The sequence below is a fragment of the Neobacillus soli NBRC 102451 genome (assembly GCF_001591665.1).
Taxonomy (GTDB): domain Bacteria; phylum Bacillota; class Bacilli; order Bacillales; family Cytobacillaceae; genus Neobacillus; species Neobacillus soli.
In genome coordinates, this window is record NZ_BCVI01000054.1 from 1 (window position 1) to 57,671 (window position 57,671).

General features: G+C 37.4%; 58 protein-coding genes, 2 tRNA genes and 4 pseudogenes (1 of these 64 running past the window's edge). 58 read left to right on the forward strand and 6 right to left on the reverse strand.

The window, feature by feature from the left end; translation table 11 throughout:
• Positions 1-49: 49 nt before the first annotated feature.
• From BSO02S_RS18395 to rocF, 3 genes are all read left to right on the forward strand, one after another.
• Positions 50-124, forward strand: a tRNA-Gln gene (locus BSO02S_RS18395).
• Between the two features lie 2 nt (positions 125-126).
• Positions 127-199 (forward strand) — tRNA-Lys (locus tag BSO02S_RS18400).
• A gap of 515 nt (positions 200-714) precedes the next feature.
• Positions 715-1,614 carry an arginase gene (gene rocF, locus BSO02S_RS18405; protein WP_066071006.1) on the forward strand — a complete coding sequence of 300 codons (900 nt, stop codon included), beginning with the start codon at positions 715-717 and terminating at the stop codon, positions 1,612-1,614.
• Between the two features lie 35 nt (positions 1,615-1,649).
• Here the strand turns inward: rocF and BSO02S_RS18410 are convergent, their stop codons facing one another.
• On the reverse strand, positions 1,650-1,841 hold the full coding sequence (locus tag BSO02S_RS18410) for an aspartyl-phosphate phosphatase Spo0E family protein (protein ID WP_066070770.1): 192 nt from the start codon (positions 1,839-1,841) through the stop codon (positions 1,650-1,652).
• Positions 1,842-2,003: 162 nt separating this feature from the next.
• On the opposite strand from BSO02S_RS18410, the gene sigW reads away from it, so the two are divergent.
• From sigW to BSO02S_RS27230, 17 genes are all read left to right on the forward strand, one after another.
• The gene (gene sigW / locus BSO02S_RS18415) at positions 2,004-2,567 is read left to right on the forward strand and encodes an RNA polymerase sigma factor SigW (RefSeq protein WP_066070773.1); all 564 of its coding nucleotides are present in this window, start codon (positions 2,004-2,006) and stop codon (positions 2,565-2,567) included.
• A 19-nt stretch (positions 2,568-2,586) separates the two neighbouring features.
• Positions 2,587-3,210, forward strand: coding sequence for a zf-HC2 domain-containing protein (locus BSO02S_RS18420; RefSeq protein WP_084375093.1), 624 nt, complete (start codon positions 2,587-2,589; stop codon positions 3,208-3,210).
• 204 nt (positions 3,211-3,414) lie between these two features.
• Entirely contained in the window at positions 3,415-4,245 is an 831-nt protein-coding gene (gene cdaA / locus BSO02S_RS18425) for a diadenylate cyclase CdaA (RefSeq protein ID WP_066070781.1), read from the forward strand.
• Positions 4,238-5,467: a CdaR family protein gene (locus BSO02S_RS18430; RefSeq protein ID WP_066070787.1), complete on the forward strand. Its 1,230-nt coding sequence runs from the start codon at positions 4,238-4,240 to the stop codon at positions 5,465-5,467. The genes cdaA and BSO02S_RS18430 overlap by 8 nt, the downstream gene beginning before the upstream one ends.
• 39 nt (positions 5,468-5,506) lie before the next feature.
• Positions 5,507-6,856, forward strand: coding sequence for a phosphoglucosamine mutase (gene glmM / locus BSO02S_RS18435; protein WP_066070790.1), 1,350 nt, complete (start codon positions 5,507-5,509; stop codon positions 6,854-6,856).
• 473 nt (positions 6,857-7,329) lie between these two features.
• A complete protein-coding gene (gene glmS, locus BSO02S_RS18440) occupies positions 7,330-9,132 on the forward strand; it encodes a glutamine--fructose-6-phosphate transaminase (isomerizing) (RefSeq protein ID WP_066070793.1) in 1,803 nt (600 codons plus the stop codon).
• A 402-nt stretch (positions 9,133-9,534) separates the two neighbouring features.
• Complete coding sequence (locus BSO02S_RS18445; protein WP_066070795.1) at positions 9,535-9,750, forward strand: hypothetical protein; 216 nt, start codon at positions 9,535-9,537, stop codon at positions 9,748-9,750.
• 153 nt (positions 9,751-9,903) lie between these two features.
• The gene (locus BSO02S_RS18450) at positions 9,904-10,143 is read left to right on the forward strand and encodes a hypothetical protein (protein WP_066070797.1); all 240 of its coding nucleotides are present in this window, start codon (positions 9,904-9,906) and stop codon (positions 10,141-10,143) included.
• A gap of 302 nt (positions 10,144-10,445) precedes the next feature.
• Complete coding sequence (locus tag BSO02S_RS18455) at positions 10,446-10,919, forward strand: hypothetical protein (protein WP_066070800.1); 474 nt, start codon at positions 10,446-10,448, stop codon at positions 10,917-10,919.
• Positions 10,920-11,211: 292 nt separating this feature from the next.
• Complete coding sequence (locus BSO02S_RS18460) at positions 11,212-12,021, forward strand: heteromeric transposase endonuclease subunit TnsA (protein WP_066070803.1); 810 nt, start codon at positions 11,212-11,214, stop codon at positions 12,019-12,021.
• A 15-nt stretch (positions 12,022-12,036) separates the two neighbouring features.
• Positions 12,037-14,208 carry a TnsB C-terminal domain-containing protein gene (locus BSO02S_RS18465; RefSeq protein ID WP_066070805.1) on the forward strand — a complete coding sequence of 724 codons (2,172 nt, stop codon included), beginning with the start codon at positions 12,037-12,039 and terminating at the stop codon, positions 14,206-14,208.
• The gene (locus BSO02S_RS18470; protein ID WP_066070808.1) at positions 14,186-15,898 is read left to right on the forward strand and encodes an ATP-binding protein; all 1,713 of its coding nucleotides are present in this window, start codon (positions 14,186-14,188) and stop codon (positions 15,896-15,898) included. The genes BSO02S_RS18465 and BSO02S_RS18470 overlap by 23 nt, the downstream gene beginning before the upstream one ends.
• Positions 15,867-17,747, forward strand: a complete 1,881-nt coding sequence (locus BSO02S_RS18475) for a TnsD family Tn7-like transposition protein (RefSeq protein WP_066070811.1) — start codon at positions 15,867-15,869, stop codon at positions 17,745-17,747. The genes BSO02S_RS18470 and BSO02S_RS18475 overlap by 32 nt, the downstream gene beginning before the upstream one ends.
• A gap of 161 nt (positions 17,748-17,908) precedes the next feature.
• Positions 17,909-18,373 carry a YhfM domain-containing protein gene (locus BSO02S_RS18480; RefSeq protein ID WP_066070813.1) on the forward strand — a complete coding sequence of 155 codons (465 nt, stop codon included), beginning with the start codon at positions 17,909-17,911 and terminating at the stop codon, positions 18,371-18,373.
• A 258-nt stretch (positions 18,374-18,631) separates the two neighbouring features.
• Complete coding sequence (locus tag BSO02S_RS27225) at positions 18,632-18,793, forward strand: hypothetical protein (RefSeq protein WP_157081482.1); 162 nt, start codon at positions 18,632-18,634, stop codon at positions 18,791-18,793.
• 250 nt (positions 18,794-19,043) lie between these two features.
• The gene (locus tag BSO02S_RS18485; RefSeq protein ID WP_066070816.1) at positions 19,044-19,577 is read left to right on the forward strand and encodes a DUF4956 domain-containing protein; all 534 of its coding nucleotides are present in this window, start codon (positions 19,044-19,046) and stop codon (positions 19,575-19,577) included.
• A 361-nt stretch (positions 19,578-19,938) separates the two neighbouring features.
• A complete protein-coding gene (locus tag BSO02S_RS27230) occupies positions 19,939-20,091 on the forward strand; it encodes a hypothetical protein (RefSeq protein ID WP_157081483.1) in 153 nt (50 codons plus the stop codon).
• Positions 20,092-20,479: 388 nt separating this feature from the next.
• Here BSO02S_RS27230 and BSO02S_RS26515 read toward each other — a convergent pair.
• Positions 20,480-20,614, reverse strand: a pseudogene (locus BSO02S_RS26515) (MerR family DNA-binding transcriptional regulator); the annotation flags it as partial.
• On the opposite strand from BSO02S_RS26515, the pseudogene BSO02S_RS26520 reads away from it, so the two are divergent.
• The 8 genes and pseudogenes from BSO02S_RS26520 to BSO02S_RS18515 all read left to right on the forward strand — a co-directional run.
• Positions 20,594-20,776, forward strand: a pseudogene (locus tag BSO02S_RS26520) (DapH/DapD/GlmU-related protein); the annotation flags it as partial. The pseudogenes BSO02S_RS26515 and BSO02S_RS26520 sit on opposite strands and share 21 nt — an antisense overlap.
• Before the next feature lie 566 nt (positions 20,777-21,342).
• Entirely contained in the window at positions 21,343-21,807 is a 465-nt protein-coding gene (locus BSO02S_RS18490; protein WP_066070819.1) for a MarR family winged helix-turn-helix transcriptional regulator, read from the forward strand.
• Between the two features lie 73 nt (positions 21,808-21,880).
• Positions 21,881-22,369 carry an arsinothricin resistance N-acetyltransferase ArsN1 family A gene (locus BSO02S_RS18495; protein WP_066070821.1) on the forward strand — a complete coding sequence of 163 codons (489 nt, stop codon included), beginning with the start codon at positions 21,881-21,883 and terminating at the stop codon, positions 22,367-22,369.
• 221 nt (positions 22,370-22,590) lie between these two features.
• Positions 22,591-22,938: an ArsR/SmtB family transcription factor gene (locus BSO02S_RS18500; RefSeq protein WP_425320388.1), complete on the forward strand. Its 348-nt coding sequence runs from the start codon at positions 22,591-22,593 to the stop codon at positions 22,936-22,938.
• Between the two features lie 18 nt (positions 22,939-22,956).
• Entirely contained in the window at positions 22,957-24,255 is a 1,299-nt protein-coding gene (locus BSO02S_RS18505; RefSeq protein ID WP_066070827.1) for an arsenic transporter, read from the forward strand.
• 15 nt (positions 24,256-24,270) lie between these two features.
• Positions 24,271-24,702 carry an arsenate reductase (thioredoxin) gene (gene arsC, locus BSO02S_RS18510; protein ID WP_066070830.1) on the forward strand — a complete coding sequence of 144 codons (432 nt, stop codon included), beginning with the start codon at positions 24,271-24,273 and terminating at the stop codon, positions 24,700-24,702.
• Positions 24,703-24,786: 84 nt separating this feature from the next.
• Positions 24,787-24,936, forward strand: a complete 150-nt coding sequence (locus BSO02S_RS27235; protein ID WP_157081484.1) for a hypothetical protein — start codon at positions 24,787-24,789, stop codon at positions 24,934-24,936.
• Positions 24,937-25,202: 266 nt separating this feature from the next.
• Complete coding sequence (locus BSO02S_RS18515; protein WP_142303772.1) at positions 25,203-27,857, forward strand: Ig-like domain-containing protein; 2,655 nt, start codon at positions 25,203-25,205, stop codon at positions 27,855-27,857.
• Between the two features lie 216 nt (positions 27,858-28,073).
• Here the strand turns inward: BSO02S_RS18515 and BSO02S_RS26530 are convergent.
• A pseudogene (locus BSO02S_RS26530) lies at positions 28,074-28,279 on the reverse strand (guanine deaminase); the annotation flags it as partial.
• 151 nt (positions 28,280-28,430) lie between these two features.
• Here BSO02S_RS26530 and BSO02S_RS18520 point away from each other — a divergent pair.
• The 11 genes and pseudogenes from BSO02S_RS18520 to BSO02S_RS18565 all read left to right on the forward strand — a co-directional run bounded on the left by BSO02S_RS18520 (position 28,431) and on the right by BSO02S_RS18565 (position 36,211).
• Complete coding sequence (locus tag BSO02S_RS18520; RefSeq protein WP_066070833.1) at positions 28,431-28,868, forward strand: MarR family winged helix-turn-helix transcriptional regulator; 438 nt, start codon at positions 28,431-28,433, stop codon at positions 28,866-28,868.
• A gap of 84 nt (positions 28,869-28,952) precedes the next feature.
• Positions 28,953-29,897, forward strand: coding sequence for a ring-cleaving dioxygenase (locus BSO02S_RS18525; protein ID WP_066070836.1), 945 nt, complete (start codon positions 28,953-28,955; stop codon positions 29,895-29,897).
• 74 nt (positions 29,898-29,971) lie between these two features.
• Positions 29,972-30,949, forward strand: a complete 978-nt coding sequence (locus BSO02S_RS18530) for a ring-cleaving dioxygenase (RefSeq protein ID WP_066070838.1) — start codon at positions 29,972-29,974, stop codon at positions 30,947-30,949.
• 89 nt (positions 30,950-31,038) lie between these two features.
• Positions 31,039-32,052, forward strand: coding sequence for a pirin family protein (locus tag BSO02S_RS18535; protein WP_066070842.1), 1,014 nt, complete (start codon positions 31,039-31,041; stop codon positions 32,050-32,052).
• A 100-nt stretch (positions 32,053-32,152) separates the two neighbouring features.
• Positions 32,153-32,470 (forward strand): iron-sulfur cluster biosynthesis family protein, encoded by a 318-nt coding sequence (locus tag BSO02S_RS18540; RefSeq protein WP_066070845.1) that lies wholly within the window; start codon positions 32,153-32,155, stop codon positions 32,468-32,470.
• A 521-nt stretch (positions 32,471-32,991) separates the two neighbouring features.
• Positions 32,992-33,195, forward strand: a pseudogene (locus tag BSO02S_RS26535) (alpha/beta hydrolase); the annotation flags it as partial.
• On the forward strand, positions 33,168-33,524 hold the full coding sequence (locus BSO02S_RS18545; protein WP_066070847.1) for a DoxX family protein: 357 nt from the start codon (positions 33,168-33,170) through the stop codon (positions 33,522-33,524). The pseudogene BSO02S_RS26535 and the gene BSO02S_RS18545, both read left to right, overlap by 28 nt.
• Before the next feature lie 112 nt (positions 33,525-33,636).
• Complete coding sequence (wrbA, locus tag BSO02S_RS18550) at positions 33,637-34,248, forward strand: NAD(P)H:quinone oxidoreductase (RefSeq protein ID WP_066071009.1); 612 nt, start codon at positions 33,637-33,639, stop codon at positions 34,246-34,248.
• A gap of 233 nt (positions 34,249-34,481) precedes the next feature.
• Positions 34,482-35,036 carry an NADPH-dependent FMN reductase gene (locus tag BSO02S_RS18555; protein WP_066070850.1) on the forward strand — a complete coding sequence of 185 codons (555 nt, stop codon included), beginning with the start codon at positions 34,482-34,484 and terminating at the stop codon, positions 35,034-35,036.
• 186 nt (positions 35,037-35,222) lie between these two features.
• Positions 35,223-35,936 (forward strand): pirin family protein, encoded by a 714-nt coding sequence (locus tag BSO02S_RS18560; protein WP_066070853.1) that lies wholly within the window; start codon positions 35,223-35,225, stop codon positions 35,934-35,936.
• A complete protein-coding gene (locus tag BSO02S_RS18565; protein ID WP_066070856.1) occupies positions 35,936-36,211 on the forward strand; it encodes a hypothetical protein in 276 nt (91 codons plus the stop codon). Before BSO02S_RS18560 ends, BSO02S_RS18565 begins: the two co-directional genes overlap by 1 nt.
• A gap of 155 nt (positions 36,212-36,366) precedes the next feature.
• On the opposite strand, the gene BSO02S_RS18570 is transcribed toward BSO02S_RS18565, so the two are convergent.
• Positions 36,367-36,792, reverse strand: coding sequence for a threonine/serine exporter family protein (locus BSO02S_RS18570; RefSeq protein WP_066070858.1), 426 nt, complete (start codon positions 36,790-36,792; stop codon positions 36,367-36,369).
• 19 nt (positions 36,793-36,811) lie between these two features.
• Positions 36,812-37,564, reverse strand: coding sequence for a threonine/serine exporter family protein (locus tag BSO02S_RS18575; protein WP_066070861.1), 753 nt, complete (start codon positions 37,562-37,564; stop codon positions 36,812-36,814).
• 252 nt (positions 37,565-37,816) lie between these two features.
• Between BSO02S_RS18575 and BSO02S_RS18580 the strand changes: the two genes are divergently transcribed.
• Both BSO02S_RS18580 and wrbA (BSO02S_RS18585) read left to right on the forward strand, forming a co-directional pair.
• Entirely contained in the window at positions 37,817-38,245 is a 429-nt protein-coding gene (locus BSO02S_RS18580; RefSeq protein ID WP_066071012.1) for an organic hydroperoxide resistance protein, read from the forward strand.
• A gap of 57 nt (positions 38,246-38,302) precedes the next feature.
• On the forward strand, positions 38,303-38,917 hold the full coding sequence (gene wrbA / locus BSO02S_RS18585; protein ID WP_066070863.1) for an NAD(P)H:quinone oxidoreductase: 615 nt from the start codon (positions 38,303-38,305) through the stop codon (positions 38,915-38,917).
• A gap of 74 nt (positions 38,918-38,991) precedes the next feature.
• Here the strand turns inward: wrbA (BSO02S_RS18585) and BSO02S_RS18590 are convergent, their stop codons facing one another.
• Complete coding sequence (locus tag BSO02S_RS18590) at positions 38,992-39,618, reverse strand: hydrolase (protein ID WP_169802771.1); 627 nt, start codon at positions 39,616-39,618, stop codon at positions 38,992-38,994.
• A gap of 314 nt (positions 39,619-39,932) precedes the next feature.
• Here BSO02S_RS18590 and BSO02S_RS18595 point away from each other — a divergent pair, with 314 nt between their 5' ends.
• From BSO02S_RS18595 to BSO02S_RS18675, 17 genes are all read left to right on the forward strand, one after another.
• On the forward strand, positions 39,933-40,418 hold the full coding sequence (locus tag BSO02S_RS18595) for a CBO0543 family protein (RefSeq protein ID WP_066070866.1): 486 nt from the start codon (positions 39,933-39,935) through the stop codon (positions 40,416-40,418).
• 14 nt (positions 40,419-40,432) lie between these two features.
• Complete coding sequence (locus tag BSO02S_RS18600; protein ID WP_066070869.1) at positions 40,433-40,918, forward strand: hypothetical protein; 486 nt, start codon at positions 40,433-40,435, stop codon at positions 40,916-40,918.
• 135 nt (positions 40,919-41,053) lie between these two features.
• Positions 41,054-42,376: a glycosyl hydrolase family 18 protein gene (locus tag BSO02S_RS18605; RefSeq protein ID WP_066070873.1), complete on the forward strand. Its 1,323-nt coding sequence runs from the start codon at positions 41,054-41,056 to the stop codon at positions 42,374-42,376.
• Between the two features lie 36 nt (positions 42,377-42,412).
• On the forward strand, positions 42,413-43,036 hold the full coding sequence (cdaS, locus tag BSO02S_RS18610) for a sporulation-specific diadenylate cyclase CdaS (protein ID WP_066070876.1): 624 nt from the start codon (positions 42,413-42,415) through the stop codon (positions 43,034-43,036).
• A 43-nt stretch (positions 43,037-43,079) separates the two neighbouring features.
• Positions 43,080-44,405 (forward strand): glycosyl hydrolase family 18 protein, encoded by a 1,326-nt coding sequence (locus tag BSO02S_RS18615; protein WP_066070879.1) that lies wholly within the window; start codon positions 43,080-43,082, stop codon positions 44,403-44,405.
• Between the two features lie 28 nt (positions 44,406-44,433).
• Positions 44,434-45,066 (forward strand): ribose-5-phosphate isomerase RpiA, encoded by a 633-nt coding sequence (gene rpiA, locus BSO02S_RS18620; protein ID WP_066070882.1) that lies wholly within the window; start codon positions 44,434-44,436, stop codon positions 45,064-45,066.
• Between the two features lie 233 nt (positions 45,067-45,299).
• A complete protein-coding gene (locus BSO02S_RS18625) occupies positions 45,300-45,788 on the forward strand; it encodes a hypothetical protein (protein WP_066070885.1) in 489 nt (162 codons plus the stop codon).
• 45 nt (positions 45,789-45,833) lie between these two features.
• On the forward strand, positions 45,834-46,154 hold the full coding sequence (locus BSO02S_RS18630) for a winged helix-turn-helix transcriptional regulator (protein WP_066071020.1): 321 nt from the start codon (positions 45,834-45,836) through the stop codon (positions 46,152-46,154).
• A gap of 299 nt (positions 46,155-46,453) precedes the next feature.
• Complete coding sequence (locus tag BSO02S_RS18635) at positions 46,454-46,588, forward strand: BA3454 family stress response protein (protein WP_066070888.1); 135 nt, start codon at positions 46,454-46,456, stop codon at positions 46,586-46,588.
• 43 nt (positions 46,589-46,631) lie between these two features.
• Positions 46,632-47,579, forward strand: a complete 948-nt coding sequence (glpX, locus tag BSO02S_RS18640) for a class II fructose-bisphosphatase (protein ID WP_066070891.1) — start codon at positions 46,632-46,634, stop codon at positions 47,577-47,579.
• 54 nt (positions 47,580-47,633) lie between these two features.
• Entirely contained in the window at positions 47,634-49,136 is a 1,503-nt protein-coding gene (gene zwf / locus BSO02S_RS18645) for a glucose-6-phosphate dehydrogenase (RefSeq protein ID WP_066070894.1), read from the forward strand.
• A 27-nt stretch (positions 49,137-49,163) separates the two neighbouring features.
• Complete coding sequence (tkt, locus tag BSO02S_RS18650) at positions 49,164-51,158, forward strand: transketolase (protein ID WP_066070897.1); 1,995 nt, start codon at positions 49,164-49,166, stop codon at positions 51,156-51,158.
• Between the two features lie 31 nt (positions 51,159-51,189).
• Positions 51,190-52,083, forward strand: a complete 894-nt coding sequence (gene gnd, locus BSO02S_RS18655) for a phosphogluconate dehydrogenase (NAD(+)-dependent, decarboxylating) (RefSeq protein ID WP_066070898.1) — start codon at positions 51,190-51,192, stop codon at positions 52,081-52,083.
• Between the two features lie 43 nt (positions 52,084-52,126).
• Positions 52,127-52,795, forward strand: coding sequence for a fructose-6-phosphate aldolase (gene fsa, locus BSO02S_RS18660; protein ID WP_066070901.1), 669 nt, complete (start codon positions 52,127-52,129; stop codon positions 52,793-52,795).
• A 92-nt stretch (positions 52,796-52,887) separates the two neighbouring features.
• Entirely contained in the window at positions 52,888-54,225 is a 1,338-nt protein-coding gene (locus BSO02S_RS18665; RefSeq protein WP_066070904.1) for a glucose-6-phosphate isomerase, read from the forward strand.
• Between the two features lie 666 nt (positions 54,226-54,891).
• Positions 54,892-56,802, forward strand: a complete 1,911-nt coding sequence (locus BSO02S_RS18670; RefSeq protein ID WP_066070906.1) for a PTS mannitol transporter subunit IICBA — start codon at positions 54,892-54,894, stop codon at positions 56,800-56,802.
• 35 nt (positions 56,803-56,837) lie between these two features.
• On the forward strand, positions 56,838-57,671 hold the 5' portion of the coding sequence (locus BSO02S_RS18675; protein WP_066071022.1) for a mannitol-1-phosphate 5-dehydrogenase. 309 nt of this gene lie beyond the right edge of the window; the window shows 834 of its 1,143 coding nt (coding positions 1-834); the start codon lies at positions 56,838-56,840; its stop codon lies off the right edge, out of view.

Here is a 57,671-nt window from a genome sequence, read left to right on the forward strand (position 1 = left end):
TTTATATTTTAAAAAAAGTTGGACATACTAGATATTATTCTTTCTTTGTTGGGCTATAGCCAAGCGGTAAGGCATCGCACTTTGACTGCGACATGCGTTGGTTCAAATCCAGCTAGCCCAGCCAGAGAGCCATTAGCTCAGTTGGTAGAGCATCTGACTTTTAATCAGAGGGTCGAAGGTTCGAGTCCTTCATGGCTCATTAATTTAATATCGGCAGAAAACCTTAAATCTAAATTGATTTAAGGTTTTTTATTGTTTGGAATGTATGATGATTCTTTACTTTTTAAGTTAAGAATCTGATGGAGGTTATTGATCTATTTAGATTGATACAATATAGGATGAAAAGGTCTCAATGCCGGTTGAGAGCCTTTTTGTACCTCCATGGGCACTCAGAGTACAATTCAGTGCCGGTCGTTAGCTTTTTTGAACCTCGATTGGCACTCAGAGCTCTCATATGAGCGGTTCATATATCTCGAAATAGAAAATGAGACCTCGCGAGGTCATTAAAAATAATTCGCACCTCTAATATGTTAAATTATTCACCTTTCTTGACCACCAACCCCTACATTGTTCAACTTTTTAATCTAAGCAGTCAAACCATGAGCCTTCGTCCTCCACCGCATATATATACATTTTTTTGTCGAGTTGAGTCATTGCAATGAAAGCGGTTAAAATATACTTATTAAGGTGTAGGGGGGAGTATACACAATGACAATGACTAAAAGACTTTCAATAATTGGGATGCCGATGGATTTAGGGCAAATGAGGCGAGGGGTAGATATGGGCCCAAGCGCCATCCGTTATGCTGGGATAAATGAACGACTAAAGCCTCTCTTTGATGAAATCCATGATTTAGGTGATATTGCCATTGGCAGACCAGAGGTAGTTGTTGATAAAGAATCAAATCTAAGAAATTTAGATTTAGTCGCTGAAAAAAGTGCAATACTTGCCGAAAAGGTTAGTGAAGCGGTTCAGTCGGGAGCGTTCCCACTTGTCCTTGGCGGGGATCACAGCATTGCCATTGGTACATTAGCAGGTGTTTCCAAACACTATGAGAATATTGGCGTCATTTGGTATGATGCCCATGGTGATTTAAATACGGCAGAGACAAGCCCATCAGGAAACATCCATGGTATGCCTTTAGCCGTCAGCGTGGGGTTAGGACATCCAATGTTAACCGAAATTGCCGGCTACTCCCCGAAGGTAAAGCCTGAGAATGTTGTCATCATCGGTGCTAGATCCTTAGATGAGGGCGAGAGAGAATTAATTAAAGATAAAGGGATTAAAGTTTACACAATGCATGAAATAGACCGGATGGGGATGGCGAAGGTAATGGAAGAAACGATTACCTACCTGAAAGATAATACTGATGGCGTCCATCTATCCCTTGATTTAGACGGGCTAGACCCTATTGATGCTCCAGGCGTCGGAACACCTGTCATGGGGGGAATCAGCTACCGTGAAAGCCATCTGGCAATGGAAATGCTAGAAGAAGCCAAGATTATTACTTCTGCAGAATTCGTAGAGGTAAATCCAATCCTGGATGAGAAAAATAAAACAGCCATTTGTGCTGTCGCGCTAATGGGATCCTTATTCGGTGAAAAACTACTATAAAAAGAAAAGCAGCTGCATCGCTATAATGGAGCTGCTTATCTTTTTGTAATAAACGAATGATATTCATTTAGTAACAAGTCCAGCTTAATGCTCATTTCGATCACCTGTTGATTTAATAATGAAGCCCCAGAAGCTAAACGAACCATTTCATCCCGGCAATTTTCAATCTCCTCTAATAAGCCAAGTACTAGATCGCCCACTAATCCATAACCTCTTTCCTGTTCCATATTACTTTTATCTCCCCACGGAAAATTCTTTAAACTTATTTTTAACCACTTTGGTAAATTTTTGTTAATATTATAAGTATGAGAAGTTTTTTCGTTAAAAACGAAACTTTTTCGCTAACGATTCGTAGTATCGTTTAGCAGCATTGGAGCTGAGGTAACTTAATGGAAGCAATTGTTAAAAAAAGAATCAAACAAGTAATCAAAGGCGATCAGGATGCCTTTGGTGAAATCGTTGAAATATATAAAAACAGCGTCTATCAATTATGTTACCGGATGCTTGGTAACAGTCATGAAGCCGAGGATATGGCACAGGAGGCTTTTATCCGTGCCTATGTTAATATAAAATCGTTTAATCAAGATTTAAAATTTTCAACCTGGCTTTTTCGAATTGCAACGAATCTTTGTATTGATCGGATGAGAAAAAAGAAACCTGATCATTATTTAGATGCAGAAGTTGGAGGAGCAGAAGGGTTAACGATGTATTCAAAGATCCCTTCGAAAGCAAAGCTGCCGGAGTCGGAGTTAGAAAGCCTTGAGCTACAGGAAACCGTGCAGAAGGAAATCTTGAAATTGCCTGATAAGTATCGTTCAGCCATCGTATTAAAATATATGGAAGAGTTGTCCTTAAATGAAATTAGTGAAATTCTCGATTTGCCACTTGGGACAGTTAAAACTAGAATTCACCGTGGCCGGGAAGCATTAAGACAACAATTACGATATGTGTGATAAAGAGGTGAATCCGTTAATGTGTCCAGAACAAATCATCGAACTAATGCATAAATATTTAGATGAGGAAATTAATCCAACCGACGAACTGCTATTAAGAGAACACCTCCAAGATTGTAAAGAATGTGAAACTCTTTTTAATGAATTAAAAAAGACCGTTGCTTTTGTTAAAAGTATTTCACATATGCAGGCTCCCAGTGATTTTACCGCCAAGGTTCTATCTGGGCTGCCAAAGGAGAAGAAGAAAGTACGAATGGGACGCTGGTTAAAGAATCATCCAATGCTTTCAGCGGCGTCATTATTTTTTATATTAATGGTAGGAAGTTTACTATCCACTTGGAACCAGGACCGGGAATTTTCTGTTTCGAAGCAAAAGAACCTAATAGTTAAGAACAATACCGTCATTGTTCCTAAGGGAGAAATCGTTAAGGGCGATGTCATCGTTCGAAATGGGAAATTAAAGATTGAAGGCGAAATTCAAGGGGATGCTACGGTCATAAATGGTGAGAGGTATTTGGCTTCAGCGGGACATGTAACAGGCCAAATTGAAGAAGTAAATGAGGTTTTCGACTGGATTTGGTATTATATGAAAAAGATCTCTCAAGAGTCCATTGATATATTCGATCATCCGGAAACTGAATAAAAAACAAATCACTCTTCAAGGGTGATTTGTTTTTTTAGCCAATAGGAAAGCATAAGTGCAACTATGCCTTATGAACTGCCTAACGGCCCGCCAATCGGCGAGTTTTCTTTAAACAGCTGTATATAATAAGGACAAGGTAGATGTATGTTATAATAAGTAGGTTATAATCTAATTGTGTTTTAAGAAAATTACGGAGGAAAAACAATGCAGTTGTTTGCTGATTTCACACTATGGAAATACTTAGCTAGTATTGTTGATATTGTCCTCGTCTGGTATGTCATTTACAAGCTGATTAATGTGATAAGAGGAACAAAGGCCGTTCAGTTATTAAAAGGAATTCTGGTTATTCTTCTTGTCAGGGTTGTCAGTGAGTGGCTGGGCTTAATTACATTAAGCTGGATGATGCAGCAGGCAATAAATTGGGGATTCCTTGCGATTATCATCATCTTTCAGCCTGAACTTCGGAGAGCCCTAGAGCAATTAGGACGGGGACGGTTTTTCTCGAGAAGTGGCAGCCCAGATGACGATAACCAGGAAAAGACGGTTGCAGCGATTTTAAAGGCAACAGATTATATGGCCAAGCGCCGTATTGGGGCTTTGATTTCGATTGAAAGAGAAACGGGCATGGGTGATTACATAGAAACGGGAATACAGTTAAATTCCAATATTTCTTCTGAATTACTCATTAATATCTTTATTCCAAATACACCGCTTCATGATGGTGCCGTTATTATCCAAAGAAATAATGTTTCGGCAGCAGCATGCTATCTTCCCTTATCCGAGAGCCCATTTATTTCAAAGGAGCTGGGAACAAGGCATCGGGCCGCGTTAGGAATTAGTGAGGTTACGGATAGTGTAACAGTCATCGTATCAGAAGAGACGGGTAACATTTCACTGACAAAGAATGGGGCCCTCCATCGCGATTTAAATACAGAGGAATTTAAAGAAATACTCACAAGTGAATTGTTGATTCATAACAAAACGAAACAGGCTTCTTCAGCTCGTTGGAACTGGAGGGGAAAGAACAATGGATAAATTGATGGATAACCCTTGGTTTATAAAAATTCTTGCTTTGTTATTGGCGTTGCTTTTATATTCTACTGTCGCGCTTTCAGGTAGTAAATTTACGGATGTCAATGTGCCAGGGCAGAAAACAACGGATACGATCATGAATATTCCTGTAAACGTTTATTATGATACAGAGAACTTAGTTGTATCAGGAATTCCTAACAAGGCTGATATCACCATTAAAGGTCCAATGTCGCATGTCGAAAATGCTAAGGCACAAAAGAACTTCGAGATTTATGTCGATTTGACAAAGGCAAAGATTGGAAAGCAGAAAGTGAAATTAAAAGTAAGGAATTTATCGGATAAATTAAATGCCACCATTAAACCAGACACGGTTACGGTTTCGATTCAGGAAAAGATTACAAGGGAATTCAATGTCGACGCAGAATTTAATTCGGGCCAAATTGAAGAGGGCTATTCCGCCGGAAGGCCTATTGTCGAGCCAAGTAAAGTGAAGATTACAGGGGCGAAAGATGTAATTGACCGGATTACCTATGTAAAGGCAACCCTGAATGGAAAAACAAAGCTAAAGGAAACGATGACTGAAGAAGCTCGTATACAAGTGCTGGACAAAGAGCTAAATAAGTTAAATGTAGCAGTGGAGCCAGATACAGTCAAAGTGACGATTCCTGTTAAAAGTAATAATAAGACCGTTCCAATCAATGTGGTCAGAAAAGGAACAGCACCATCAGGAGTGACAATTGAATCAATTGTCCTTGATACAAAAGAAGCGACGATTACAGCGGATGAAGATACCCTGAAGAACCCGGTTAATGTCCGTGTGGAAGTAGATATCAGTAAAATTACCGACAATACCACACTCACTTTACCTGTCATCATCTCCAATGGTATTACGAAGGTGACTCCGCAAATGGTGAAAGCAACAGTAGTGGTCAACAAAAGAGGCGAGAAGACTGTTTCGGGAATACCAATAGAAATCCGCGGATTATCCGAAGATTATAAAGCGGATATAGATAACCCTGCAGATCAGATGATTAATTTATTGGTAGACGGCCCCAGCGACTCGCTAAATGCATTAAAATCTGAGGATTTCACTATTTATATCGACCTGTCCAGCTTTACGGAAGGGAATCATAAAGTGGACATTCATATAGAAGGTCCTTCAGATGTAAGGTGGAAACCTGATAAATCGTCAGCGAAAATTACGATTTCTAAAACTAATGCATAATATCCAGCAATAATCATGTTGAAGGAGAGATTTTTTAAAATGGGAAAATATTTTGGTACCGATGGGGTACGCGGCGTAGCAAATAGTGAATTAACACCTGAACTAGCCTTTAAATTAGGCCGCTTCGGCGGATACGTTTTAACAAAGGATAAGGATCGTCCGAAAGTACTGATTGGCCGTGATACCCGTATATCGGGTCATATGCTTGAAGGAGCCCTCGTTGCAGGCTTACTTTCTATTGGTGCCGAAGTCATGCGTTTAGGCGTACTTTCGACGCCCGGTGTATCTTATTTAACTAAAGCATTAGGGGCACAAGCAGGCGTGATGATTTCTGCTTCACATAATCCAGTAGCGGATAACGGGATAAAGTTTTTTGGACCAGATGGTTTTAAACTTTCGGATGAACAGGAGCTAGAAATTGAGCAGCTAATCGATTTACCGGAAGATCAATTGCCGCGGCCAACAGGCGGAGACCTTGGACAGGTCATGGACTATTTTGAAGGCGGTCAAAAGTATCTGCAATACTTGAAAAATAGTGTGGATGAAGAGTTTACGGGAATCCATATTGCTTTGGATTGTGCACACGGGGCAACGTCATCTTTAGCCAGCCACTTATTTGCGGATTTGGATGCCGATCTATCGACGATGGGCGCCTCACCGAATGGATTAAATATCAACGCGGGTGTTGGTTCGACACACCCAGAGGCACTTGCAGGATTGGTGAAGGAAAAAGGGGCTGATGTTGGGCTTTCCTTTGACGGAGATGGCGACCGCCTAATTGCCATTGATGAAAAGGGAAATATCGTTGACGGTGACCAAATCATGTACATATGCGGCAAGTATATGAAAGAACAAGGGCGCTTAAAACATGGAACAATTGTTTCGACGGTGATGAGCAATCTTGGCTTTTATAAAGCCCTTGAAACCCATGGAATCCATAGCGTGCCAACCGCTGTTGGTGACCGCTATGTAGTAGAAGAAATGAAGAAGAATGGTTTCAATCTAGGCGGCGAACAGTCAGGCCATATCATTTTCTTGGATTATAACACCACTGGTGACGGCCTATTATCTGGGCTGCAGTTAGTTAATATTATGAAGGTAACTGGGAAGCCACTATCCGAATTAGCCGGAGAGATGAAAAAATATCCGCAAAAACTTGTCAATGTAAGAGTAACCGATAAACATCACGTGACCGATAATTTAAAAGTAAAAGAGGTTATTGAACAGGTGGAAGCTGAAATGGCTGGAAACGGAAGAATTCTTGTCCGCCCATCTGGAACTGAACCGCTTGTCCGCGTCATGGCGGAAGCAGCGACAGAGGAATTATGCGCATCTTATGTTGAACGGATTGTCACCATAGTAAAAGAAGAAATGGAATTAAAAGAATAATACACAATGAATATGCATAGGGGAACTATAAGGTTCCCTTATGCATATTTTATTATGAATGGTTCGTGAACAAAATTTTAACAGTTATATTTTTAGTTGACGGACGACTGACAAATCATGTAAGATTAATCTGCTTTGTTATCTTAAAGCAATAGGTTGTCATTTTTTGAAAGGAGGGCAGCAGAAAAAACGTATAATTAAAAGCGCCTGAACTAATCTTCAGTGGTTAGATTAGTTGACGAGGTGGAGGTTTATCGAAAATTCGGCGGATACCTCCCGGCTGCGTGCGCAAGGCCGAAAATTTCTTCTTTAAAACATGGAGGCAACTTTGTGCACAAAGAGAAGAAAATGCGCATACTATCCGTAATTTTTCAAAAAGGTATAGACAGATACCTGACAAAAAAAACAGAGATAAGGGGGCAAGTACGCCCTCAGAAGCACCTTGCCCCCTATATTAGGGAGGAAATTTAAAAATGTGTGGAATTGTTGGATATATTGGTAATAATGACTCGAAGGAAATTTTATTAAAAGGCTTGGAAAAGCTTGAATATAGAGGTTATGACTCAGCTGGTATTGCTTTAAGAAACGAGCGCGGCATTCATGTTTTTAAAGAAAAAGGCCGCATTGCTGATTTACGCGGAATTGTTGATGAAGACGTAATGGCAAACGTCGGGATTGGCCATACACGCTGGGCAACACACGGGGTTCCAAGCAAAGTAAACTCCCATCCCCATCAAAGTACATCTGGACGTTTTACGCTTGTGCATAACGGTGTCATCGAGAACTATGACCTTTTAAAGCGTGAATTTTTAACAGATGTTACTTTCGTAAGTGAAACAGATACAGAAGTTATTGTGCAAATGATTGAACTATTTGTTCAGGAAGGCTTAGAGGTTTTAGAAGCGTTCCGTAAAACACTGACACTTTTACATGGATCGTATGCCCTTGCGCTTTTAGATGCACAGGACGATGAAACGATCTATGTGGCAAAAAATAAAAGTCCGCTTCTTGTTGGTCTTGGTGACGACTTTAATGTTGTTGCTAGTGACGCAATGGCAATGATTCAAGTCACGAATCAGTACTTAGAACTAGTGGACAAGGAAATTGTTCTTGTTACAAAGAATGATGTAACCATCCAAAATCTAAACGGTGATATCATTAGCCGTGCGCCATATACAGCTGAACTTGATGCAAGTGACATCGAAAAGGGTACGTACCCTCACTATATGTTAAAAGAAATTGATGAGCAGCCGCTTGTGATGCGTAAGATTATTCAAACGTATCAAAACGAGCAGGGGGAATTAACGATTGCCCCTGAAATCATCAGCGCCATGAACGAATCTGACCGGGTCTATATTATTGCAGCCGGGACTTCTTATCATGCTGGCCTTGTTGGAAAGCAGTTCATTGAAGGCATTGCTAACGTTCCTGTTGAAGTTCATATTGCCAGTGAATTTGTTTATAATATGCCGCTTCTAACGAAGAAGCCGTTGTTTATCTTCATTTCACAGAGTGGCGAAACAGCCGACAGCCGTGCTGTGCTCGTGAAAGTTAAAGAAATGGGTTATCGTACGTTAACGATTACCAATGTGCCGGGGTCAACTCTATCCCGTGAAGCGGAGTATACTTTATTGCTGCATGCTGGTCCTGAAATTGCGGTTGCCTCTTCAAAGGCATATACCGCACAGTTAGCTGTGTTAGCTATTTTAGCGGAAGTGACTGCGAAGAGCCAAAAAATTAATGTTGATTTTGATCTTGTGCATGAGCTAGGGATTATCGCCAATGCCATGGAAGTTCTTTGTGATTCAAAAGAGTTGTTTGAGCACATTTCAAGAGAATTTTTATCAGTAACACGCAATGCCTTCTTCATCGGCCGCGGCGTCGATTATTATGTTTGTTTAGAAGGTGCCTTAAAGCTTAAAGAAATCTCTTATATTCAAGCGGAAGGTTTTGCAGGCGGCGAATTAAAGCATGGTACAATCGCTTTGATTGAAGAAGGAACACCAATTATTGCCCTTGCCACTCAAGAAAGTGTAAACCTAAGCATTCGTGGCAATGTGAAAGAAGTCGTTGCCCGCGGAGCGAACCCATGCATCATATCGATGAAGGGTCTAAATATGGATGAAGATAGCTTCGTCATCCCAGAAGTACATGAACTATTAACACCACTTATCTCTGTCATCCCAATGCAATTAATTGCCTATTACGCAGCCTTACACCGCGATTGCGACGTTGACAAACCGCGTAACCTTGCTAAGTCAGTGACGGTTGAGTAATACGACTATTTTAATGAAATTTATTGTTGAAATACAAAAAAGTCGGGAACTAGACAAAAAAGTCGTGAACTCAACAAAAAAGTTGGGAACTAGACAAAAAAGTCGTGAACTGACCTAACATTATTTCACCAGCGATGGTTATGTGAAAAATTTGATCAAATGAGACTCAATCCAATTTAAGGATTGGGTCTTTTTGTTTTCAGAGTGGAATTAAGGAATAAGGGCAGGAGATAAATAGAAATGTTGTAATATTATGGTATGATTTAAAAAAAGTCTGTACTTCTTCAAATAACTAGGAAGGAAAGTAGAATAAAGTTAAGGAACTCTATTGATGGAAAGTTCGCTAAAAGAATTTCCAATCCTTTTGATTACAGGTTTCTACAATAAAAGGGGGGTACTTTTTTGAAAAATACGAAATTAAGACTTGCATGGATTGTTCCAAATGTGCTTTGTTACTTAATATTTATAGGTTTTTTCATTTTCATAGCTTTCAATGCATCAAGCCTTCAAGAAATAAATAGATTGAGTATATGGATATTTGCAATGGTTGTCCTTCTTTTAATATCCATCTTTGGTAGTTATCAAATTTGGACATGGATAAAAAAAGGTAAAATGTAAAATATAGTATTCGAATAACAGGAGCGTTAATCCATGAAGGGAATAACGCTCTTTTTGTAGTTTCAATTGAATTAACGAGGCAGAATACCTTAAATAAGAAAGTTTTAATCAGGGGAATATATAAATAGTTTAAGCAAAGAAGGGATAAATTTTATGATTATATTCGTTGGAATTGTCCTTTTATTTATAGGTCTGATATCTGCCGTATCCTTATTGATTTCTGCGTACAAAGAATTTAAAAAGGATGAAAACAAAAAAACATCGAATAAGGTGCTATTTTTAGTTTCTGTTTTCCTTGAAAGTATTAGTCCAAGTAGTCTAAGTGGTTTTGCTTTTTTATTATCTATTGTGGCTATTGTTATCGGCATTGCACTTTTAAAATTATTTCACTAACGGGTACGTTAGTGAAATAAGGGAAGAAAATATGAGTAAAAACGCATAGATATTATAATCTGTGCGTTTTTGTATGCTTATTATAGTGTTAATTTATTTGGGATAAGAACATTAAATGCACTTTGTTATTTAAGCCGTAAATTAATGTTCTCCCCCCCAAAACTAAACCCGTTAGTCGGAAATGCGGTCCTTTCATATTTTGACAAAGAATAAATAAAAACTATAAAAACATTAATTGGGGTATTAATTCTAAATTATCGGAAATTACTTGAAATAAAGAGAGAAATAAGGGAGAGAAGGATATGTTCGTCAATAATGTTAGAGAGTCAATTGGTGGATTAGAACAGGATGAACTTGAAGAGTATTTAAAAAAGCTGCGGTCGGTGCTAAAAAGAAAATACCAAAAAGACGTTAAGCCATCAGAATTAGAACAAAGGGTAGATGAGTTTGTTCGCGGCAGAGATCCAAAAATTGATTACTTTGAGTCGTATTTAGTAACCTTTGATGAACTGTCAATTAACGGAGCTATAAATGCGTTATCACTTGAAAAAGTAAAAATGCCAAAAACATGGCGGCAGTTGCTCCTTAAAGTAACAGAGGATAGAACGCTTTCCCCTGAAGTTGTAAAACATCTGGAAAATGAAGAAATACTAACCGAAATAAAGGCTTTGTTTTATTATTCTATTGAGTATTGTAAAAATGAAAATAGAGATCAGTTTTATCAAAACTTGTACCATTTTAATGGTTTTTTAAAAATCAGAAGTAATAAAAGTTGACCTGTTACTTGTTAACAGGTTACTTTTTTGTAGTTTTGTTGTTTGTGAATTACATTTTTTGTAAATAATAATAGAAAAGTGTCGTTTAAAAATTACCTAAAAATAAATACTTTCATAAAAATCCAAGGAGCGACTAATAAAAATTAGTCGAAAAAAATATTTCTTTATAAAGTTTTTTGTCATAAATATTTTTTTGGTAAAAAGAGGTACTAGAAAATTTTGTGACATGTAAGGCGGGCACTTCCTGTTTATGATAGGGACATGGAATATTTCTGGTAAAGGGGTGATAACTGTGGCAAAAAGAAAAACGGAATTAACGGAAAAGAAAATACTTGATATGGAAAAAGAAGGTCGGGGACAAGGAGAGGGCGAGACATACAAGCCCTGGATTAATATTCAAGATGTTCCTTCAATCGGCGTATCAACAAGAGGAAAGGGATGGAAAACAAATCGTATCCATCAATTCTTATCTAAATTAGAGCGGAACTATTTTTATGTAGTGGAATGGAACGATGCGGTTATGGATATTCGGGAGCAGTATCCGTTGATTCGTGATGATACCTGGATTATTGCCAATGAAAAAGGGATTAAACATCCAACCGATCCAAAATCCCAGGTTCCGATTGTAATGACGACCGACTTTCTAATCACAATAAAAGATTCGACAGGCACAAAACATGTCGCTCGAACCATAAAGCCATCAAGCGAATTGGAAAACGAACGAACGATTGAGAAATTCGAAATTGAACGTGCCTATTGGGAAGATCGCGGGATTGATTGGGGGATTATTACTGAGAAGGAAATCCCAAAGGATATGGTTGAAAATGTGGAATGGCTGCATTCTTCCTATTTTGAAATTGAGGACTTGCCCGCCACCACGCTTAAAACTTTTGCCCAACAAATGAAATCGTTTATCAAAAAATATAACACTTCCATTATTGAAATGGTGTCAGAATTTGATCAAACCTTTCAACTGGAAAACGGAATGGGGCTTGAAATTCTTAAGCATTTGATTGCTCGGAAAGAAGTCCCTGTTGATATAACAAAGAAGATTTACACCCACCTTTGGGTGGAGGATGTATTTAAACTTGACTTTATATAAGAAAGAAGGAATTGAATGTTTATAGTAAACGACATTATTAGTATTCAAGCAGCTGATGGCAATAAACAGTTGGAAAGGATCCTTTGGATTGATGATGGAAATGTCATCTGTTACACCATTGATATTGAAAAAGAAAATGTACTTCCTTTGAAACGGAAAATCTCTGATTTACAGCAACTGCATGCGGAACAATTATTAACATTCAATGAAAGCGACCCTTACGGTTTTGTCTATCAAAATGAGGAACAGCTTTCGGAGAAAAGTAAAGAATTGCGGGATGAGCGTTGGGAGTTAGTCGGTGAACTTGTTTTACAGGAACCAGAAATATACGAAAGTGACAGTAGAGGTCGCCTTATTCATGCCGCTGTTATGGAATCAGGAAAGAACAAACGATTGTTTTATAAATATATGAAACAATTTTGGCAAAGAGGTATGGTCAAGAACGCTTTGCTGCCTGATTATAAAGAATCTGGTGGCAGAGGAAAAGAAAAAACATTCAAAGATAAGAAAAACGGGAGACGCCGAAAGTTTGAAAATGTCATCGGCGAAGGAATTCTTATCACGGATGAAATAAAAAGGATTTTTGGTGTTAGTGTACAGAGATTTTATCATACGACAAAGAAAAACCCCTTATCAACAACGTATGATCTGATGCTAAAAACCTTTTTCGTGGCGGATTATCGTTATGAAAATGGGATTAAAATGCCGATTCTCCAAGAAGAAGATAAGCTCCCGACTTTTAGGCAGTTTCAATATTGGTACGAAAAGACCTACAAAACGGAAGAAAAACTTCGCAAGAGAAAAGGAAACCGAAAATATGAATTACAACACCGAGCAGTATTAGGTTCATCTGTTGGTGACTTATATGGACCAGGAACCAAATATCAAATCGATGCAACCGTTGCCGATGTTTACTTGGTCAGTTCCTTTAATCGAAACTGGATCATCGGTCGTCCTGTCATTTATGTTGTGATTGATGTATTTAGCCGTATGGTAGTTGGTCTTTATGTCGGACTCGAAGGACCATCGTGGTTTGGTGCGATGATGGCACTTGCTAATACTGCAAGTGATAAAGTTTGGTATTGTAAGCAATACGGCATTGATATATCCAAAGAAGACTGGGATTGCCATTACCTTCCTCAAATCTTGTTAGCCGACCGAGGGGAACTGAAAGGATACAATGTCGAGCGGCTAATAAATGCATTTCATATGAAAGTAGAAAATACACCACCGTATCGTGCAGATTGGAAGGGCATTGTTGAACAGCATTTTAGGGTAATCAACACCAAAGTGAAGCCATTTTTACCTGGGACTGTGGATACGGATGTCAAGGTAAGAGGGGATAGGGATTACCGACTGGATGCTACTCTTACATTGGAAGAATTCACAAGCGTGATTATCCATTGTGTCCTGCACCACAATAATCATCATTGGTTAAAAAACTATAATCAGGATGAAATGATGATTCAGGATGAAGTGCCACTTATTCCACGAGACTTATGGAATTGGGGGATAAAAAACCGTTCTGGTAAACTTCGCTCCTACTCTGAAGATATTGTAAAACTTCATCTTCTTCCGACCGCGAACGCAACGGTAACGTATAAAGGTATCGAATTTAAAAAGATGAGGTTTAGCAGCGAAACGGCATTAAAAGAAAATTGGTTTGGTGAAGCAAGAGATAAGAGCTGGAAAATTCCAATTTGCTATGATCCACGAGATATGTCACAAATCTACTTGCCTAACGAAGGCGGCAGAAGTTATGAAGTGGCAACGCTACTTGATCATCAAAAGAAATACAGCGGCAAAACCATGGAGGAAGTCGAATATTACTTTAATTATGAATTGTTAAAGGAACAGGGGTATTCTCATAAAGAAAAGCAGACCAATTCTGACTTGGCAAGCAAAATCGAGCACATTGCTCAAAAGGCGAAAGAATCCCTTGATAACGATAAGGTGGAAATCAGCAACAATCAAAAAGTAAAAGGCATTCGAGATAATCGGTCGATGGAAAAAGAAGCAAGACGGAAAGAAGAAGCCTTTTTACTGGCTGACTCGGAACAGTTTACTGAGCCGATTGAAGAAAAAACTGTGGAGGAAACGGCACCAAAACGAGGTCTATCAAAAATTGAGTTATTACGTCAAAAACAAAAGGAGAAGTTGAATCGTGCAAGGGTTAGCAGCAAGTGATTTACAGATACTGCATGGTGAAGAAATGGTTGATGCTATTTACAGCAATCAAATCGTTCAAGATTATGAAGATAATCCTTTAATTGAAGCTCTTCCTCCAATTTTTACGGAAGATGATGTAATCGAACATTTATCGGTTTTTCCGCCGCATGACGAAAAAGAGCGTTCCTTAAATGCGACTTATCGTTTTCATTGTATCCAGAGGTTGTTTCAATATTTTCAGCCGTTTGAAAAGCATCTTGACCTTGAACAACGGATTTCAAGAGCTATCAGTCAAGGTTACTTGCACCGAAATCCGATGAAAAAAGAAGAGGTCATGAGGATTCATGAAAGCTACAAAGCGATAAAGGAAGGCAAGTTTTTAAAAACGTATCAAACAGAAGCAAAACGAACAGCGGCTGGCTTTACCATTATTGGACTATCAGGAATTGGAAAATCGACCGCCATCGAAAGAGTGCTTTCGTTTTATCCGCAACTCATCAAACATCAGGAATACAAAGGAAAGCCATTTCAATTTACGCAAATTAGTTGGCTGAAACTTGATTGTCCATTTGATGGTTCACTGAAAGGTTTATGTATGAGCTTTTTCTCTGAACTCGATCGGTTACTAGGTTCCAATTATTTAAATAAATTCGGGGCACAGAAAAACACTACCGACTTAATGATGCAGCGAATGGCTCACTTGGCAAGCCGCCATGGAATTGGTCTTCTTATTATCGATGAAATTCAACATCTTAGCCTTAGCAAAAGCGGTGGTTCCGATAAAATGCTGAACTTCTTCGTCACACTGGTAAACACCATCGGTATTCCTGTTTTGATGGTCGGCACGAATAAAGCTATTTCCATTTTGCAAAGCGAGTTTAGGCAAGCGAGACGCGGTAGCGGGCAGGGAGATATGGTTTGGTCGCAGATGCCAAAAGATGAGTCTTGGGAATTATTCGTTGAAGGTATGTGGGAATACCAGTGGACAGAGCGTTTCACTGATTTAACGAGCGATTTCAGTGATTTGCTTTATGATGCAAGCCAAGGGATTCTTGATATTGCCGTCAAGCTCTTTATGCTCACACAGATAAGAGCGATTGCAACGGGGGAAGAAAAAATAACAAAACAAATCATGAAACAAGTGGCAAATGACAGCTTAAGACTGGTCAAACCAATGCTTGACGCATTACGGTCAGGAATTCCAAGTGAAATTGCCAAATATGAAGATATTCACCCAATTGACATGGATGAGGAAATTGAAAAGTATAAAGCGTCCATTGATTTTCAGGATAAGATTCGTATTCAAAAGAAATTGCAACAGCAAAAAAGGCAAAAGAAAGAGCAATCTCTTTTGGAACAGGTTACCTTGCAACTGTTGGAAATGGATTTTGATCCAAAAGTTGTTGGGGATGCGATCAAAAAGGTCTTTAAAAACTTGGGAGATGACATCGAAAAGTCAGTTGTACTAAAAGAAACAATAAAACTCCTAATTGATAAAGATGAAAGGAAAGCAGAAAGCACTGCCGCTAAGAAAAAGAAATTGGAAGCGGCAAACGTAAATTATTTGGTTCAATTAATGCAAGAAGCTAGAAAGAAGAAAAAATCAGTTCATGAATATTTTCTGGATAAAGGAATTATTAAATCACCATTAGATGAATTCTGGGAGGATGAAGAAAATGATGCACTGGTTTCCCACGCCGTATCCTGATGAACTGTTATACAGCGTTTTGGCAAGGTATCATGTATGGTCTGGAAATACCAGTCCCAAAATGACGGTCGAAGAACTGTTCGGAAAACGGACAGTTCGTTCCGTTTGGGATTTGCCAGCTAATTTAAATGTTTTATTAAGCCAACTGGGCTCATATTGGAGTGATAATCAACTGATTAATCATCATACGATGTATCCTTATTATTCCGCCTTTTTGCTTCCGAAACAGGCGAAGCAAGTGAAAAAGTCCATGTTGAACACTGATGGAAGCACGATTCATACCCGTATCGGTGTTGCCGCCAGCAATGTGAAAGTAAAAACAAACCTTTGGGTGTGTAGTGATTGCATTAAAGACGACATGGACACTTACGGCGAAACGTATTGGCGGCGGGTTCACCAAGCACCAGGTGTGTTTATTTGTCCCAAACATGAAACTGTATTGGAGGAAACGAATGTTTCAGTCAAAGCTCAAAACCAGCATGAGTTTGTCGTTGCCACCCCATTTGTTGAAAGAACGAAGGTGGATTTAAAGGGGTTAAACAGAGATGAGTTTGAACTATTAAAAAAGGTTTCAAAGGCAACCAAATCGCTTTTAAACAATACCCATCTTCAAAAAACTGATAATACTGTTCGAAATAAATACTTGGAATTGTTGAAACAAAATGGGTATGCAAGTGTCAATGGATTTCTAAAGCGGGAAAGGTTATATCAGAGCTTTGGTTCAAAATTCTCCGAACGCAGCTTAGAACTATTGCAATCACCTGTATTTTTTGAAGAAACAGATTGGCTAACCATGATATTCCAAAAACACCGCAAATCCTTTCATCCGCTTCGGCATTTGTTGGTCATGATGTTTTTAGAAACGGATTTGGACCATTTGTTTGATAAAAAGGAACATGGTCCATTTGGAAAGGTTCCATGGTTATGTCTAAATCTTGCATGTCCAAATTATCATAAACCAGTTGTAACAGATTTAACGATTACAAGGTGTTACGACACAGGAAAACCAGTAGGAACGTTCCGCTGTGATTGCGGTTTTGTTTTTTCTAGAAGAGGTCCTGACCAAAACAAGGATGACTACTTCCGCATTGGTACAATAAAAGAATATGGTCATGTTTGGAAAGAGAAACTCACGGAATTGGTTAACGATGGATACTCACTTACAGAGATAAAAAAGGAAATGCAAGTGGACCAAGCAACTATTAAAAAATATGCTGCGGAGCTTGAATTAAAAGTACCGTGGAAACTTCCAAAAGTTCAAATGAAAAATGTAAATGAGCTTTTGGAGGATTTCGAAGCACAATTAAATGAAAGGAAAAACAAGTGGGTGGAACTCCAGGTGTCATTCCCTGAAAAGTCAAAAACAGAATTACGAAAATTGGCACCTGATGTGTATGCATTTTTATATCGTAATGATTGTGATTGGCTTAATGAATTTTCTCCCGTTAAGAAAAGGATTCAAATTCCAAACAAGCGTGTTGATTGGGAGAAGCGGGATAATGAATTGTTGAAACAGGTGAAAAAAGTTGTTCAAATTTGGGATAAGGATGCTGATAAACCGAAAAAGATTACGACTGCCTCTATCGGTAAGAAGTTAAATGAATTACCGTTATTGCAGAAAAAAGCGGATAAACTGCCAAAGACCATGGAATATATCGATAAGGTATCCGAGGATACGGTAGCTTTTCAGAAACGGCGAGTTGAATTTTGGTTTGAAAAACTCAAGAACGAGAATGAGCCGATTCTCGAATGGCAAATTTACAGAAAAGCAGGGCTGCGACCGACGGTTTCAAATGAGGTAAAAAGGTTGATTACGTTAAGAACAACCGAATACGAAACAGTAAGATAATATATTTAATAAACAATTCATGGGAGTCACCTAGTGTAACTCCATGAATTTATTCATTTGATGCTTTGATTTCCTGCGGTAAAAATTTATAAATTGTAACAGAAAAAGGATTTTACTCGTCAAACTTAAATAAAAGTAACAAACTGAGGAGGTAATAATATTTGGGAAAATTTTCCTCTTTGGCGGTATCGTTAGTTTTTATGTCTTTATTTATTTTGGGTTGTCAATCAAAAGAGAATGTTCCTACCGATACTACTGTTAATTCATCACCTAAATCAGAGAGCAACGAGAAACTCTCAATTGAAAATGATTTTACAAGTATTATCGTTTCAAAACCAAAAGGATTCAATGAAATAACTTTTGATGATAATAAAGAATCCTTAAAAACCTTTCAAGACATCTTTTCAAGTGCAGTAAAAGAGCCTGGTATAGTTAATATGGCTGATCCTGAATTTTATATGAATGTCGTTTACGATAAGAATAATCAACAAAGTTTATATTTATGGATAGGCGAAAAAGGACAAAGAAGCGTATTTATGAAAACAGAAGATACAAACACTATCTATACTGTTTCAAATGACATGACAGATAAATTGATTGAATTGGTTGAATCTCGTTATAAATGAGATCCTTGTGCTTATTTAATGCATAATCTAATAGAATAACTCAATTAACCTAATGAATTCATTAGTTAAACAAGAAAAAATGGTGTCAAATAATTGCCGACACCATTTTTTATGTCAATTAGAATGTGATTGCGATTTTTACCTTCAAAAGGAATGTAAATTCTTTTATTTTTTATGTATTTTTTTGTATTTCCTGCTTCAAATTTGTTCGAATAATTGTTTTAAGAAAAAGGACTGCCTCTATCGGAAAGAAGTTAAATGAATTATGAATTACTGCTATTGCAGAAAAAAGCTGATAAGTTGTCAAAGACAATTGATTACATTCATAAAGTGTCTGAGGGTACAGTTGCTTTTCAAAAGAAACGGGCTGTATTTACGATTGAACTGAGACGGCAGTCTCCAATGAAGTTAAAAGGTTGATTACGTTAAAAACAATGGAGTATGAAACGGTAAAGCATTAACAAAAGGGACTTCAATCAGAGTCCCTTTTTGGCATTTCACTAACAAGATAGAATAGTTTACTATTATTTCGGGAAGTCTAAAATTATAGACTACTCAATCAATTTATCTTTTATGGATCAATCTTATAAATAAAAAACAAAATTACCAATGGAAAGTATGAATTAACATAACGCTAATAATGAATAATCGAGGAGTTTCTTGATATTTTATGAATAAATTACTTTCAGCTTCGTTTGGGATTACTTTTTTTTCGTTCTTCCTTTTCGGTATCGGATTATATGCAAATATTTTCATTTTATATGGTTTCGGATTAACTGGTTTTGGGTTGGCATTTGCATTGTTTGGTCTTTTAAATTTGATAAAGCCTATTATGGTTGCGGGAACTCCCAAATCAAATACAGGTGCCATTTGGTTTCTAGGTTTATCGATAATAGGAATCGGCTCTTTTGCCATTTATAGTTCTTCTGGTTTCTGGCTTGATTTCCCAGCCTACATCAATAAAAACTATTCTCGCTTGGAAGGTATCCCTTCAAAAATCATATATGAAGAACCTTCATCACGCAGCGAAATAGAAGGTAAGGTTTTTGTTACAATCAATAATAAAAGGCTATCTCTAGACCCCCCTCCAAAATATTCAGTTCAAAAAATGAAAGGACATCGTTTTGAGATTAATTATTTGCCAAATACCGACTGGATAATTAGTTATCAAATAGAAGGTCTGACCACTAAAAGTGGTAAATAGTCATTCTGACGGAAAAAGTGAAACAGAAAAGGACCGACATAATCGGTCCTTTTCTGTTGCTATTTTTAATGTTAATTTGATAACAAAAGTGCTGTTAATTGGGTTGTTTTTTTAGATTTTCTTCCTCTCAACCGAACCCGTTACTGCAAATGTGGGTTTCTTTTAAATTTTTAAAAAAACAACATTAACATTTAACACAGCCTAAATGAAAATATTTTGTGGAAATTTCTTATCCTTTTTGCAGGAATTTCCATTTATGCATTAAAATTAATATAAACAACAATTTATTCGATTGATGGGCTAGTAGAATTAAAGAAAGAGAAGCTAGATTGAAAAAAGTGATTATAAACAGGGGGTTAAGATGGATAAGAAGGAACTGATTAAACTCATTTTATTTGTTGTAATGATTTTTGCAATATTTTTTATTGGTTTGGAAATAAAAAGGCTGGTTGATACATTACAAGGTATTGACTTTAGACTTCAACACATTAATAACTCAATAAGTAATGGATAAGTAATGTTCTTTAAAATTGCAAAGGTTCTATATATGCCAAAAAGGATGGAAAACGCCATCCTTTTAATATTGTCAAAAACAAGTTTAATACATCTTATCTGAACCAGTTAAAAATGCAATCTTTATCTCCGATTCAGTTCCTGACTTTTTTGTACAGTAGAAAATAACACGGTTCCCGACTTTTATTTTTATAAGTAACAAAATTCAACGTAAGAATGCGGTTTCTAGGACTTCATAGTTCCCGACTTTTTTGTACGTCAACATTTATTGTTGAAATACAAAAAAGTCGGGAACTGACTTAACAGTATTTCATCGGCGATGGTTATGTACAAATAGGCTAAGCAAGACTCAATCCAATTTAGGGTTGGGTCTTTTTTTTGATAACATTATCGGATTCTTTAAACAAACGTGTTCCGCTAGGTGCCCGTTCTACAAAAGGCATTAGGCCCTCCTTGTCGTAGTAACGTAAAGCATATACAGTGAGATTTAATTTTTTCCCTCTCCAGTTATTATTGGTAATAATGTATGGATTGGGTCAAACGCAACAATACTACCAGGTGTGACAATTGGCGACAACTCTGTTGTTGCGGCAGGAGCGGTTGTCACTAGGGATGTTCCAGAAAATACTGTTGTTGCAGGAGTGCCAGCAAAAGTTATAAAAGACATTGATAATAATTTAAAGTAATTACAAGTAATAGTAGAGAAAGGAGGATATTTCTGTTTCTATTCTTCTGTTTCCCTTTTTTATCCCCAATTTTTGGAGTGCCCCTCTGTTAAAGCAATCATCCTATTGATTGATGGAGAAAGCCATTTGTCCTAATGATAGGCAAGAAAAGTAGAAATAGACGGATGTTCTGGACCTACTTCCTCCCCGTGCAATTTCTGACTTTCTAATTCTTCCTTCACTGAAAATTAGGGTACCAATGAAATTCCTCTTTTCTGTTGTTTTTCTCACTGTATAAACCCTTAGGGTTTCGGTCTTTATTTCAGGTCTCTTCCAACCATTACATCATCCTACAATTGCAATGTTTCCTTCCTTTTCTCTTGATTATTCCCCCTATTGAGGGTTATGAGCGAGTGAAAAGGGAAAAACCAACTTTTTATCAAGATAATAAAAGAACATTCTAATGTCCCTGACTTTTAATTTCGAGGACCTTTGTTATTGGCTGTTGTGCAGTTAAAAAAATTTAGAATACAATAGTTGACAAAATCAATTATTGTGAATATCATTTACTGTGAGGTGACTGAAAGATGAGATCTATAGAAGCAATTGAGATTAGGGAAATTCTCCAACAATTAGTTCGTGATTTTGGTTTATTACAGCGTGAAGGTTCAGAATGTTGCGGAATAACAGTTCTGCAAAGTCACATTATATATGAGTTGGATAAAAACCCTCGCATATCTTTGATTGATCTGGCTGAGAAATTATCAATGGATACCGGAATGCTAAGTAGGCAAATCAATAAATTGGTGGAATTAGGGTATGTTTCCCGAACGTCTGATCCTAACGATAGACGTTATGTCGTCTTATCACTTACTGAAAAAGGGCAAGTAAAAGCAATCGAAATCTCTGATCAAATGATTCAATATATAGGGCAGATATTAGGCCTAATTTCACCTGATAAAAAGGACCAGGTTATAGATAGCTTACAGATCTTATTGAGTGCCATGAAGAAGAATGAAGGATCTGGACTTGGATGTTGTACCACTAAATAAATAGTGGTTTCTTTTTGAATAATATTTGACTTTATCAAGTATTGTTAATAGCAATTATAAGGGGGTATATTCAATGATCATTAGAAAGGTCGAAAAGAAAGACTTGATGGAAGTCCTTGATATATACAATCAAGGAATAGAGGACAGGATTGCTACACTTGAAATTGGAACGAAAGATCAAGATTATATCCATTCTTGGTTTAATCATCATCAAGGAAGATACGTTGGATTAGTTGCACAGAATGAAGAAAGAAAAATCATTGGATGGGCAGCCATAAGTCCTTATAATCCTAGAGAAGCCTATAAGGGGGTAGGGGAGATTTCGGTCTATATCCATCGGGACTTTAGAGGAAAGGGAGCGGGTCAAAAATTACTGAAACAACTTGAAATAGAAGCATTGAATCATGATTTTTATAAGTTGGTTTTATTTACTTTCCCATTTAACTTTTTAGGTCAAGGGTTATATAACAAATTGCAGTATCGCCAAGTTGGTGTATTTAAGAATCAAGGTATTCTTGATGGCGAATTTGTAGATGTTATGGCGATGGAAAAAATATTATAAAAAAACACTTGGGAACAGTTCATTTGGACGTTTTATCAATGCCTATGAGGGGCTAAAAGAGAATGGAAAGTAAGTTTGAAAAGTGTCTTTTACTTTAATACATAAGCAAATAGTTATAGGAAAAAGTGCTGCAAACAACCATTGAAGAAAAAAACCTTGAAACATATATATAAGTTAATTATTATATAAGCAAGGACTTATTTAAAATAGAAGAGTGAGGTGTGAAATTGAAAACGACCATTGAAATAGAACAAGTTGCTGTAATACTTAAACTATTGGGAGACAAAACTAGGCTTACCATGATGAAAATTCTTGATGAGGGAGCATGTTGTGTATGTGAATTTGTTGAGATATTTCAAATGACTCAACCGGCTATAAGCCAACATCTAAGAAGGTTGAAAGATATGGGATTGGTTCAAGAGGAGAAAAAGGGACAGTGGGTTTTTTACTCAATTAATAAGAATAATGTTTATTATCCATTTGTTACTCAGATTCTTAATCAATTACCTTGCCAAAAAGATAAATTAGAGGATTTGGAAAAACGAGGGAAACGGATTTCTTGTTGTTAAAATTGGGAGGTTTACATTTTGTCAGGAACACTTATTTTAGCTCTTATTATCTTTATTGCAACTCTCATCTTAGTGATATGGCAGCCTAAAGGGTTAAATATTGGTTGGTCAGCTTGTGGAGGAGCTGTTTTAGCTTTATTAGTAGGAGTAGTGGAGTTTAGTGATGTTTTTGAAGTAATTGACATTACATGGAATGCAACGTTATCTTTCGTCGCAATCATCCTCATTTCATTAATATTAGATGAGATTGGATTATTCGAATGGGCAGCATTACATATGGCACGGGTAGCAAAAGGACATGGAATAAAAATGTTTGTCTACATCAGTATTTTAGGTGCAATTGTAGCGGCCTTATTTGCAAATGATGGTGCGGCATTAATTCTAACACCCATTGTACTAGCAATGGTACGAAACTTAAAATTTAAAGAACAAATGATATTTCCCTTCATTATGGCAAGTGGATTTATAGCTGATACGACGTCACTTCCGTTTATTGTAAGTAACCTAGTAAATATAGTATCTGCAGATTTCTTTGGTATCCGATTTGTGGAATATGCCTCACGAATGATAATTCCAAACTTATTTTCACTGATAGCGACGATTTCGGTATTGTTAATTTACTTTAGAAAAAGTATCCCTAGAAATTACGATTTATCAAAATTAAAGGAACCAAAAGAGGCCATTAAAGACTTAAAAATGTTTCGCTTATCATGGTATATCCTAGGTTTATTGGTAATTGGCTATTTTATTAGCGAATTTATCGACATACCAGTATCCATTATTGCGGGAACTATTGCTATATTTTTTATTTTTATGGCTAGTCGTAGTGACATTGTTAATACGAAAGCCGTTATTAAAGGTGCTCCATGGAATATCGTATTTTTCTCGATTGGGATGTATGTAGTTGTATTTGGGTTAAGAAATGCAGGATTAACAGATGTATTAGCAAACGTCATTCAAGCAGGAGCAGAACAAGGTTTGTTTATTTGCACGATTTCAATGGGATTCATTGCGGCTATCCTGTCTTCGATTATGAATAATATGCCAACAGTGATGATTGACGCAATAGCAATTGCCGATACAAATACTTCCGGTGTTATCAGAGAAGCGCTGGTTTATGCAAATGTAATTGGTTCTGATTTAGGGCCAAAAATAACACCAATCGGTTCACTAGCTACATTATTATGGCTTCATGTGTTGTCCCAAAAAGGGGTTAAAATTTCATGGGGAACGTATTTTAAAACGGGTATTATTCTTACAATTCCAATCCTATTTATTACATTATTAGGTCTTTACCTAACACTTACTCTATTTTAAAAAAGGAGAATTACTGTGACAATAAAGACGATCTACTTCTTGTGTACTGGAAATTCTTGCAGAAGCCAAATGGCTGAAGGATGGGCAAAACAACATCTTGGAGATGAATGGAAAGTTAAAAGTGCAGGAATTGAAGCACATGGTTTAAATCCAAATGCAGTAAAGGCTATGAATGAAGTCGGTATTGATATTTCCAAACAAACATCAGATATCATTGACCCAGAGATATTGAACAATGCAGATTTAGTGGTGACACTATGCGGTGATGCTGCAGATAAGTGTCCGATGACACCCCCTCATGTAAAAAGAGAACATTGGGGATTTGATGATCCGGCAAAGGCAGAGGGAACAGAAGAAGAAAAGTGGAAAGTATTTCAACGTGTCCGTGACGAAATTGGTGAACGAATAAAGCTATTTGCTGATACAGGGGATTTATCAGTAAGTTAAGTCATGAGACATTCTATTACTCAGGGACTTGTTAATTAAAGGAGATGTGTATTATTTAAAAAAGTAGAAATATATGATCCCGCAATGATGATTTCGGCTGTGCTTTCATTAGTCGGAGTGAAGGGTATAGCTGTCTTTGTCTTAATGCTTTTAGCAGGCATGATTGTCATACTTGGTACTGCTTTAAAACGTAATAAAGTGAAGGAAGTAGTATCGGATTCTCGAAATATGTAAAAATCGATTCTTTTTATTTATTGTAATATGCTATGTATGGAAACATAGGACCTGATCCGAATTCTTGGATCAGGTCCTTTTTATTCTTTTTATTAATACAAACGAAAACATTTTCATTTTTACAAATATCAGCATAAATTCACAGGAAAACTTTACAATCGATTAACACTTAATTAATAATAAAGAATTATTCTTAAACATGTAAGCAATTAATATTCATTGTGTTTGGTAGATAATAGGAAAATATATATCTAGGAGGATATCAAATGAATAAGAAGAGAATCGGTAAAAAAGGTACTGCTTTCGCTTTAACTTTGGCTTTAACCATTCCTGCCCTCACACCTGCGGCAGCTGCAGGAAATAGTCAAGTAAAGATTGACTCTGTTAAATTTAATGGAATGTCTGCACCAACGACAATTGACCAAATGGTAGATACATATACAACTGCCACTGTTGATGTAAAATACAGTAATGGAAAGGTAAAAACATTCCCACTATCATACAAACGGTTATTCAAATCAGAAGATAAAGTAGCGATCAACAACGGCGAATTCATTCCAGCAGGAACTCCGATTGATTATTATGGTGACCCAATCATGGATACTAGTGTTCCTGAAAAACCAACACCATTTGTTTCGGATGCACCGGATTCTAACAGCTTATTAAATCCAATTGACGGCAAGCTATACATGGTAACACATTATGAATATCAGACATTAGATGCGGCTGGTAAATCCGCTTACGGTATTGTGCCTGCTTCGATGTCATTAACAACAATGGATCAAGATCAGAAGACTGGTGAACTGAAAGCAAAAGAAGTAAAGAAAATTGATTTTTCTGATGTGAATGGACTTTGGATTCCTTGTAATGGGTCCCTTTCACCATGGAATACTCATTTAGGATCGGAAGAATATGAGCCAGATGCTCGCAGCTTTGAACTTAATCCAAGTTCACAAGCAAGAACCCAAGTGGAAAGCTTTTCTCAGCTTTACTTTGGGGATAAATCAAAAGCAAACCCATATTTCTATGGCTACGTTCCAGAAATCCAAGTGAAGAAAAATGGGAAAGTCAAAGTAGAAAAACATTACAGTCTTGGCCGTTTTTCTCATGAATTAATGAAAATGATGCCAGATAACCGTACTGCTTACTTTGGGGATGACGGCGGAAACACAGGTTTGTTCATGTATGTAGCCGATAAAGCAGAGGATTTATCAGCTGGTACATTATATGCAGCGAAATTTGTCCAAACAGGAACAGAAAATGGCGGTGCAGGTAATTTAGAATGGATCAAGCTAGGTCATGCCAATGATAAAGAACTTAAGGCAATCATTGATGACGGCATTAAATACAGTGATATCTTTGATTCTTCTGATACGCCACAAGACGGCTATACAGCGATTAAACAATATACCAATAGTAAAGTAGAATATGTAAAACTTAAGCCTGGAATGGAAAAAGCAGCAGCATTTTTAGAATCTCGCCGCTATGCAGCCTACCGTGGTGCTACAACTGAATTCAACAAAATGGAAGGTGTTACTTATAACTCCAAAGATCAAAAGGTATATATCGCTATTTCCGACCAAAGTGGCGCCATGGAAAAAGATAGCACAGGGACTGCACCTACAGATCATATTCAATTGCCAAAGATTAAGTCAGGTGTCACGTATCAATTAGATTTACAAGGAAGTCAAAAAGATAATAATGGTAGAGGCATTCTTAGTAAATATGTAGCGACATCCATGTCAGGTTTAGTTGTCGGTGAAGACCTTGCGGCAGCAGATACTTATGGAAATACATCTAATGTGGATACAGTAGCAAATCCTGATAACCTGAGCTACTCTGAAGAAATGAGAACCTTATTTATCGGTGAAGATAGCGGCCGTCATACGAATAACTATGTGTGGGCATATAATGTAGATACGAAAGAGTTAACACGTATTTTATCAAACCCTGCAGGTGCAGAAGCCACTGGCTTGTTCGCAGCAGATGATCGTAATGGTTTCTCCTATATCATGAGTAATTTCCAACATCCTGGAGATGGATTGGAAAGTTACAACATTACTGCTGTTAATAAAGTAGATTTATTAGCAGAAATGGAAAAAGAAATTGGCATTAATAAAACAGGTGGTATTGGTTATATCGCAGGTCTACCATCATTTACAAATATGCCAGATTTCACTGCACCAGAAGCTCCAACAATTAACCAAGTTACTGACAATGCAAATGTCATAACTGGAAGTGCAGAAGCAAATGCAACAGTAAAGCTTTATATCAATGGAAAATATCAAAAGAGCACCACTGCCGATAAAAACGGTCATTACAAATTTACCATTGGGAAACAACCTGCTGGAGTAGAGATTAAAGTGACTGCGACGGATGAAGCTGGAAATGAAAGTTCAGCAAAGATTTTAAAAGTTGCCGATAAAACCGCTCCAGCGCAGCCTTCAGTTAATCAAGTAACAGATCAAGCGAAATCGGTAACAGGCAAAGCAGAAGCAAGTGCAACGGTGAAGCTTTATATTAATGGAAAGTATCAAAAGAGTTCCACCGCTGATAAAAATGGCAATTATAAATTTGACATTGCCAAGCAACGTGCCGGAGTAGAAATTAAGGTGACGGCAACCGATAAAGCTGGCAATGTAAGCAAGGTAAAGAGCGTAAAGGTTATCGATAAGACCGCTCCTGCTAAACCATCCGTAAAAACAGTAACTTTTAAATCAACTAAAGTAATAGGAAAAGCGGAAATTGGCTCAACTGTCTATGTGTATAATGGAAAAGCTTTTGCAGGCAAAGCAGTGGCTGATAAAAAAGGGAACTACTCTGTCAAAGTGAAAGTCCAGAAAAAAGGATCACGCTTAACGATTTACGCCGTAGATAAGGCTGGTAATAAGAGTAAAGCTGCTTCCGTTAAAGTAAAATAACGACAATCGCTTACTATTCATAAGTTTTACCCAAATTTTGGTTCAGTACCACGCTACTTTAAAGAAGCGGGGACTGAACCTTTTTTTTAATCTGCTGTTGTGAGAGCTCGTCATTATTTTTAATATAAAACTCTTATAAGAGCTTGTTTTGAAAAATGGTTCTTCAAAACAGTCTCTTGTTTTCATAAGAAAAATGTTTCATTTAGGACTCATGCACTACATAAGTGAATGAACCTTTTCGCCTTGTACCAGACCTCACGAATGCTCTCTGGTCGAGCAAGATACATGATCTTTTGAAAAACATCATGTAAATCTACATTTGCTTGGAAAATAGGAAGTTTTACAGATGCTGCGGTTGTATCGATAATTTGTACATCCCAAGCATAGTTTTCTTTCAATCGACCGATTGGCAGTCTTAAACTTGAAAAAAAAGTCAAGCGGTTATCGACATCATTTTAATCAATTTCCCTAAAATTCAGGGATGCACCCAAAATACTTTTAATTCGAGATATTTTTGTTGCGTTTTCCTCACTTGAGGTGTAAAGTGATAGTAACGAAAGGAAGTGAGTCATATTGATAAAAAATACACTTGGTTCACTAATTTGGCTGCGTATTGCTCGTTTTACACATCAAAGTAATTTACTATCGAATGAATTCTTAAAACAGTTTGGTATTACGGCTGCACAGTTTGATGTATTAAATCAGGTTTCGACTTATCAGCCTATAATGCAAAGCCAACTTGCTGTTAAAGTAACCGTGTCGGAAGGTGGAATTTCACGTATGCTCACTCGACTTGAGCAAGAGGGATATATACAGCGCAAGCAGGACTGGAAAACCAAATGGATTGCCCTTACTTCAAAAGGGGAAGATAAAATGCATGAAGTTTTTGAACACCAACTTACCTTTCAAACGTCCATTGTAAATGAGTGCTTAACAGAGGATGAGCAAAAAACACTATACAAGCTGATGACTAAGCTACAAAAACATACCGAAAATAAATTAGAAAATTAAGAACCTTTTACTTGTGGTAAAATGCTATGTTATTAATTTTTTATTCATCACTTGACTAGTAAATTGAGAATGGAGGAATAATCTATGAATAAAATTCCAGGACATCATCATATTTCAATGATTACAAAAAACGTAAGTCAAAATAATCACTTTTACCGACATGTGCTTGGTTTACGTCGTGTGAAAGTAACGGTGAACCAAGATGATCCGTCGATGTATCATTTATTTTACGGAGATAAAACAGGTAGCCCAGGTACTGAACTTTCATTTTTTGAAATTCCACTAGTTGGTCATACACACCGTGGTACAAATGCCATCACAAAAATTGGTTTACTCGTACCATCAGAAGCAAGTTTATCCTATTGGAAAGCACGTTTTGAGGAACACGGTGTAACCAAAAGTGGCATTACTACGTATGCCAATCATCCAGCATTACACTTCGAGGATCCTGAAGGTTTACGAATGGTACTACTTGTCTCAAACGGTGCGAAAGTAGTGCACTGGCAAACCTGGGAAAAATCCGAAGTCCCTGCCGAGCATCAAATTCAAGGAATGGGCACTACGGAAATGACAGTACGAAGACTTGATAAACTTGCAAGCACACTTACAGACATGTTTGGCTATACAGAGATAAGCCGTACAGATGACGAAGCGATTTTTCAATCAATCAAAGGAGAAGTTTTTGGAGAAATCGTCGTGAAATATTTAGACGGTCCGTCTGAAAAACCAGGCCGTGGCAGTATTCATCATTTAGCCATTCGTGTAAAAAACGAAGAAGAGCTTATCTTTTGGGAAGAGCAAGTACGAGCACGTGGCTTCCATTCATCTGGCATAGTGGATCGCTTCTACTTCAAGAGCCTATATTTCCGTGAATCAAACGGGATTTTATTTGAAATTGCAACCGATGGGCCAGGCTTCACAATTGATGGAGACATCGAAGCACTGGGTGAAAAATTAGATTTACCACCATTTTTAGAAGACCGAAGAGTTGAAATTGAAGAAAATCTAAAGCCCATTGAGGAATATTAATTAACAAACGAACAGGATCACATTAATCAAACCAAGCTTACTATTAATTATGAATTTACTAGGAGGAAAATAAAATGAACCAACTAAAAGGAATGCACCATGTAACAGCTATTACAAGTAGTGCAGAAAAGAACTATGAATTTTTCACCTATGTTTTAGGAATGCGGTTAGTTAAAAAGACAGTCAATCAAGATGATATTCAAACCTATCATTTATTCTTTGCTGATGATAAAGGCAGTGCAGGAACAGACATGACGTTCTTTGACTTCCCAGGCATTCCGAAAGGTGTACATGGTACAAACGAGATTTCAAAGTCCTCTTTCCGAGTACCAAGTGATGCAGCATTAGAGTATTGGGTAAAACGTTTTGATCGTTTAGAAGTCAAGCACACTGGAATTAAAGAGCAATTTGGCAAGAAAACTCTCTCTTTCGTTGATTTTGATGATCAGCAATATCAATTGATTTCAGATGAATTCAACAAAGGGGTGGAATCTGGAACACCATGGCAAAAAGGTCCCATTCCACTGGAATATGCAATTACCGGTTTAGGGCCCATTTTTGTCCGTATTGCGAACTTTGATTACTTTAAAGAAATGATGGAAAAAGTCCTACTATTTAAAGAGACAGATAAAGAAGGATCATTCCATTTATTTGAAGTGGGAGAAGGCGGGAATGGTGCCTCGGTCATTGTAGAATATAATGCCATTCTTCCTGAAGCCCAACAAGGTTTTGGGACGGTTCACCATGCAGCATTCCGTGTAGAGGATCGCGCTGTTTTAGAAGAATGGATTGAACGGATGAATAGTTTTGGATTCCATTCATCCGGTTATGTAAACCGTCACTTTTTTGAGTCATTATACACAAGAGTTGCACCACAAATTTTATTTGAGTTTGCCACGGATGGTCCTGGTTTTATGGGAGATGAACCTTATGAAACACTTGGGGAGAAATTATCTTTACCTCCATTCTTAGAGCCTAAACGTGCACAAATAGAAAAGTTAGTTCGCCCAATTGATACAGTGAGAAGCACTAAGGAATTCATCAAAGAATAAAGGTGAAATATTCAACCAAACAGCTATTTTCAGATTTAAAGATCGAAATAATTCCACGACTGGGTGGCTTTTAAAGGAGAGAAATAGAAGTGAATAGCAAAATCATGAAAATACAAAAATTAGGATTTCCATGGGAGACAGAAGATCCGTTCCTTATGACAGTACATCATAAAGATGCGTATCCTTCAGGAAATGACCAGCAGGGTCCTAACGTTTCATTGGAAGGCAGAAATCTTGGCGAGGATTTTACGTTGCGTGATGGTTTTAGAATGTATCATGGCACAACGGTTCCAGGATTTCCTGTACATCCCCACAGAGGTTTTGAAACGGTAACAGTCGTTCTTGAAGGCTTGGTTGATCATTTTGATTCATATGGATCCACAGGACGATTTGGGAATGGGGATGTTCAATGGATGACAGCAGGAAAGGGCTGCCAGCATACTGAAATGTTTCCTCTCGTCCATCAGGACAAAGGCAATCCACTTGAATTCTTTCAGATATGGCTCAATCTAGCTGCAAAAGATAAATTCGCTGATCCTGAATATAAAATGTTATGGGCTGAGGATATACCGGAAGTACAATCGGCTGCAGCGAATGGACAGAAAACGACCGTAAGACTGATTGCCGGAAGTGCGATGGGCAAGTCTAGTTTGGAATCAAACTCTGCTTCTTGGGCAAACGATAAAAATCATCATGTGGGGATCTACCTTATTCATATGGAGCCGGAAGCAGTCTTCACCCTGCCGTCAGTTTCAGCGACATTGACGAGAAATATATACTATTATCAGGGAGATAGACTAAATATAGACGAAACAGCAATTGAAACGTACCATCGTGTAAAGCTTGCTGGTGATCAGGAAATTACGATTAAAAATGGATCATCCGAGAGTTATATGCTGCTCCTAGAGGGTGAGCCGATACAAGAACCTGTCGTATCCTATGGACCGTTTGTCATGAATACTGAGCAGGAAATTCGCGATGCATTCAGGGATTATCAAAATACACAATTTGGAGGCTGGCCGTGGGACCGTCCAGATCCTGTAAATAAGCGTGAGTCAGGAAGATTTGCGAGCTATAAGGATGGAAGAGTTGAAAAAAGGTAACCACTATTCATTAAATGTAAGGTAGTTAAGGCAGCAGTAATGCTGCCTTTTTAGAAAAAATTTTAACTCACTGGGAACAACATTAGGGGAGGTGTGTCAAATGAAAGTGACCATTACAAAAAGCGCAGCAGAAGAACTGAACAAAAAGATTGGGGATCAAAAGGGATATCTTAAAATTCAATACGTAACTGATGGGCTTGCCTGTGGGGCAGGTGTACCTACTTTGTTGTTCATTTCATCAAAGGATGAAACTGAAGACGTTCTATTTGAAACATCCTATCGTCCAGTGATAATGGAGAAATCACAGATGATTAATTTTGATGATGATTTAACGATTGATTATTCGGATTCAGTTAATAGTTTTCAGTTAAAAAGCCCACAGCAAATCGTAAATGGAAGAATGTCGTTTATTATGTAAAAGCAAATAGAAATATAGGTTTAAATCATTGTTAACAATGAATATAACTGAAAAATAAATCATGTTTAACTCGTTGGTAACAGAACTTTGCTACTAACGGTTATCGACATTGTTTTTATCAATTTCCAAGGAAAAAGCCAAGCGGCAGAAGAGAAATGGAGTGTTGTAACCAAACGTTTAGTTAATACGGAAATTTGGGGATGCTTGTCGAAGTGTGTAATATGAGCGGAAAAGAACTGTTATTCGGCACGGTTGCGCTTAAAAGGATAAGGGAGAATCTTATTTCAGACAGGATTCTATCTAATTTTAAGGATTAAATCCTTATCTATAAGCCCATTTGCCGAATTCAATCAAACATTTGATTAGTTTTTTTAAAGTTAACCAATCGATTGTTTGAAAACGTAGTATTCCTTGGAATAAGTGGATTCTCATCATAAAGCTATTAAGAAATTTGTTGAAATATAGATAGAGGAAAAGGCATGCCTCTTTAAAATAATTTAGCCTTCGTATACTTTATTGCGGGAATTGAACTTCCTGATTTATCGGGTAAAAATGTGTTTATTGCTGCTGGGACAAATGATCCAATCTGCTCTCCAATGGAATCGGCTGAACTACAAGAGTTATTAGAAAATGCAAATGCAAAGGTAGAAAATAGAGGTCATCAATTAACAATGCAAGAAGTAGAAGCCGCTGCGACTTGGTATCGTACGGTAATGATCAAATAAATAGAATCGAAAATATTGTCGGATGGTTTGAAAGCATGGGATTACCAGGATTTATGGCATATGGAGTTGCTTTGCTCGAAATCGTGGGTGGTGTCGCGTTAATTGTTGGATTAGCAACAAGATTTATATCTGCGTTGTTTGTACTACTAATGATAGGAGCCACACTAAAGGTGAAACTTGCGGTTGGTTTATTAGGAAATGGTCAAATGGCTGGATATGAATTAGATTTAGCATTTTTAGCAATGGCAGTTTATCTTGTAATCAATGGAAGCAAACTATTATCAGTTAGCCAATTGATTCTCCAAAAAGATTCAAATGAGTTCAAATGAGTTGCTTAATAAATGAATGTAAATTTTAGATGAGGAAATAATAGGATGGTGTATTATCGTGGGATTTTTATCTAAATTATTTGGAAATTCATCTGATAAGGAGATAGAAAAAATGATAAATGTAAAATTAGCAGTGATTTATTACAGCATGGGTGGTACAAACTATCAATTAGCAAAATGGGCCGAAGAAGGAGCAAAAGAAGTTGGTGCAGAGGTAAAAGTATTAAAAGTGCCTGAACTAGCTCCACAATCCGCTATCGAAGGAAATCCTGTTTGGAAAGCTACAGTTGAAAAAACAAAGGATGTATCAGAGGTTAAATTAGAAGACCTAGAATGGGCAGATGCCATTATTTTCAGTGTACCAACTCGCTTTGGTAATATGCCATCACAAATGAAACAATTCCTAGATACTACCGGTGGTCTTTGGTTTAATGGAAAGCTTGTAAATAAAGTTGTGAGCGCCATGTCTTCAGCTCAAAACGCACATGGCGGTCAAGAGGCAACAATACTATCACTCTATACAACAATGTATCATTGGGGTGCAATTGTTGCTGCTCCTAGCTATACTGATCCAGTTACATTTGGTGCCGGTGGCAACCCATATGGAACAAGTGTTACAGTTGGTCAAGATGGGAAAATGATTGAAGATGTACAGGCAGCGGTTAAGCACCAAGCAAAACGTACAGTTACAGTTGCAGAATGGGTTAAAAAAGCAAATCAATAATTTTACCAGCTAATCAAGTAAAACTTGATTAGCTCTTTTTATAAATACCGTAAAATAGCTTTAATTTTTACCCGATACCATAATAGTTCAGACGACGCCTTATATCTGCGAAGAAAAATAGAAACCAATAATAAAGATTATCTGTCCGGAATGCTTTTTTTTGACAATAAAATTTATCTTGGTTACAATTATCTCGAATTAAAAATATTAGTTGAAAGAAAGGAAGATGTTAAATGCCGAAAATTGGAATTTTACTTGGTAGTTTGCGTAAAGAATCTTTTTCTAAAAAGATTGCAGCTAATGTTGCTGCTTTATTTCCTAAAGGATATGAAACAGAAATTGTAGAAATCGGAAATCTCCCTTTATATAATCAAGATTTTGATGATGAAAACAATGTTCCAGCAGAATATACCGCCTTTAGAAATACGATGAAAGAAATCGACGCTGTTTTATTTGTAACTCCTGAATATAATCGTTCTGTTCCAGCTGTATTAAAAAACGCGCTAGATGTAGGATCCCGTCCATATGGAGCAAGTGTATGGAATGCCAAACCGGCAGCCATTATCAGCCAATCTCCTGGTAATTTGAGCGCATTTGGTGCAAACCATCATTTACGTCAATCACTTGTGTTCTTAAATATGCCAATCGTTCAACAGCCGGAAGCTTATATTGGCAATGTTGCTGCGTTATTAGATGAAAACGGCAAAATTAAAGATGAAAAAACTGTTCAATTCTTACAATCTTTCGCAGATGCATTTGTTGATTTGATTAAGAAATTTCAATCGTAAAAATTTTTGACTATTTAACCAAAGAATATGAAATGATCTCTAGCAGAAGTAAGAAAAAGTTGGAGCATATAGCAGAAGAAATCCGGTTATATATTCCAACTTTTGTTGTTTTGGAAGAAAGAATTAATGACTAATTAATAACGCTGGAAAACCTTTTAATAAATTTAAGCTAAGGAGTGGAAAAAGTTGATTGAACTTTATCCTGCAGGTAAACGCTACACAGTAAAAAATGATTGGCTGGAGAGTAATCTAGGTTTTTCCTTTGGTGAATATTATGATCCATCTAATATCCAATTTGGTCCGTTACGTGTCTTTAACGACGACACCGTTCAGCCGGGAAAAGGCTTTGGGATTCATCCACATCGTGAAGCGGAAATTGTTTCTATTGTATTGAAGGGACAGCTTAAACATGAAGATAACTTAGGAAATTCCGGAATTATTAGTCGTGGAAATATTCAGCGTATAAGTGCTGGAACTGGTGTGCTTCATTCCGAATTTAACGCGTCCAATCAGGAAGAAGTACAATTTTTACAATTATGGTTTTTACCGAATGAAAAGAAGCTAATCCCGTCCTATGAAGACATTTCATATGATATTGAACACTTACATAATCACTTATTACCGGTAATATCCCGTACCAGCTCAGATCGGGTGGCTAAAATCCATCAAGATTTAACCCTTTACTTATCAAAGCTAGAAGACAAGAAGACACTTAACTTTCGACAGGAAACAGGCAGGAAGATTTATGTCTTTAATATAGAGGGGGAAATATCAATAAATAAGGATTCCATTTTAAAGTCCCGGGACGCAGCTCGAATCACTGACACCCATGAAATTACCATTCAGGGAAATAAAGATAGTTTCTTTTTATTAATTGATTTACCTGGAGGCGAATTTTAATGTTGATGATTCGTCATTCTATAGGCAGCCGATTGCTATGTCAAACTAATAGATACACTATTGAAAAAAAAGACCACCATTGGTTGATCTCGTTGCCTGTTGATGTGGAAATCGCTTCGGGAATTTTGGATTTTCAGGATGAGTTAAATATATTTGAAGTAAAGGAAAACGAAAAGATCTGGTATTACTCCTCTGATGCACAAATTAATTTTCAATCTAAGGAAAAACAATTGATGATCCTTGCTGATCATAAAACTGTCTATCCGACTCAATGAAAGAAGTTGCATCAATAGAAATAGAAAAAAAGGGCACTTTTTAATACCTCATCAGGAGAAAATATAAAAAACGAATATGACTGTACGAATCTACTTTGCCACCGTCATATTCGTTTGCAAAAACACTGACTTTTAATATGGATTCTGATATGATTTTAGGCCTTTCTTATTTTTAAGATTTGAGTAAGGGCCACGGATAAAACAAGCCCAACAGCAATTGCACCAGCTGTCATTAATGCTCTCGCGGCAAACTGAATAGCTAAGTCATAATGATCTTCAACAAAGTTTCTTGTTGCATTATACGCTAAACCACCAGGAACTAAAGGTATTATTCCTGGAATGGTAAATACTATAGTCGGCATTTTATAAATCTTTGCAAATATTTGACTAATTATACCGATAAAAAATGTTGCAGTTAAAGTGGCCAAGACTGCATCAATGTTATTGCTATCCAGCAAAATAAGTAAAAGTCTACTTATCATACCAACCAAGCAACATTGTAATAAAGAATTTAGTGGAACATTAAAAATTACTGCAAATGCTCCTGAAACAATAAAGTTTGTTAAAATCTGTACTATCATTTTGATAATTCCTTTCACATTAAAAAAGTGAAAAAACGATTGCGATGCCTGAGGAAATTGCAAATGCGGTTAAGGATGCTTCGGCACCTTTTGATAAGCCGGATACGAGGTGTCCTGCCATTAAATCCCTTACCGCATTGGTAATTAGAAGGCCTGGGACTAGAGGCATAACTGAAGAAATGATAATATTTGATAGATCATGGCCTACACCAATGTTTATAAAAAAATATGACATTAGTCCAATTACAAGAGACGCTAAAAATTCCGCAAAGAACTTTATATTCAGTAATCGGTCAAGATATATTAGGCATGAAAAACCTGACCCTCCTATAATGAATGAAGACAAAAAGTCATTCCATCCGCCATTAAACATAATTAAGGAAAAGCCGCTTGCTATAGAAGCTGAAGCAATGGTTATAGACAAGGGATACTGAGGATTTCCCTCTTCAATTTGTATTAACATTTTGTAAGCTTCTTCTGCTGAGATATTACCCTTACTAATGCTTCTAGAAATATTGTTTACTATGATAACTTTGTTTAAATTCGTTGTGCGTTTGGTTATTCTTAGCAATTTTGTTTTCTCAGCACCATGTAAAGAAAATATAATTCCGGTCGGTGTAACATAGCATTGGGGATCATTGCCACCAAAAGACCTAGCCATCCGCATCATAGTATCTTCCACTCGATAGGTCTCAGCCCCACTTTGTAACATAATTTTTCCAGCTAGTAAACATACTTCATCAATTTGATTCGTTTCTTTCCTATAATACATCGTTCTTCGCTCCTGTGGTAAAGTAAGTGCCTTCTTAAGGTGTCCAATACGGATATGAAATGCTCAATGCTAATGAAGGTAAATAATTGAAAAAAACATTAAATATTGACGAGTAAATGCCTGCCAATAACTAGAAGATTGGTTTAAGTTTTTACTAATTTGTATTCCTTAATCGGGATATCAATTAAAAGTGAAGGAAATAATAAACATGGAAAAAATGAAAACTTAACGAGTAAGGAGAAAAACAAAACAATGACCCAACAACCCTTATTTACATCATCAGCAACAGCTGTAGGAGGAAGACAAGGCAGAGTTGAATCGAGTGATGGCAATATAAAATTTGATCTAGCAATGCCAGGATCTCCTCGAGCGAAAGAGTTACCCAATGCTACAAATCCTGAACAATTATTTGCTGCTGGATACTCCGCTTGTTTTGATGGAGCTTTACAACATATGGCTAGGAAAGAACATATCAAATTCGAATCACAAGTAACAGCAAATGTTAGGTTCTTAAACGATGAAGATGATCAAGGATATAAAATTGCTGTAACGTTACAAGTAAAAGGAACTGGTATTGAAAAAGAAAATTTAGAAGACCTTGTACATAAGGCGCACGAATTCTGCCCATATTCAAAAGCAACAAGAGGGAATATTGACGTAACTCTAGAGGTTATTGAATAATACGGATTCGGCAGTTTGGACCATTTTTATACATAAAAGAAAAGGAGAAATAAAACTATGTCAAAGGTAAAGCTTGCAATCATTTACTATAGTTCAACAGGTACAAATTTCCAATTGGCTCAATGGGCTGCAGAGGGGGCACATGAGTTTGGGGCAGAGGTGAAGGTCTTAAAAGTACCAGAATTAGCTCCTCAATCTGTTATTGATTCCAATCCTGCATGGAAAAACTATGTTGAGGAAGTTGCAGTATGCGTACCAACTGTATCACTTAGTGATTTAGAATGGGCAGATGCCATAATTTTCAGTGTACCAACTCGCTTTGGTAATATGCCCTCACAAATGAAACAATTCCTAGATACAACAGGCGGTCTTTGGTTTAATGGAAAACTAGTGAATAAGGTTGTAAGTGCAATGGTTTCCGCACAAAACCCTCACGGCGGTCAAGAGGCAACCATTTTATCACTTTATACGACTATGTATCACTGGGGTGCAATTGTCGCTGCTCCTGGTTATACTGATCCAGTTACATTTGGTGCAGGTGGTAACCCATATGGAACAAGCGTTTCAGTTGGTCAAGATGGAAAAATGATAGAAGATGTTCAGGCAGCGGTTAAACACCAAGCAAAACGTACAGTTACAGTTGCAGAATGGGTAAAAAAAGCTAATCAATAATTTTTTAATAAAAAACTAATCGGAAACTTCGATTAGTTTTTCTATTTTTAGACATTAGATTTTTTAATACAAAACTAATAATGGTCTTCAGCAAAATGATTAATCCCTTTTCCTACGTAATGAGTCCCAAACATCTCATTAGCATAAATGACACCCAATCCGTAAGAACCCCCGTGCTGCCTAACAATATCGAGTGTTCCATTGTAGGTGTCTTTAATAGCCCAATCACGTTGTAATTCTAGCAAATATTGCAGCCAAGTGAGTGGATGTGCTCCAGCTTGTGTCATACGTATAACGGCCATATCGTGGGTCTCTTTACTCATCCCACCTGAGGCATCCGTGACAAAATACACCTCATAGCCGTCAGAGATAGCGCTCAAAACCGGTTCGAGCAAACACACCTCTGTCCACATACCAGCGATGACTATTTTTTCTTTTCCATATGCATTGATTTGTCTTACTACTCTTGGATCTTCCCATGCGTTCATCGTTGTTCGATCAATAGGTTTTTGATCAGGAAAGACTGATTGGATTTCCGATAAAGTTTTACCGCTGAAAGTTGCCGCGGTTATTGATGTCAATATAGTAGGGATACTGAATAATTTTGCGGTTTTTGCTAATCCGGCGATATTGTTGCGTAGAACTGCACTATCATGTGATTGGACTGAAAAAACCATTTGTGGTTGATGGTCGGTTAACATCAGAATATGGTCAGTCGGAGTAAGCAAATACTGGGAACGGCGGCCTGTTGTGGTACTCTTTGAACTTCGAGGGACTGCGGAAGGAATACCATAAAACTGATTTCTACAAATTGGGCACCAATAAACAGCAGGATTCAAGTTAATACCCCCATTATTTTCGGGACAAATAAAATTAAATTCATCAAAGTATATGCATATAGACAATAAGGAGTGAATTACTCTTGCTAATATATCTTTCAAACAATTTAGAGTAGGTATAAATAGTTTTTTTAAGGTAATTTTAAAAATAATAATGCAAAAAAGGATGATATCTTATGGAGAAAAAGTTGTTAAATTTACTTACTGGTTTGTGTGTAGTTGCCCTGCCATTCTTATTTAGAGGTCCAAAAATGAGAGAAAATCTTCTTATTTTTTTCTCGAAAGGGGTTCTTGCGACTCTGGTTGATGCTTATGTTGTCGGAACCAAAAAAATTGAATATCCAGTTCGCCCCTTTGGGAAAATTTTCAAAACTAACATTATTTATGATATGTTGTTTTTTCCTATTTTAAGTGTTATTTGGGTGAAAATGTCCTATAATGATAATTTTGGAAAAATTTTATTAAAAAGTTTAGCATTCAGTGTTCCGATGAGTATCGGTCAGTGGTATTTTGAAAAGAATTCTAGATTATTTAAATGGAAAAAATGGTCACCATTCCATACATTCGGGAGTGTGAGTTTTACTTTATTTACGATTAGAGGTTTGGTGGGATTAATAAAAAAGTTAGATAAAATAAAGGGTAATCAAAATATAACCGAATAATAAAGGTTGATATTATGAATAAAACGAATAAGTTAGAAGCAATTCTTTGGAGTATTGCCTTTCCAGGTTTTGGTCAACTTTTAAATGGTCACCTTTTAAAAGGAGTTTTGTTTATCCTTTTAGAATTCATCATTAATGTAAACAGTTTATTTAATCAAGCGATCATGTTTAGTTTTCTTGGGAAGATAAATGAAGCTGCCAGAGTGGTTGATTACCAATGGCTTATGTTTTATCCATGTGTTTATATGTTTGCTATGTATGATGCCTATAAATATGCGGAAGGTGAGAATCCTCGGTTATCGTTTGTCCCATTTGCTTTTGGAGCCTATTTTGTCACAGTAGGTCTTATGTACTCTCCAAAAGTGTTTTTCGGTATATCATTTGGTCCTATTTGGCTTCCTATATTGTCTTTGATACCTGGGTTAGGAATTGGATTTATAATTCGTTATATATTAATAAAAATTTCTTCTAAAACTAATTATAGTGGGAGACCTTCTTGATTTCAAAAGAGCCTATCTACATGGGCTCTTTATTTTTGAGGCACATTAGCTGGTTTTTTTGGTTTAACTTTCCTTTTTATATTAATCGAACAACCAAGTAATACTATTAATAAATAATGTAAAAGGAGAAAATTTATGTTCAGGACTATTTTAGTGTTTTTGTTCCTTTTAATGTATTTCAATAAACCTTCCCTTACTTATGCCCAAGTCATACATGAAACGAAAGCAGGGGACACTTTAAGTAAAATCGCCATTCAATACAACACAAGAGTAGAAGAGATTGCAGAAATTAACGGATTAAAAAAGGATGCGCATTTAGTATTGGGACAAGCTTTGTTAATTCCTGGTTCAACATACATGGTACAGCCTGGAGACAGCATAGCGAAAATTGCCAATCGCCATGCAATTAGTGCAGGAAAATTAATGAATTATAATCACCTGCAAAGAACACTTATTATCCCTGGACAAAAATTATACATGCCTCGTCCATCAAAAATGAAAATATGGGCAGGAACCTACTATGTTCCTAAGGATAAAACTACGAATACAAAAATGATTGAAAGTTATAAAGATACACTCTCTGGTCTATTTGTTTTTGATTATCATCCAAACGAGAAAGGGCAGCTTATCAAAGTAAATGAGAACGAGGCTCATAAGATTGCGTGGAAAAAGAATATATTTCCCTATGCTACTGTAACAAACATTAGTTTAAAAGGATATGATCCAAATCTTATTCACAAGATACTGAGTAACTCGAATTTAAGGAAATCATTCATAAATAATATTTATACTTTGCTGGATAGCCAGGATTACAAGGGCATTGTTATCGATTTTGAAATGGTTAGACCTCAAGACAGGGAGAACTTAAATCAGTTTATTAAACAATTGACCGAAAAACTCCATCGTTCGAAAATGCAGGTCTTAATGGCTATGCCTCCTATGACAGGGGATAAAATGCCTGCATATTACGGTGGCTATGATTACTCGACGCTGGGAAAATACGTGGATCAATTGTTTTTAATGACCTATAACTGGCATTGGCCGGGTGGTCCGTCGGGCCCTATTGCTCCTATAAGCGAGATACGCCCCGTACTAAAATATGCAGTGTCCGCAGCCCCTAGATCTAAACTTATGCTTGGCATACCACAATATGCCTATGATTGGTCTGTTACAGCAGGAAAAAGGACGGGAATCTCCTATTCTACACAACGAGCAATTGATCAGTTTATGAGTCATGAAAGTCAAATTAATTATGATCAAAAGGCAGGATCACCTTGGTTTAGATATGTAGAACAAAATGGAACGTTACATGAAGTATGGTTTGAAGATCCAAGGAGTCTTCTTGCAAAGTTTCGGCTTGTTAGGGAATTTGGTTTAGGAGGAATGGGATGCTGGCATTTAGGTACCTCTATGCCACAAACAGAGGAGATCGTAAAAGAGGAATTTTCTATTCAATAGGTTTAAAAGGAAAAAACAGTAGATGGAGGGAAACAGATGGACAGTCAAAATTGCGATTTTTCACCAATGAAACAAAATCTAGAAGATGGAATTCAACACCTAATTCAACTACTCCAATCAAATTTAAAAGTACTCGGAAACGAAAACTATTGTGTTCTGGGAAGTCTAGAGGATGTTAAAGAACAGCTGAATTCAATTGAATCAATGGCGGCCTCTTTTTATTTAAATTGTTATTTATCGTCCTTTACTGACACATATGAGGATTTAACCGCTACAGCTCAGCATCTATCGAAACGTAAACATGGTGGGTTGATTGTAATTGAACGAAGTGACTCTCTTGACAACATTATCCAAAAGGGAACAACTATAGGTGCAATGGTAACACCAAAGTTATTAGAATCCATTTTTTATCCGGGTAACCCGCTGCATGATGGGGCAGTATTAATCAGAGGTAACGTAGTTTATTCAGCAGCTAATATTCTTCCATTAACTAAGATGATTACAGAAAAAAAACTTGGCACACGTCACCGTGCTGCTATAGGAGTATCGGAACAAAGTGATGCTCTTGCACTGGTTGTTTCTGAAGAAACAGGTAAAATTTCATTTGCCTTAAACGGAAAATTATATCCAATTAACACGACACAACAAATTGTGTTCTAAAGTATCTAAAAGGGTTAAGAAAAATTTTTTCAGGAGGATTTTTATGGCTAAGAATTTATTGATATTGATCATTGCAGCTTATATGGTAGTAATGACTCCTATATTGACTTACGCTCAAGTCATCCATGAAGTGAAGTCAGGAGATAGCCTTACCAAAATATCAAAACAATACAAAATTGACAGAGATAAACTTGCTAAACTAAATGGTTTAGCTAAGAATAGCCAATTAGTCCTTGGCCAGGCGATGTTAATACCTGGTTCAACTTATTTTGTACAAGCGGGTGACAGTATATGGGCGATTGCTAATCGTCATGCCATTAGCGAAGAAACATTAATGCAACAAAATCATTTAAACAGTCGTGTCATTGTGCCCGGCCAGAAATTAAGTATTCCTCGCCCTCCAAAAATGAATGTATGGACCGGAACCTATTTTGTTCCAAAAGATAAGAATACCAACGCTTGGATGCTGAATAATTATAAAAAGACCCTTTCAAGTATTTTCGTGTTTGAGTATCGTTCCGATGAACAAGGCAACATCATTGAAACACCAGAAAACCAGGCTCACAAGATTGCTTGGAAGGAGAACCTCTCACCATATGCTACAATGACAAATTTAAGTGAAAAAGGGTTTGATCCAAATCTTACTCATCGATTAATAAGTACGCCTTGGTTAAGGAAAAAGCTGGTTAATAATATCTATTCCCTTTTAGATAGTCATGATTACAAAGGGATTGTCGTTGACTTTGAACAAGTGAAAACGCAAGATCGAGAAAACCTCAATCTGTTTATTAAAGAATTAGCTGCAAAGCTTCATCCAGCAGGAATGGAAGTTATGATGGCCGTTCCGCCAAAAGAAGGAGATCGGGTCCCATCCTATTCCACAGCCTATGATTACAAAACGCTGGGGAAAAATCTGGATAAAATGTTTTTGATGACATATGATTGGCATTGGCCAGGAGGGCCTTCTGGTCCAATTGCCCCAATAGACAGAGTCAAAGCCACGCTGGATTATGCTGTCTCAGTTGTTGATAGATCGAAGCTGATGCTCGGAATTCCGCAATATGCGTATGATTGGGTAATAGGGAGTAATAAGCGTTCTGGCTCTGCATATTCAACCCAACATGCAATTGACTTATATACTGGATATCAAAGTCCGATTCACTATGATGAAAATGCTGCTGCCCCATCATTTCGTTATGTTGACAACAAAGGAAAGTTACATGAAGTGTGGTTTGAAGACCCGCGAAGCTTGCTTGTTAAACTCCGTGTTATTCGACAATATGGATTAGCGGGGATGGGCTGCTGGCACCTTGGTCTAACTATGCCTCAGACCGAGGAAATGATACTAGATGAATTCAATGTGTATTAATGGTACCAAAAAAAGGAGGTAAAAATCCTTGAATGATAAAAAAGTGGTTGGAGAAAAGGCTGTAGAATATGTGAAAGATGGTATGGTAGTAGGGCTTGGAACGGGGTCTACTGTATTTCATACCATTACTAAGCTTGGAAAATTGGTTGAAGAGGGACTGTCTATTAAAGGGATTCCAACTTCAAACCAAACGGAGAAATTGGCAAAACAAATAGGAATCCCACTTGTTACATTTAATGAAATAGAACAAATTGATTTGGCAATCGATGGCGCAGATGAAGTTGATGATGATTTTAATCTCATAAAAGGAGGAGGAGGTGCCCTTTTAAGAGAGAAAATTATCGCAAAAGCAGCTAAATCTTTTATCGTTATAGCCGACCCCCACAAAAGGGTAAATAAATTAGGGTCATTCCCACTTCCGGTAGAAGTGGTGCCTTTTGGCTATGAAATGACGATGAAACATATCCAAGACTTTGGATGTAGCCCACAGCTAAGGCAAAACAATGGGATCCCATTTTTAACCGATAATGGTAATTATATTATTGATTGCAAATTCCCCATAATAGGCCAACCTGGTGAACTTGAGAAAAACTTGAATCTGACCCCGGGTGTTGTCGAAAATGGACTTTTTGTTGGAATGGCCGAAAAAGTAATTACTTGAATAGAGAAAAGAGCATTAGCATTAATGGACGAGTATAACCCCTTCATGATTTACATGAAGGGGTTTATGATTTTTTCTATATAGTGCTAGAGGGCAGTAAAAATTAGGTAATTGACTTATTCACCTTAATTAACTATAATATTAAATATAACAAAGTTACTTTTTATACACTTGTTACTTTTCGTTTAAAAACTTTATTATATATAGAAAAATAAAAAGGTGAGGTCTTTATAATGAACTTGTTAGAATCAAAGGTTATCCAAACTAAGGTTGAAAAGGAAATATTTATTGACGAAATTTCAAACATTGAACTTAGTGGTTTTCAATATCCAAATAAGAACATTCCTTATTATGAAATGATGGTTGGCGTAGATTTAATGCGGATACGGAATAATGAATTTTACGGAACGAAAAAAAGCTACTTTGGTTTAAGAATTACAGAGGATTTACAATCGATCGTTGTATTTGATCCGGATCAACAAAGTATCTTTGCAGTTAAGAATGAACTGGAAAAGCAGGCTGCAATCGAACTAATTGGTTATTTATTAATTGAATCTCCAAAATTCAAGGAATTAGTAAGGCAAATGATCTATAATAATAAACAAGCAAACGTTGTTAGTGATATAGAAATCCAGGAACATAAGGCAAAACTTTCAGTGTTAGAAGGATTATTAAACGTTCCTAATCTAGATGTTAAAATTGCGAAAAAGATAGCTTGTTGATAATTTTTTTTCTGATTCCAATAAAAAAGGAGAGTGAGATATTTGATAGAAGAACAGGCAGAACTTTGTCCGGAGATTGAAAAATCTTTTGAATTAATTGGAAAGAGATGGACAGGGCTGATTATGTATGTGTTATTTAGTGGGCCAAAACGCTTTAGTGAAATTAATGCGATGATCCCTGATTTAAGTAAACGAGTCCTTACGGAGAGAATGAAAGAATTGGAAGAGCATGGGATCGTATTACGTCATGTTATCCCTGAAAGGCCAGTAAGAACAGAATACCTATTAACAAAAAAAGGTAATGAATTAGCGAAAATTCTTGGACCTATTAGTCAATGGGCAATGAAATGGATGAAAATCAAATAAAGCGAGGCAATCCCAAAAGTACAATCTTTTGGGATATTTTATTTGTTGATTTCACCGTGAAAACTTCAATGATTTACCAGTTCACAAATTAGACACAAATATCTTGACGAACGAATAAAAAAGTATTATTATGGTTACATAAAGTTACCTAGGAACAAAAATACTAAAGATATTTTAGTGTTAAGGCAATAGGGGCTTTTCTTTTTCAATAATATCTTGGATTCGAGAATTTTAAATTAAAGGTAATGTAAACAGATATAGGAATAAATTTAAAAAGTTGTCGAAAGGAGAGGCAGGACATGATTGAAGTAACGGTTACAGTTTCATTTAAGGGGAAAAATTATAAAACAAATGTTATTGCTAAAAAAGGTATAACCAATAAAGAAATTAAGAGTATTGCCGAAAATCAAGTCTTAAAACAATGGGGTGAATAAATAGTTGAAAATTAAAAATCTAATAACGAAGGGAGAATATAAGATGGACAGAAATTTTTCAATGGAACTTGTTCGAGTCACTGAAGCCGCGGCTTTAGCTGCTGGACGATGGATGGGTAGAGGGAAAAAAGACGAAGCAGATGAAGCAGCAACACAAGCAATGAGAGACATGTTTAATTCCATTCACATGAGAGGTACTGTTGTGATTGGTGAAGGGGAGATGGACGAGGCCCCTATGTTATATATTGGTGAACAACTAGGCATAGGGGATGGACCTGAAGTAGATATTGCTGTTGACCCATTAGAGGGAACCAATATTGTTGCTGCAGGAACATGGAATGCACTTGCTACTATAGCAGTGGCAGAGCATGGAAATCTATTACATGCACCAGACATGTACATGGAGAAAATCGCTGTAGGTCCTGAATCTGCAGGGAAAATTGATATTAATGCACCAGTTATAGACAATCTAACAGCCGTCGCAAAGGCAAAAAATAAAAATATTGAAGACCTAGTTGTGGCTATTTTGGATCGAGAACGACATAAAAAAATGATTCAGGAAATTCGTGATTCTGGAGCAAGAATTAAACTTATGCAAGACGGTGATGTGGCAGCTGCTATAAATACTGCATTTGAAAATACAGGTGTTGATATAATGCTTGGTTCAGGGGGCGCCCCTGAAGGTGTATTGGCTGCCACTGCACTGAAAAGCTTAGGAGGGGAGTTTCAAGGAAAACTTCTTCCACATACAGAAGAGGAAAAAATCCGTTTGAAGAAAATGGGAATTAACGACTTTAATAGAGTTTTACTAATGGAGGATATTGTAAAAGGTGATGATGCGTATTTTGTAGCAACAGGTGTAACAAATGGTGAACTTCTGAGAGGTGTCCAATATAAAGGGAATGTTGGGACAACACATTCTGTGGTTATCCGTGCTAAAACTGGGACAGTTCGGTTTATCGAGGGACAACATGGTTTAAACAAGAAATAAAAAGAAATAACAGTGAAAATAATTTGAAAAAAGTAGTAGCGAGGAGGAACGAATATGGGTGGAATGACTTTCGTCTTATTTGGCGCAACAGGTGATTTAGCGAAGAGAAAAATATTTCCTGCCTTATATAATTTATATCTTGATCAAAAAATGCCTCAATCGATTTCAATTATTGGACTTGGTAGAAGTGAAGTGTCCGATAGTCAGTTTCAAAATCATGTCGAGCAATCAATCAAAACATTTTCAAGACGTGTTGTGGACGACCGCGACAAAATGGATGCTTTCCTTTCTGCATTTCGTTACCAGAAACTAGATGCAACAAACGTTGATGACTATGGGAAGCTTCTAAACCTTGTTCAACAACGCGAAAGTGAACTAAATATTCCAGAAAACCGGATGTTCTACCTATCCGTCGGACCAGCGTTCTTTGATGTCATTTCCTTAAATATTAAAGAAAGTGGATTAGGTTCTACAAAAGGATGGAAACGACTTATTATCGAAAAACCATTTGGACGCGATATAGAGTCAGCTCGGGAGCTAAATGCAAAATTAAGCAACGTTTTTGAAGAAGATGAAATCTATCGAATTGACCATTACCTGGGTAAGTCGATGATTCAAAATTTGGGGGATTTACAATTTTTAAATCCCGTCATTCAAACTCTATTGAACAACCAGCATATTGCGAATGTTCAAATTACTGCTAGTGAGACGGTTGGGGTTGAAGAACGTGCCGGATATTATGATCAATCAGGTGCCATTCGTGATATGGTTCAAAATCATATGCTGCAAATCTTGATGATGACTGCTATGCATATGCCAAAGAAAATCAGCCAGAATGAAATCAGAAATGAAAAGATAAAAGTAATTGAATCGGTTCGTCCATTAAAGAAAGAGGATGTTATTTTAAATATTGTTCGTGGTCAATATCGTTCAGGCGAGATATTGGGGCGGCCAGTTGTAAGTTATCGAAATGAACCGGGAATTGATATTTCCTCCCAAAATGATACCTTTGTGGCAGCAAGACTTTGGATTGACAATCCATTTTGGCAAGGGGTGCCATTCTATATTCGAACAGGAAAAAGAATGGCTGAAAAATCTACACGGATTGTTATTGAATTCAAAAATGCTGGTCAAAAGGGCTGGGCAAATAAAGTGGCATCAAATCTTTTGATGATAGAGATTGGTCCTAATGAAAATGTATCCTTACAACTAAACAGCAGGAATCCTAAGAATGGAAAAATAGAACCTGTGAAGATTGGTTTTTCAAATGAACAAAAAGAAGTACCTGAAGCATATGAACGATTGATTTTTGATGCTATTCGTGGGGATTCCACGTTCTTTGCTCATTGGAAAGAAGTAGAATTGTCATGGCAGTGGGTACAACCTATTCTTGAGGCTTTTAAAGAAAACCTCTTACCCCTTCATTTATATCCAGCAGGTACCAACGGTCCTACGGCAGCACATCGATTGCTTGAGGAGGATGGATTCAAATGGTGGCTGGATGATGAAAAGTTACAAGATTTAAGTGAGCCCGTTCAAGAATTAGTAGCACAATAAGAAAGTTCCGAGGAGGAAGGAAATTTTATGAATAAAGCAATTGAAACATTAGCTGTGAATACAATTCGTACATTATCAATTGATGCCATCAACAGGGCAAATTCTGGCCATCCAGGTTTACCGATGGGGGCAGCTCCAATGGCCTACGCGCTTTGGGCAAATCATTTGTCACATAATCCCAACCACTCAAAATGGTTCAATCGTGATCGTTTCGTTTTATCTGCTGGGCATGGCTCGAGTATGTTGTATAGCTTGCTTCACCTTGCTGGCTATGATGTAACCATTGAAGATTTGAAAAGCTTCCGTAAATTAAACAGTAAAACACCTGGCCACCCTGAATTTGGTCATACAGATGGTGTTGATGTTACAACTGGCCCATTGGGACAGGGGATTGCTAATGCTGTAGGAATGGCGATGGCTGAAGCTCATTTAGCGGCGAAATTTAATAAAGAAGCATACCCAGTAGTTGATCACTATACTTTCACAATCGTTGGAGATGGAGATTTATCAGAAGGTATTTCTTATGAAGCTATGTCCATGGCTGGCCATATGAAACTAGGTAAGTTAATTGCCTTATATGATTCTAACGATATTTCCTTAGACGGGGAATTAAATCTTTCATTCTCTGAAGATATTAAAAAAAGAGCTGAATCTGCTCATTGGCAGTATTTACGTGTAGAAGATGGAAATAATGTCGAAGAAATCACAAAAGCTATTGAAGAAGCGAAATTAAATCAAGAGCAGCCAACATTAATCGAAGTAAGAACGATTATTGGTTTTGGCAGCCCTAAAGTTGCTGGAACGAATAAAGCACATGGTAATCCACTTGGCGCTGAAGAAGCGAAAGAAACGAAAAAGGTGTATGGCTGGGATTACGAAGAAGATTTTTATGTCCCAGAAGAAGTAAAAGTTCACTTTGTAGCATTGAAACAAAATGGGATACAAGCCGAGAACAAATGGGCTGAATTGTTCAAAGGCTATAAAGAAATGTATCCTCAACTTGCAAGGGAACTTGAGGATGCAATTGAAGGAAACGTTTTGATCGATGTAAAAGATATCTTAACGTTCAATCCTGAAAAAGCTGTTTCAACACGTGTTGCTAGTGGTGAATCCATCAATCATTTTCTGAAAATGGTTCCTGCTATTTTTGGAGGAAGTGCAGACCTATCTCACTCCACGATGACTGATATTAAAGGGGAAGCGGCTTTTGCTGTTGAATCTTTTGCAGGCAGAAACGTATACTTTGGTGTTCGTGAACATGCAATGGGAGCGGCTGGTAACGGAATGGCGCTTCATGGTGGAGTGAAGCCGTTTATAAGTACATTCTTTGTGTTTAATGATTACTTACGCCCATCGATTCGTTTGGCAGCTCTACAAAAACTACCCGTGACTTATGTATTTACACATGATTCCATTGCTGTAGGTGAGGATGGACCAACACATGAACCGATTGAACAATTGACTGCCCTTCGAGCCATTCCTGGTCTTACAGTCATACGCCCATCGGATGCCAATGAAACGGCAAGCGCGTGGGCGTATGCACTTCAAAACACAGCGGGCCCGGTAGCATTAGTGCTTAGCCGTCAAAACTTACCGGTATTTGCAGAAACGAAAGCAAATATTAAAAACTTGTCAAAAGGTGCCTATGTGTTAACCGAGACGGATAGGAATCCAGAGGTTATTTTAATCGCGACTGGCTCTGAAGTGGCCTTGGCCGCGAATGCAAAAACTGAACTTGAAAAAGAACATGTATCAGTTCGTGTAGTTGCGATGCCAAGCTGGGAACTCTTCAATTCTCAATCTGAAGAATATAAAGAGTTTGTGCTGCCAGCAACCATTAAAAAACGGGTGGCCATTGAAATGGGTATCTCTCTTGGGTGGGATCGCTATGTAGGACAAGAAGGGGAAATTATTTCTATTGAGACATTCGGTGCGTCTGGTACTGGAGCGGCTGTCATGGAGCTATTTGGGTTTACAACTGAGAACGTTGTTCAAACTACAAAAGATTTATTAAATTCTTAAAAGTTGAATCTTAATATGAGGAGGAAGAAAAATGAAAGTTGGATTAATTGGATTAGGAAAAATGGGATTAAATCTTGGTAAAAACTTAATTGACCATAAACATCAAGTTGTAGCCTATGATTTAAATCCAAACGCTGTAGAGGATATGCAAAAATATGGTGCAAAAGGTACAACAAAACTAAATGAGCTTTTTTTATCATTAGATAAACCACGAGTACTTTGGATAATGGTACCACATACCGTTGTTGATTCAGTTCTTAGTGAAATTACACCGTTGTTGGAAAAAGGAGATATTGTGATTGAAGCTGGGAATTCCCATTATAAAGAATCCATTCGCCGTTATAACCAACTAAAAGAAATGGGTGTTAGCTATATGGATGCAGGGACATCTGGTGGGATGTCTGGTGCTCGTAATGGTGCGAACTATATGGTAGGCGGAGATGCTGAAGCTTGGTCTGTTGTAGAACCTATCTTCCGTGATACTGCTGTAGAAAATGGCTATATTTTTACAGGTAAGGCAGGAGGAGGGCATTTCCTTAAAATGGTTCACAATGGAATAGAATATGGCATGATGCAAGCGATTGGTGAAGGATTTGAAGTATTAGAAAAAAGTGAGTTTGATTATGACTATGAAAAAGTAGCAAGAGTATGGAATAACGGTTCTGTTATCCGCTCATGGTTAATGGAATTAACAGAACATGCTTTTTCAGTAGATGGAAAACTTGATGATATCAAAGGTGTTATGCATTCTTCTGGTGAAGGTAAGTGGACGGTTGAAACGGCACTAGATCTTCAAGTGGCAGCTCCTGTTATCACCATGTCCTTGTTGATGCGCAATCGTTCATTAGAAAATGATACGTTCACAGGGAAAGTTGTCGCTGCTCTTCGCAACGAGTTTGGCGGACATGCTGTAGAAAAGAAATAAAAAAACCAATAATTTAAATCTATATAAAATGGAGGAATATATCATGAAATTTTTTATCGACACTGCTAACCTAAAGGATATTCAAAAGGCCTATAAAATGGGTGTTTTATCTGGTGTAACAACCAACCCATCATTAGTTGCTAAAGAGGGCGTTAAATTCGAAGATCGTATCGCAGAAATTTTACAAGCTGTACCAGAAGTTGAATCTGTTTCTGCAGAAGTAACTCCAAACGCAGTAACAGCTGAAGAAATGATCGCAGAAGCTGATGAGCTGATTAAAATTAACGGTGGAGATAAAAACATCACCATTAAAGTTCCTATGAATGTTGCGGGATTAGAGACTACACGTTATCTTGCTAAAAAAGGTGTTAAGGTCAATGTGACACTTATCTTCACGGTGAACCAAGCGCTATTAGCTGCTCGCGCAGGTGCAGCATATGTATCACCATTCTTAGGCCGATTAGATGATATTTCTGAAGATGGTGTCCTTTTAGTTAGTAAAATCGCAGAATTATTCCGTATTCATAACTTAGATGTGCAAATCATTGCTGCATCCGTTCGCCACCCAGACCATGTTACGCGTGTAGCTATGGCAGGTGCTCACATCGCAACCATTCCATATAGCGTCATTGAGCAGCTAACGAAACACCCATTAACGGACCAAGGGATCGAAAAATTTGCAGCGGATTGGGCAAAAGCACCTAAAAACTAAGTTTCTTTTAGACAGAGAAAAAATTTAATAAAAGAGCAATCAGTTAATCGCTGATGGCTCTTAATCGTACAATTTTTTTGGGAGGTTCTACCATGACTATTTCATTTGATTACTCTAACGCCTTATCATTTATGAATCAGAACGAAGTTGATTACCTAGATGAATTCGTGAAAGTTGCCCATAATAGACTTCACGAAAAGAAAGGACCTGGGTCTGATTTTCTTGGCTGGGTCGATTTACCAAATAACTATGATAAAGAAGAATTTTCTAGAATAAAAAAAGCTGCTGAACGAATTCGCAGTAATTCAGATGCTTTAATTGTCATTGGAATCGGCGGTTCATACTTAGGAGCAAGAGCTGCAATTGAGGCGCTTTCGCATACATTTCATAATCAAATGAGCGGTAAAACTCAAGTCTATTTTGCTGGTCAAAATATTAGCTCTACATATATTACCCATTTGCTAGAGCTGCTTGAGGGTAAAGATATATCTGTAAATGTTATCTCTAAATCTGGTACAACAACCGAACCGGCTGTAGCTTTCCGCATTTTCCGTGACTATTTGGAGAAAAAATACGGCAAAGAAGAAGCAAAAAAACGTATTTATGCTACCACTGACAAAGCAAAAGGGGCACTAAAACAATTAGCTGATGCAGAAGGGTATGAAACATTTGTGATTCCTGATGATGTTGGTGGAAGATATTCCATTTTAACTGCAGTAGGTCTTTTACCAATTGCGACAGCTGGTCTGGATATCGATAAAATGATGGAAGGAGCAAAGGCAGCTGCTAAAAAATACTATAACCCAGAGCTTTCCACAAATGAAAGTTACCAATACGCAGCCGTACGTAATGCTCTATATCGTAAAGGAAAAACAATTGAACTTTTAGTAAACTATGAACCATCGCTTCATTATGTATCAGAATGGTGGAAACAATTAAATGGTGAGAGTGAAGGGAAAGATCAAAAAGGGCTATTTCCTGCTTCTGTTGATTTTTCAACTGACTTACACTCGATGGGACAATATGTGCAAGAGGGACGACGTGATTTGTTCGAAACGGTCCTTCAAGTTAAAAAGCCGCAAATCGAGCTAACCATTCAAGCAGACCCAGATAACATAGATGGTTTGAACTTTTTAGCTGGAAAAACAATGGATGAAGTCAATAAAAAGGCTTTCCAAGGTACTGTGTTGGCTCATGTAGACGGCGGTGTTCCAAATTTAGTCGTCGAATTGGATGAATTAAATGAATTTACATTCGGTGAAATGATTTACTTCTTTGAAAAAGCTACTGCTATAAGTGGACATTTGCTAGGTGTAAACCCGTTTGACCAACCTGGTGTTGAGGCATATAAGAAAAATATGTTTGCGTTACTAGGTAAGCCAGGTTATGAATCGGAAAAAGAAGTTTTGCTAAAACGGTTAAATAAATAATGATATATAAAGTATAAAAATACCCTTATTTGTGAGCTTAGTTAATGACAGCTCCTTATAAGGGTATTCTATTAGTTTTCATCAGGTTCAACACCTGGTAGTCTCTGTCTTTTTTGAGGAAAGGGTATTTTATGAAAAAAAGTCGAGCGGTTATCGACATCATTTTAATCAATTTCCCGGGAAAAAACCAAACGGGAGAAGGGCTAAGTCCAAATTCAATTAAACGTTTAGTTAATAAGAAAATATGGGTATACCTGTAGAAGAGTGTAATATGAGCGGAAAAGACCTATTTTTCGTCACGGTTTGCACATAAAGATATAAAGAAGCGTCTTATTTTCGACAGTATTTTATCCGATTTTAAGGATAAAACCCTTTATTTATAAGCCATTGATCCGATATTAATCAAACAATTGATTAGTATTTTAAAAACTAACCAAACGTTTGATTGAAAACGTAGTATTCCTTGAAACAAGGGGATTCTTATCATAGAACTGCTAAAAAATTTGAGATAATGTGCAATGATGGGGAGGCATAACCGCTTGTTCTTTGAGAAACACTAATTTTGTCGCCTTAAGTATGAAGAAGTTAGCTTTCCTCTTTATTGAATGAAGGGGGTTCGTACTTTACCATGTAAAAGGTAATACAATATTGAAGGGATGAGAGCATATGGCTCAATCTAATATAAAAGTAGCCGTTCAGAAGTTCGGTAACTTCCTAAGTTCGATGGTTTTACCGAATATAGCTGCATTCATAGCATGGGGATTAATTACTGCACTATTTATTCCTACCGGATTCTTTCCAAATGAAAACCTTGGCAAATTGGTCGGGCCGATGGTCAGCTATTTGCTTCCGCTCTTGATTGGTTATACAGGCGGTAAGCTTGTGTACGATCAGCGCGGTGGTGTCGTTGGAGCGATTGTGACAATGGGTGTCATTGTTGGATCAGATATCCCGATGTTCCTCGGTGCGATGATCATGGGACCGCTCGGCGGTTATGTGATTAAAAAATTCGATCAGCTGATTGAAGGAAAAGTCAAAGCTGGTTTTGAAATGCTCGTTAACAATTTCTCGGCGGGAATCCTGGGTGGATTCTTTGCTATTTTAGCCTTTTTAGCAATTGGTCCCGCCGTGACAGTGTTTACAGGCTGGCTCGTTAAAGGTGTGGACTGGTTATTGGCCACAGGACTGCTGCCATTGACAAGTATCATCATCGAACCTGCCAAGGTATTGTTCCTTAATAATGCCATTAATCATGGGGTCCTTTCGCCAATTGGGTTAGAGCAAGCGAAAACAGCAGGGAAATCCATTCTGTTTCTCCTTGAAGCTAACCCGGGACCTGGTATCGGTGTCCTCTTGGCCTATTGTATTTTTGGAAGAGGAAATGCGAAAAGATCAGCACCGGGCGCCGCAATCATTCAGTTTTTTGGCGGGATTCATGAAATTTACTTTCCATATATATTAATGCGCCCGATGTTATTCTTCGCCGTCATCGCAGGCGGAGTGAGTGGTGTGTTCACCTTAATGCTGTTAGGCGGTGGATTATCAGCTCCCGCATCACCGGGCAGTATTATTGCCATTATGGCCGTTACCCCGCCGCATGCAAGTAACTATTTAGCCAACATTGCTGGTGTCCTAGTAGCTGGAATTGTTTCGTTTATTCTTTCATCGCTTTTTCTAAAGATGGGCAAGCATCAAGAGGAAGACATTGAAGAGGCCGCAAGAAAAATGCAAGAGATGAAAGGCAAGAAAAGCTCTGTTGCTAATGTTTTTGCTGCTAATCCTAGCACGATGCCGGAAATCGTCAACAAGATTATCTTTGCCTGTGATGCCGGAATGGGTTCAAGTGCAATGGGTGCTTCCCTTCTTCGTAAAAAGGTAAAGGAAGCAGGGATGAATATTGCTGTAACCAATACAGCGATTAGTAACCTGCCTTCAGATGCCCAAATCGTTATTACGCAGGAAGAATTAACACCGAGAGCCCAGAAGCAGGTGCCGAATGCCTTTCATATTTCGGTTGATAATTTTCTTTCAAGTCCAGAATACGATCAGTTAATTAATCGATTGAAAAATCCTGAAATGGCCGAACTTCAGGAGATTGTTGAAGACGCAGAATCCGTTGTTCCAAGCGGTGACCCACATACAGATGATGCTTTGCTGCGTGAAGAAAATATCTTCCTAAATCAAGAATTTGCCTCGAAAGAAGAGGCCATTCGTTTCGCTGGCCGCGCACTGGTCAAGGCAGGATATGTAAAGGAAAGCTATATTGATGCGATGATTGCCCGTGATGAAATGACATCTACCTATATGGGGAATGACGTCGCGATTCCACATGGAACCGAAGAAGCGAAAAAGGATGTCCTGAATTCTGGTTTTACCGTTTTACAAGTTCCGAATGGAGTCGACTTTGACGGCCAAAAGGTACGGTTAATTTTCGGGATTGCTGGAAAAGATGGGACGCATTTGGAAATCCTATCGGGAATCGCCGTTACTTGCTCAGACATGGCCAATATTGAAAAACTAGTTGAAGCAAAATCGGCTAGAGAAATCATGGATATCTTAAATGATAAAAATCAATGATTACCTTTACACAAAATAATGAAGGAATGATAAAAATGAAACTAGCCGTCCATTTTGGAGCAGGGAACATTGGAAGGGGATTTATTGGAGCACTTTTTTCACAGTCCGGCTATCATGTCACCTTTGTTGATATCGCCGATCAAGTTATTAACCAGTTAAATGAGGAAAAGCAATATCAAGTAAAATTAGCGACGGATCAACAGGAAAGCATGACGATTGGAAATGTTTCGGGATTAAATAATATGACACAGGAACAAGAGGTGGTAGATGCGATTGGCAAGGCATCCTATCTCACAACGGCCATTGGGCCCAATATTTTGCCGCATATTGCCCCGTTAATGGCAAAGGGAATTACCAAAAGAGTAAAGAATACCGATGAAAAGTTATATGTAATTGCCTGCGAAAACCAAATTTCGGCGACAGATTTATTAAAGGGATATATTTTCGAACATTTGGATGAAGAAACAAAGGAGCAGATAGCAGGAAAAGTCTATTTCCTTAATTCTGCAGTTGATCGAATTGTGCCGATTCAAAACAATCAAGGCTCACTCGATGTGCTGGTTGAATCCTATTATGAATGGGTTGTGGAAACAAGTGAAAGCATTCCGCCAGTGGAAGGGATGAAGATTGTCGCTGACCTCGCTCCATTTATTGAGCGAAAGCTGTTTACGGTAAATACAGGGCATGCCGTCATTGCGTACCATGGTTATCTGGAGAACAAGTCTACGATTGATCAAACATTAGCGGATGAAAAAATTGTCAAACAAGTTCAGGCGACTCTTGGCGAAACCGGCGCCTATTTGATTAAACAATATGACTTAAATCAAGATGAGCATCAGCAATATATTGAAAAAATTATTAATCGTTTT

Bases quoted from the DNA above. Each gene is read 5' to 3' on its own strand.
- BSO02S_RS18465 (WP_066070805.1), top strand. From the start codon at position 12,037: ATGTTTATAGTAAACGACATTATTAGTATTCAAGCAGCTGATGGCAAT.
- gnd (WP_066070898.1), top strand. From the start codon at position 51,190: ATGAAAGTTGGATTAATTGGATTAGGAAAAATGGGATTAAATCTTGGT.
- glmM (WP_066070790.1), top strand. From the start codon at position 5,507: ATGGGAAAATATTTTGGTACCGATGGGGTACGCGGCGTAGCAAATAGT.
- BSO02S_RS18665 (WP_066070904.1), top strand. From the start codon at position 52,888: ATGACTATTTCATTTGATTACTCTAACGCCTTATCATTTATGAATCAG.
- BSO02S_RS18485 (WP_066070816.1), top strand. From the start codon at position 19,044: ATGAATAAATTACTTTCAGCTTCGTTTGGGATTACTTTTTTTTCGTTC.
- BSO02S_RS27225 (WP_157081482.1), top strand. From the start codon at position 18,632: ATGAATTATGAATTACTGCTATTGCAGAAAAAAGCTGATAAGTTGTCA.
- zwf (WP_066070894.1), top strand. From the start codon at position 47,634: ATGGGTGGAATGACTTTCGTCTTATTTGGCGCAACAGGTGATTTAGCG.
- cdaA (WP_066070781.1), top strand. From the start codon at position 3,415: ATGCAGTTGTTTGCTGATTTCACACTATGGAAATACTTAGCTAGTATT.
- BSO02S_RS18600 (WP_066070869.1), top strand. From the start codon at position 40,433: ATGAATAAAACGAATAAGTTAGAAGCAATTCTTTGGAGTATTGCCTTT.
- BSO02S_RS18410 (WP_066070770.1), bottom strand. From the start codon at position 1,841: ATGGAACAGGAAAGAGGTTATGGATTAGTGGGCGATCTAGTACTTGGC.
- BSO02S_RS18450 (WP_066070797.1), top strand. From the start codon at position 9,904: ATGATTATATTCGTTGGAATTGTCCTTTTATTTATAGGTCTGATATCT.
- BSO02S_RS18555 (WP_066070850.1), top strand. From the start codon at position 34,482: ATGCCGAAAATTGGAATTTTACTTGGTAGTTTGCGTAAAGAATCTTTT.
- BSO02S_RS18575 (WP_066070861.1), bottom strand. From the start codon at position 37,564: ATGTATTATAGGAAAGAAACGAATCAAATTGATGAAGTATGTTTACTA.
- BSO02S_RS18605 (WP_066070873.1), top strand. From the start codon at position 41,054: ATGTTCAGGACTATTTTAGTGTTTTTGTTCCTTTTAATGTATTTCAAT.
- wrbA (WP_066071009.1), top strand. From the start codon at position 33,637: ATGATAAATGTAAAATTAGCAGTGATTTATTACAGCATGGGTGGTACA.
- BSO02S_RS18490 (WP_066070819.1), top strand. From the start codon at position 21,343: ATGAGATCTATAGAAGCAATTGAGATTAGGGAAATTCTCCAACAATTA.
- fsa (WP_066070901.1), top strand. From the start codon at position 52,127: ATGAAATTTTTTATCGACACTGCTAACCTAAAGGATATTCAAAAGGCC.
- glmS (WP_066070793.1), top strand. From the start codon at position 7,330: ATGTGTGGAATTGTTGGATATATTGGTAATAATGACTCGAAGGAAATT.
- cdaS (WP_066070876.1), top strand. From the start codon at position 42,413: ATGGACAGTCAAAATTGCGATTTTTCACCAATGAAACAAAATCTAGAA.
- BSO02S_RS18615 (WP_066070879.1), top strand. From the start codon at position 43,080: ATGGCTAAGAATTTATTGATATTGATCATTGCAGCTTATATGGTAGTA.
- BSO02S_RS18590 (WP_169802771.1), bottom strand. From the start codon at position 39,618: ATGTTAACCGACCATCAACCACAAATGGTTTTTTCAGTCCAATCACAT.
- BSO02S_RS18475 (WP_066070811.1), top strand. From the start codon at position 15,867: ATGATGCACTGGTTTCCCACGCCGTATCCTGATGAACTGTTATACAGC.
- BSO02S_RS18595 (WP_066070866.1), top strand. From the start codon at position 39,933: ATGGAGAAAAAGTTGTTAAATTTACTTACTGGTTTGTGTGTAGTTGCC.
- BSO02S_RS18495 (WP_066070821.1), top strand. From the start codon at position 21,881: ATGATCATTAGAAAGGTCGAAAAGAAAGACTTGATGGAAGTCCTTGAT.
- BSO02S_RS18565 (WP_066070856.1), top strand. From the start codon at position 35,936: ATGTTGATGATTCGTCATTCTATAGGCAGCCGATTGCTATGTCAAACT.
- BSO02S_RS27235 (WP_157081484.1), top strand. From the start codon at position 24,787: ATGATGATTTCGGCTGTGCTTTCATTAGTCGGAGTGAAGGGTATAGCT.
- rocF (WP_066071006.1), top strand. From the start codon at position 715: ATGACTAAAAGACTTTCAATAATTGGGATGCCGATGGATTTAGGGCAA.
- BSO02S_RS18580 (WP_066071012.1), top strand. From the start codon at position 37,817: ATGACCCAACAACCCTTATTTACATCATCAGCAACAGCTGTAGGAGGA.
- BSO02S_RS18515 (WP_142303772.1), top strand. From the start codon at position 25,203: ATGAATAAGAAGAGAATCGGTAAAAAAGGTACTGCTTTCGCTTTAACT.
- BSO02S_RS18420 (WP_084375093.1), top strand. From the start codon at position 2,587: ATGTGTCCAGAACAAATCATCGAACTAATGCATAAATATTTAGATGAG.
- BSO02S_RS18455 (WP_066070800.1), top strand. From the start codon at position 10,446: ATGTTCGTCAATAATGTTAGAGAGTCAATTGGTGGATTAGAACAGGAT.
- tkt (WP_066070897.1), top strand. From the start codon at position 49,164: ATGAATAAAGCAATTGAAACATTAGCTGTGAATACAATTCGTACATTA.
- BSO02S_RS18530 (WP_066070838.1), top strand. From the start codon at position 29,972: ATGAACCAACTAAAAGGAATGCACCATGTAACAGCTATTACAAGTAGT.
- BSO02S_RS27230 (WP_157081483.1), top strand. From the start codon at position 19,939: ATGGATAAGAAGGAACTGATTAAACTCATTTTATTTGTTGTAATGATT.
- BSO02S_RS18670 (WP_066070906.1), top strand. From the start codon at position 54,892: ATGGCTCAATCTAATATAAAAGTAGCCGTTCAGAAGTTCGGTAACTTC.
- BSO02S_RS18540 (WP_066070845.1), top strand. From the start codon at position 32,153: ATGAAAGTGACCATTACAAAAAGCGCAGCAGAAGAACTGAACAAAAAG.
- BSO02S_RS18570 (WP_066070858.1), bottom strand. From the start codon at position 36,792: ATGATAGTACAGATTTTAACAAACTTTATTGTTTCAGGAGCATTTGCA.
- BSO02S_RS18525 (WP_066070836.1), top strand. From the start codon at position 28,953: ATGAATAAAATTCCAGGACATCATCATATTTCAATGATTACAAAAAAC.
- BSO02S_RS18635 (WP_066070888.1), top strand. From the start codon at position 46,454: ATGATTGAAGTAACGGTTACAGTTTCATTTAAGGGGAAAAATTATAAA.
- glpX (WP_066070891.1), top strand. From the start codon at position 46,632: ATGGACAGAAATTTTTCAATGGAACTTGTTCGAGTCACTGAAGCCGCG.
- wrbA (WP_066070863.1), top strand. From the start codon at position 38,303: ATGTCAAAGGTAAAGCTTGCAATCATTTACTATAGTTCAACAGGTACA.
- BSO02S_RS18430 (WP_066070787.1), top strand. From the start codon at position 4,238: ATGGATAAATTGATGGATAACCCTTGGTTTATAAAAATTCTTGCTTTG.
- BSO02S_RS18625 (WP_066070885.1), top strand. From the start codon at position 45,300: ATGAACTTGTTAGAATCAAAGGTTATCCAAACTAAGGTTGAAAAGGAA.
- sigW (WP_066070773.1), top strand. From the start codon at position 2,004: ATGGAAGCAATTGTTAAAAAAAGAATCAAACAAGTAATCAAAGGCGAT.